Origin of the sequence: Caenimonas sp. SL110 (assembly GCF_001044395.1) — a bacterium.
Classification (GTDB): Bacteria; Pseudomonadota; Gammaproteobacteria; order Burkholderiales; family Burkholderiaceae_C; genus Ramlibacter.
The window spans coordinates 1-57671 of record NZ_JANU01000001.1 but is presented as its reverse complement, the minus strand read 5'-3'; the positions used below and the strand labels follow the sequence as shown (position 1 = coordinate 57671).

The 57671-nt window shown below is 63.8% G+C and carries 48 protein-coding genes, 1 other RNA gene and 1 pseudogene (1 of these 50 running past the window's edge); 29 read left to right on the top strand and 21 right to left on the bottom strand.

Annotated features, from left to right (window positions below):
* From AQ12_RS00240 to AQ12_RS00195, 10 genes are all read right to left on the bottom strand, one after another.
* Positions 1 to 1390: the 5' portion of an FAD-binding protein gene (locus AQ12_RS00240; protein ID WP_053076465.1), read on the bottom strand. 323 nt of this gene lie to the left of the window's left edge; 1390 of the gene's 1713 nt are visible here — the first part of the coding sequence; the start codon lies at positions 1388 to 1390; its stop codon lies off the left edge, out of view.
* A gap of 1 nt (position 1391) precedes the next feature.
* Positions 1392 to 2573 (bottom strand): acyl-CoA dehydrogenase family protein, encoded by a 1182-nt coding sequence (locus tag AQ12_RS00235; protein WP_048437837.1) that lies wholly within the window; start codon positions 2571 to 2573, stop codon positions 1392 to 1394.
* 33 nt (positions 2574 to 2606) lie between these two features.
* The gene (locus AQ12_RS00230; protein WP_048437836.1) at positions 2607 to 3641 is read right to left on the bottom strand and encodes a glycoside hydrolase family 88 protein; all 1035 of its coding nucleotides are present in this window, start codon (positions 3639 to 3641) and stop codon (positions 2607 to 2609) included.
* 15 nt (positions 3642 to 3656) lie between these two features.
* Positions 3657 to 5270: a CoA-transferase gene (locus tag AQ12_RS00225; RefSeq protein WP_048437835.1), complete on the bottom strand. Its 1614-nt coding sequence runs from the start codon at positions 5268 to 5270 to the stop codon at positions 3657 to 3659.
* Positions 5270 to 6253: a tripartite tricarboxylate transporter substrate binding protein gene (locus AQ12_RS00220; protein WP_048437834.1), complete on the bottom strand. Its 984-nt coding sequence runs from the start codon at positions 6251 to 6253 to the stop codon at positions 5270 to 5272. Before AQ12_RS00220 ends, AQ12_RS00225 begins: the two co-directional genes overlap by 1 nt.
* Before the next feature lie 17 nt (positions 6254 to 6270).
* A complete protein-coding gene (locus AQ12_RS00215; RefSeq protein ID WP_053076464.1) occupies positions 6271 to 7257 on the bottom strand; it encodes a tripartite tricarboxylate transporter substrate binding protein in 987 nt (328 codons plus the stop codon).
* 116 nt (positions 7258 to 7373) lie between these two features.
* Positions 7374 to 8150, bottom strand: a complete 777-nt coding sequence (locus AQ12_RS00210; RefSeq protein WP_048437833.1) for an enoyl-CoA hydratase-related protein — start codon at positions 8148 to 8150, stop codon at positions 7374 to 7376.
* Positions 8147 to 9391: a CaiB/BaiF CoA-transferase family protein gene (locus AQ12_RS00205; protein WP_048437832.1), complete on the bottom strand. Its 1245-nt coding sequence runs from the start codon at positions 9389 to 9391 to the stop codon at positions 8147 to 8149. The genes AQ12_RS00210 and AQ12_RS00205 overlap by 4 nt, the downstream gene beginning before the upstream one ends.
* Before the next feature lie 24 nt (positions 9392 to 9415).
* Entirely contained in the window at positions 9416 to 10363 is a 948-nt protein-coding gene (locus tag AQ12_RS00200; protein ID WP_048437831.1) for a tripartite tricarboxylate transporter substrate binding protein, read from the bottom strand.
* 303 nt (positions 10364 to 10666) lie between these two features.
* Positions 10667 to 11548, bottom strand: a complete 882-nt coding sequence (locus tag AQ12_RS00195) for a LysR family transcriptional regulator (protein WP_048437830.1) — start codon at positions 11546 to 11548, stop codon at positions 10667 to 10669.
* A 77-nt stretch (positions 11549 to 11625) separates the two neighbouring features.
* Between AQ12_RS00195 and AQ12_RS00190 the strand changes: the two genes are divergently transcribed.
* The 14 genes and pseudogenes from AQ12_RS00190 to AQ12_RS00130 all read left to right on the top strand — a co-directional run bounded on the left by AQ12_RS00190 (position 11626) and on the right by AQ12_RS00130 (position 27369).
* Complete coding sequence (locus AQ12_RS00190; protein WP_048437829.1) at positions 11626 to 12549, top strand: LysR family transcriptional regulator; 924 nt, start codon at positions 11626 to 11628, stop codon at positions 12547 to 12549.
* 118 nt (positions 12550 to 12667) lie between these two features.
* On the top strand, positions 12668 to 13339 hold the full coding sequence (locus AQ12_RS00185) for an RraA family protein (RefSeq protein WP_048437828.1): 672 nt from the start codon (positions 12668 to 12670) through the stop codon (positions 13337 to 13339).
* 162 nt (positions 13340 to 13501) lie between these two features.
* A pseudogene (locus AQ12_RS23445) lies at positions 13502 to 13963 on the top strand (NAD(P)-dependent oxidoreductase); the annotation flags it as partial.
* 36 nt (positions 13964 to 13999) lie between these two features.
* A complete protein-coding gene (locus tag AQ12_RS23440; protein ID WP_304413808.1) occupies positions 14000 to 14395 on the top strand; it encodes an NAD-binding protein in 396 nt (131 codons plus the stop codon).
* A 49-nt stretch (positions 14396 to 14444) separates the two neighbouring features.
* Positions 14445 to 15026, top strand: coding sequence for an amino acid synthesis family protein (locus AQ12_RS00175; protein ID WP_048437826.1), 582 nt, complete (start codon positions 14445 to 14447; stop codon positions 15024 to 15026).
* Between the two features lie 28 nt (positions 15027 to 15054).
* A complete protein-coding gene (locus AQ12_RS00170) occupies positions 15055 to 16023 on the top strand; it encodes a tripartite tricarboxylate transporter substrate binding protein (protein ID WP_048437825.1) in 969 nt (322 codons plus the stop codon).
* 40 nt (positions 16024 to 16063) lie between these two features.
* Positions 16064 to 17017: a 2-hydroxyacid dehydrogenase gene (locus AQ12_RS00165; protein ID WP_048437824.1), complete on the top strand. Its 954-nt coding sequence runs from the start codon at positions 16064 to 16066 to the stop codon at positions 17015 to 17017.
* Between the two features lie 5 nt (positions 17018 to 17022).
* A complete protein-coding gene (locus AQ12_RS00160; RefSeq protein WP_048437823.1) occupies positions 17023 to 18468 on the top strand; it encodes an aldehyde dehydrogenase family protein in 1446 nt (481 codons plus the stop codon).
* Between the two features lie 14 nt (positions 18469 to 18482).
* A complete protein-coding gene (locus tag AQ12_RS00155) occupies positions 18483 to 21551 on the top strand; it encodes an FAD-binding and (Fe-S)-binding domain-containing protein (protein WP_048437822.1) in 3069 nt (1022 codons plus the stop codon).
* Complete coding sequence (locus AQ12_RS00150) at positions 21551 to 22555, top strand: Ldh family oxidoreductase (protein WP_048437821.1); 1005 nt, start codon at positions 21551 to 21553, stop codon at positions 22553 to 22555. Before AQ12_RS00155 ends, AQ12_RS00150 begins: the two co-directional genes overlap by 1 nt.
* A gap of 13 nt (positions 22556 to 22568) precedes the next feature.
* On the top strand, positions 22569 to 23747 hold the full coding sequence (locus tag AQ12_RS00145; RefSeq protein WP_048437820.1) for an FAD-binding oxidoreductase: 1179 nt from the start codon (positions 22569 to 22571) through the stop codon (positions 23745 to 23747).
* On the top strand, positions 23747 to 25114 hold the full coding sequence (locus AQ12_RS00140) for an FAD-binding oxidoreductase (protein ID WP_048437819.1): 1368 nt from the start codon (positions 23747 to 23749) through the stop codon (positions 25112 to 25114). Before AQ12_RS00145 ends, AQ12_RS00140 begins: the two co-directional genes overlap by 1 nt.
* A gap of 6 nt (positions 25115 to 25120) precedes the next feature.
* Positions 25121 to 26950 (top strand): hypothetical protein, encoded by a 1830-nt coding sequence (locus tag AQ12_RS00135; RefSeq protein WP_048437818.1) that lies wholly within the window; start codon positions 25121 to 25123, stop codon positions 26948 to 26950.
* Between the two features lie 77 nt (positions 26951 to 27027).
* On the top strand, positions 27028 to 27369 hold the full coding sequence (locus AQ12_RS00130) for a cytochrome C (protein WP_161798962.1): 342 nt from the start codon (positions 27028 to 27030) through the stop codon (positions 27367 to 27369).
* A 58-nt stretch (positions 27370 to 27427) separates the two neighbouring features.
* Here AQ12_RS00130 and ssrA read toward each other — a convergent pair.
* The 4 genes from ssrA to ompA form a co-directional block, all read right to left on the bottom strand.
* Positions 27428 to 27844, bottom strand: a transfer-messenger RNA (tmRNA) gene (gene ssrA, locus AQ12_RS22330).
* A gap of 27 nt (positions 27845 to 27871) precedes the next feature.
* Complete coding sequence (locus tag AQ12_RS00125; protein ID WP_048437817.1) at positions 27872 to 28531, bottom strand: HAD family hydrolase; 660 nt, start codon at positions 28529 to 28531, stop codon at positions 27872 to 27874.
* Positions 28531 to 29241: a bifunctional 2-polyprenyl-6-hydroxyphenol methylase/3-demethylubiquinol 3-O-methyltransferase UbiG gene (gene ubiG, locus AQ12_RS00120; RefSeq protein ID WP_048437816.1), complete on the bottom strand. Its 711-nt coding sequence runs from the start codon at positions 29239 to 29241 to the stop codon at positions 28531 to 28533. Before ubiG ends, AQ12_RS00125 begins: the two co-directional genes overlap by 1 nt.
* Before the next feature lie 128 nt (positions 29242 to 29369).
* Positions 29370 to 30047, bottom strand: a complete 678-nt coding sequence (ompA, locus tag AQ12_RS00115; protein ID WP_048437815.1) for an outer membrane protein OmpA — start codon at positions 30045 to 30047, stop codon at positions 29370 to 29372.
* Between the two features lie 244 nt (positions 30048 to 30291).
* On the opposite strand from ompA, the gene gyrA reads away from it, so the two are divergent.
* The 11 genes from gyrA (at position 30292) to AQ12_RS00060 (ending at position 43133) form a co-directional block, all read left to right on the top strand.
* On the top strand, positions 30292 to 32940 hold the full coding sequence (gene gyrA, locus AQ12_RS00110) for a DNA gyrase subunit A (protein ID WP_048437814.1): 2649 nt from the start codon (positions 30292 to 30294) through the stop codon (positions 32938 to 32940).
* A complete protein-coding gene (gene pheA / locus AQ12_RS00105) occupies positions 32937 to 34022 on the top strand; it encodes a prephenate dehydratase (protein ID WP_048437813.1) in 1086 nt (361 codons plus the stop codon). Before gyrA ends, pheA begins: the two co-directional genes overlap by 4 nt.
* Positions 34023 to 34035: 13 nt before the next feature.
* Positions 34036 to 34911, top strand: coding sequence for a prephenate dehydrogenase/arogenate dehydrogenase family protein (locus AQ12_RS00100; protein WP_048437812.1), 876 nt, complete (start codon positions 34036 to 34038; stop codon positions 34909 to 34911).
* Positions 34911 to 36923, top strand: a complete 2013-nt coding sequence (locus tag AQ12_RS00095) for a bifunctional 3-phosphoshikimate 1-carboxyvinyltransferase/cytidylate kinase (protein WP_048437811.1) — start codon at positions 34911 to 34913, stop codon at positions 36921 to 36923. The genes AQ12_RS00100 and AQ12_RS00095 overlap by 1 nt, the downstream gene beginning before the upstream one ends.
* A 113-nt stretch (positions 36924 to 37036) precedes the next feature.
* Complete coding sequence (gene rpsA / locus AQ12_RS00090) at positions 37037 to 38728, top strand: 30S ribosomal protein S1 (protein WP_048437810.1); 1692 nt, start codon at positions 37037 to 37039, stop codon at positions 38726 to 38728.
* Between the two features lie 91 nt (positions 38729 to 38819).
* Positions 38820 to 39122 carry an integration host factor subunit beta gene (locus AQ12_RS00085; protein WP_048437809.1) on the top strand — a complete coding sequence of 101 codons (303 nt, stop codon included), beginning with the start codon at positions 38820 to 38822 and terminating at the stop codon, positions 39120 to 39122.
* Positions 39123 to 39223: 101 nt separating this feature from the next.
* The gene (locus AQ12_RS00080; protein ID WP_048437808.1) at positions 39224 to 39511 is read left to right on the top strand and encodes a lipopolysaccharide assembly LapA domain-containing protein; all 288 of its coding nucleotides are present in this window, start codon (positions 39224 to 39226) and stop codon (positions 39509 to 39511) included.
* Positions 39501 to 40634 carry a lipopolysaccharide assembly protein LapB gene (gene lapB / locus AQ12_RS00075; protein WP_048437807.1) on the top strand — a complete coding sequence of 378 codons (1134 nt, stop codon included), beginning with the start codon at positions 39501 to 39503 and terminating at the stop codon, positions 40632 to 40634. Before AQ12_RS00080 ends, lapB begins: the two co-directional genes overlap by 11 nt.
* Positions 40631 to 41560 carry a D-glycero-beta-D-manno-heptose-7-phosphate kinase gene (gene rfaE1 / locus AQ12_RS00070; protein ID WP_053076461.1) on the top strand — a complete coding sequence of 310 codons (930 nt, stop codon included), beginning with the start codon at positions 40631 to 40633 and terminating at the stop codon, positions 41558 to 41560. Before lapB ends, rfaE1 begins: the two co-directional genes overlap by 4 nt.
* A gap of 76 nt (positions 41561 to 41636) precedes the next feature.
* Positions 41637 to 42638, top strand: a complete 1002-nt coding sequence (gene rfaD / locus AQ12_RS00065; protein ID WP_048437806.1) for an ADP-glyceromanno-heptose 6-epimerase — start codon at positions 41637 to 41639, stop codon at positions 42636 to 42638.
* 123 nt (positions 42639 to 42761) lie between these two features.
* Positions 42762 to 43133 (top strand): helix-hairpin-helix domain-containing protein, encoded by a 372-nt coding sequence (locus tag AQ12_RS00060; protein WP_048437805.1) that lies wholly within the window; start codon positions 42762 to 42764, stop codon positions 43131 to 43133.
* Between the two features lie 87 nt (positions 43134 to 43220).
* Here the strand turns inward: AQ12_RS00060 and AQ12_RS00055 are convergent, their stop codons facing one another.
* Together AQ12_RS00055 and AQ12_RS00050 are read right to left on the bottom strand one after the other, a co-directional pair.
* Positions 43221 to 46877: a hydantoinase B/oxoprolinase family protein gene (locus AQ12_RS00055; protein WP_048437909.1), complete on the bottom strand. Its 3657-nt coding sequence runs from the start codon at positions 46875 to 46877 to the stop codon at positions 43221 to 43223.
* Between the two features lie 20 nt (positions 46878 to 46897).
* Complete coding sequence (locus AQ12_RS00050) at positions 46898 to 47593, bottom strand: hypothetical protein (protein WP_048437804.1); 696 nt, start codon at positions 47591 to 47593, stop codon at positions 46898 to 46900.
* 105 nt (positions 47594 to 47698) lie between these two features.
* On the opposite strand from AQ12_RS00050, the gene AQ12_RS00045 reads away from it, so the two are divergent.
* Genes AQ12_RS00045 through AQ12_RS00035 form a run of 3 tightly spaced genes read left to right on the top strand, consistent with a single transcriptional unit; the run spans position 47699 to position 50521 of the window.
* Positions 47699 to 48664, top strand: a complete 966-nt coding sequence (locus AQ12_RS00045; RefSeq protein WP_048437803.1) for a TRAP transporter substrate-binding protein — start codon at positions 47699 to 47701, stop codon at positions 48662 to 48664.
* A 59-nt stretch (positions 48665 to 48723) separates the two neighbouring features.
* A complete protein-coding gene (locus AQ12_RS00040; protein WP_048437802.1) occupies positions 48724 to 49233 on the top strand; it encodes a TRAP transporter small permease in 510 nt (169 codons plus the stop codon).
* Entirely contained in the window at positions 49226 to 50521 is a 1296-nt protein-coding gene (locus AQ12_RS00035; protein ID WP_048437801.1) for a TRAP transporter large permease, read from the top strand. Before AQ12_RS00040 ends, AQ12_RS00035 begins: the two co-directional genes overlap by 8 nt.
* A gap of 9 nt (positions 50522 to 50530) precedes the next feature.
* Here AQ12_RS00035 and AQ12_RS00030 read toward each other — a convergent pair whose 3' ends face one another.
* From AQ12_RS00030 to AQ12_RS00010, 5 genes are read right to left on the bottom strand one after another with little or no spacing between them, the layout of a single operon-like run.
* Complete coding sequence (locus tag AQ12_RS00030) at positions 50531 to 51715, bottom strand: VWA domain-containing protein (RefSeq protein ID WP_048437800.1); 1185 nt, start codon at positions 51713 to 51715, stop codon at positions 50531 to 50533.
* Between the two features lie 11 nt (positions 51716 to 51726).
* Complete coding sequence (locus tag AQ12_RS00025; RefSeq protein ID WP_048437799.1) at positions 51727 to 52656, bottom strand: MoxR family ATPase; 930 nt, start codon at positions 52654 to 52656, stop codon at positions 51727 to 51729.
* 10 nt (positions 52657 to 52666) lie between these two features.
* The gene (locus tag AQ12_RS00020; RefSeq protein ID WP_048437798.1) at positions 52667 to 53458 is read right to left on the bottom strand and encodes a xanthine dehydrogenase family protein subunit M; all 792 of its coding nucleotides are present in this window, start codon (positions 53456 to 53458) and stop codon (positions 52667 to 52669) included.
* Positions 53459 to 53471: 13 nt separating this feature from the next.
* A complete protein-coding gene (locus AQ12_RS00015) occupies positions 53472 to 55844 on the bottom strand; it encodes a xanthine dehydrogenase family protein molybdopterin-binding subunit (RefSeq protein ID WP_048437797.1) in 2373 nt (790 codons plus the stop codon).
* Positions 55845 to 55856: 12 nt separating this feature from the next.
* A complete protein-coding gene (locus tag AQ12_RS00010; protein WP_048437796.1) occupies positions 55857 to 56321 on the bottom strand; it encodes a (2Fe-2S)-binding protein in 465 nt (154 codons plus the stop codon).
* Between the two features lie 185 nt (positions 56322 to 56506).
* Between AQ12_RS00010 and AQ12_RS00005 the strand changes: the two genes are divergently transcribed.
* Entirely contained in the window at positions 56507 to 57616 is a 1110-nt protein-coding gene (locus tag AQ12_RS00005) for a helix-turn-helix domain-containing protein (RefSeq protein ID WP_048437795.1), read from the top strand.
* The last annotated feature ends 55 nt before the right edge of the window (positions 57617 to 57671 follow it).

The following is a 57671-nucleotide window of genomic DNA, read 5'->3' as shown; positions in this document are numbered from 1 at the left end:
GGCGCGCAGGCTCGGCCGTGTCGGTGGGCACGCCGCCGCGCAGCAATCGCTCAACGCCATCGACCGATTCAGCCAGCGTCGCGCCCTCACCCCGACCAGCCAGACCCCCACGCATTCCAAGTGCACGCAAGGCCGCGGCCTTGCCGCTGCGATGGCCAAACACCTGCCCTTCCGCAAGCGAGTTGCCACCCGGCCGGTCCGGGCCGCGAACACCACCCGCCAGTTCGCCGATGACGAAGAGGCCCGGCACGCTGCTTTGCGCATTGGCATCCGTCATGCGAACACCGCCATTCATGCACTGGAATGCGACGCCCACTTCCAGCGTCTCCTTTTGCAGATCGACGCCACGCTCGTTCATCCAGCGCGCGGTGTTGGGCAGCACGCGGCGCATCTCCTGCGGCGGCACATGCGCGAACGAGAAATACACGCCGCCGTGCGGCGAGCCGCGTCCCTCGGCCACCTCATGCGCCATCGCGATGTCGAGGTAGCGTGAGACATTGGTTGCAGTGAACGGAAAGCCCTTTTCGTCATAGACGGTTTGCGCGGTGACACCCTCGGGCAGGTAGTCCTGCAGGAACTCGCGCCCGTCTGAATTGAGCATCTTCGGATACAGCCGGAAGGCAGACCCGCTGAACAGTTGCACATAGGGATGCACCAGCGCGGGACCGACCTGGTGGAACTCCAGGTTGACCAGTTCCGCGCCATGCCGAAAGCAGATCGCCTGACCGTCGCCCGTCATCTCCGCCGTGGACACCTGCAGGTCAAAGCAGCTGTGCAGGCCGCCGGTACCCAGCACCACCGAGGGCGCGCGGTAATGCACCAGCACGCCGCGCTTCGTGTCGAAGCCCAGCACACCGCAGGCTTCGCCCCGGGCATCGCGAACCAGATCGACCAGCGAGACGCTGTCCTCCACCTGCACGCCAGTGCGCACCAGTTCATCGGACAGCGCCTCCACAAAAGCCTTGCCGGTCTTGCCCTTGACGCCGAGCGCACGCGCATGGCTGCCGAAATCGCTCTGGATCAGCTTGAAATGCTCGCCCTCGCGGTCGAACGGCACACCGATGGACATCAGGTCGCGGATGCGCTCGGGCGCTTCCTCGGCGAGCACCCGAACCAGCGCCCGGTCAATGAAGCCCTGCCCGGCACGCATGGTGTCGTCGTAGTGTTTCTGGCGGCTGTCGGCTGCTTCACCGAAGCCCGCCGCACCCATGCTCATGATCTCGCTGGCGCCGTGCACCGTGCTGCCGCCGGTCTTGAACGGTGCCTTGGTCAACATGCGCACGTTGGCACCTTCGCTGCGCGCAGAAAGGGCAGCGCGGCTGGCGGCTCCCCCGCCGCCGACGATCACGACGTCGGCATCACGCGTCTCAAGCTGGATGCGCGCAGTCATCTCAGCGCCCCGAAGTCAGTTCGCGCGCAACCACATTGCGCAGGATCTCGCCGGTTCCGCCCAGGATCTGGAACACCTTGGCTTCGCGAAAGTGCCGCTGCATCGCGTACTCCATCGAGTAGCCGTTGGCACCCATGACCTGCAGTCCTTCCAGCGCGACCTTCATGTAGGTGTCGCCGGCAAAGTACTTGGCTTGCGCCGATTCCACATTGCACTCCTGCCCCGACGCCAGCAGCGCTGCACCGCGATAGGTGAGCAGGCGTGCGCAATCGACCTGCGTCTGCAACTCGACCAGGCGATGGTTGATCGCCTGGAATGACGAGATCGACCGGCCGAACTGCTTGCGCTCGTTGGTGTATTCGATGGCCAGGTCCAGCGCCGCCTGCGCTGCGCCGACCACGATGGCGCCCAGCGCAATGCGCTCCTTGGCCAGCACCCCCATCAGCTGTCGCCAGCCGTGATGCAGGTCGCCTACCAGCTGGCTCGCATGCACCTTCGCATCGACCAGGTTCAGCTCGCACGATCGAACCATGTGCCCGCCCAGCAGGTCGATGGGCCGCACTTCCAGACCCGGCGTCGGATTGGGCACCAGCAGCAGGCTGATGCCTTCGTGCTTGCCCTCGCCTTTCTCGGTGCGGATCGCCATCAGGATGTTGTTGGCCTGCATGGAGCCGGTGATCCACATCTTGGTGCCGTTGACACGGAAGTAGTCGCCTTCGCGAACCGCATTCGTCTTCAGGCTGGCGGCGTCCGAGCCCGAGCCGTTTTCGCTCAAGGCAAAGGCGAAGAAGGTCTTGCCTTCTGCCAGGCGCGGCAGCAGTTCGCGCTTCATCTCGGGCGTGGCGAGATGCACGAGCGCGCCGCCCACCATGTTGACATTGATGTTCCAGTAACGCGCCAGTGTGCTGCTGTGATAGCCGATCACTTCCAGCATGCCGATCATGTCCATCGCACCACCGACGCCGCCATACTCTTCAGGCAGGTTCACTGCGAACCAGCCCTGACGCGCCATCAGGTCCACCAGCTCGGTGGGAAAGCGCTTTTCTTCATCGGCACGCCGAAGGTAGTCGGGCGTGGCGTGTTCGGCGAGCGCGCGGTGCACGCTCTCGCGGAACTCGAACTGTTCGGCGTTGAGATAAGGAGCCAGCTCGCGGCGGCCCAGCAATTTCTCGAGTTTCTGCATGTCGTGTCCTTCCCTTTTGTCTGTTCGGCGGACTCAGCTCGCGCGGGCCAGTGCACGCACTTTCATGTCACGCACATTCACATCGGCAGCGACCAATGAGTACAGGCTCGCGATGAAACCCTGGCCGTAGGGATTGGCCTCAGCCAGATAGCGCGGATTGGGGCTTGCGACATTCACGATCAGCGGACCCTTTTGCTGATGGCGCAAGGTGCCGGTGCGCAGGTCAAAGTGATGCCGCAGCACGTACTCCAGCCCCTTGACCCCCGACTCCTCGAACTCCTGGCCCAGCAGCCCGAGCTGGTAGCCCTTGACGAAGCCGTAGCTGATCATCACGGTGGCGCTGGAGTCGATCAGCGAATAGCTGTCATCGACCGTTGCGCGCCAGAACCCGTCTTCCTGCAAGGCAAGCAGCGACGCGCAGGTCTGGCGGAACATGGCGAGCAATTGCTCTGACGGCTTGTCGATCACTTCCAGTGCGTCCACCACCCCGGCCAGCCACCAGCCATTGGCGCGACCCCAGGCGGTGCCGTCGATCCACAGGTCCACCTTGCAATAGCTGTCTTCCACCGGGACTGCTGCGTTGAGCACATGGCGGATGAGCCCGGTCTCGGTTGCCAGCAGTTCGTGGTGACGCACCAGGTCGGACACGGCGCGATCACTCTCGCCCATGATGGCCAATGAGGGCGCAACCATGTAGGCGGTGTCGGCAAAGATCCAGCCTGGCGTGCTCGGCGCGGTCGAGAATACAGGCGCACCCGCGACTTCGACCCGCTCGCGCAGGTAGATGCCCAGCGCTTCGCGCGCCTGGCCTTCGTAGCCGGCCAGCACCAGCGGACGGATGCGCGACATCGAATCGCTGATGTTCGGATGCGCAACGATGCGGCCCAGCGGGTTCTTGCTGCGCGGAATGTTGCCGGTGCCTGCGAGCGTGTGCTCAAGCTGCTCCTTGAGCATCTGCGTGTGTCCCGACAGATGCATGCCGTTGAGCATGGCGGCGTGCTTGCCGCCTGTGTCGATCGGCTCCTGGAGGCCGCGCTCCAGCATCTTGCGGACTATCGTTTCTGCCATGGGTAAGACTCCTGTTCAGTTCAGTGTTTCTGGTCGGGCCGGCAGTTGCAGGCCCATGGGTTCGGAAGAAAAAAGCCGCGCGTCCATCGCCTTGCAATCGGGCGAGACACGCAAGGCAAACTCAAGGTGCGGACGGATCTGGGTATCGATGTCGATGCCCGGTGCCACTTCGATCAGGACCAGGCCGTGGTCGTCCAGCGCAAAGACGCAGCGCTCGGTGATGACCCGCACATGCGTGCCGCGCTCGAACGCGCTCGGTCCGTGCAGGTTGACCTGCTCCAGGTTGGCAAGCAGCTTGCGGTGGCGCCCTTCGCGTTCAATGTGCAGGATGGGTGTGCCGGTCGACGAACGGTCCACGCGCACCTGGAGGCCGCCGCTGTTGAGCGTGCCGCAAAGCAGCACCTTGCGGGTGCGATAGGTGATATCGACGAAGCCGCCCGGGCCGCGAATGTTGCCGTCGAAGCGGCCGACGTTCACGCTGCCCTGTCCATCGATTTGCGCAAAGCCCAGCAGCGTCGCGTCGAGACCGCCGCCGTGATAGAAATCCATCAGGTCGGCGGCATCGACGATGGCGTCGGGGTTGAAGTGGGCGCCGAACGCACCGGTCTGCCCCGGCACGCCCATCGCCGGAATCCCGCCCAGCGCGCCGTGCTCGACGCTGAAGGTGATGTCACCCAGCGCGCCTTCTTCGGCCAGCACGCTCGGCAACTGCGAGCCCATGCCCACGCCGAGGTTCACGATGTCGCGCGCCTGCAGTTCCATCGCGGCGCGGCGCACGATGATCTTTTGCTGGTCCAGCGCCATCGGCTGCGGCATCGGCGCTTCGCGCTTTGCGCCGGTGAAGGCGGGCTCATCGCCCAGCTGTGTCTGTATGGCATCCGCGTCCACCACCACCGCATCGACCCAGATGCCCGGAATCTCCACGTTGCGCGGATGCAGACTGCCTGCGGCCACGATGCGCTTGACCACGGCGATCACGCGGCCGCCGCTGGTGCGTGCCGCCATTGCAAGATGACGCACGCTGCCGGAGATCGGCTCGTCTTCCAGGCTGATGTTGCCGTGCTCATCGGCCACCGAGCCACGCACGATCGCCACATCGATGCGCTTGCTGCGCAGCAGCATGCAGGGCTCGCCGTCGATCTCCATCCGCTGCAGCAGGTCCAGCGGCGGCACCGACGGATGCACGCGCACGTCGCCGCCGTCGGGGTCGAAATACGTGTTCAGCCCAACATGCGTGAGCAATCCGGGTGAGCGTGCCGCACATTCACGCAGCCACCGGTACATCACGCCCATCGGCAGCACATAGGTTGCGATGCGCCCGTCCATCACGGACGCCATCAGCGTGGGCGTATCGCGCACGTTGTACGAAGACGCAATCAGCGTCTTGACCATGCCTGGCGCGGCCAGGTGCTCCAGCCCTGTCGTTTCGCCTACGACAGACCAGCCGGTGCGGCATGGGCAGATGACGGTCAGGCCTGCAGGTTCGCCGGTATCCGCAAATCGCTCTTGCAGCGCGCGCAGCACGGCTTCGGTGGACAGCAGCGACACGACCCCCGAGATCGCGACCGTGTCGCCCGATCGAACCAGCGCAGCAGCCTGCGCAGCTTCCATGACGCGCGCACCGCTCATCAATCGACCTTCAGGTTGGAGCGGCGGATCACCTCACCCCAGCGCGTGATTTCCGAGCGGATGAACTGGTCGAACCCTTTGGGCGTATTGGGGCTGAAATCAGCGCCCAGCCCTGCCAGCTTTTCCTTGACCTCGGGCTCGTTCATGATTTTTGTGACCGCAGCGTTGAGCGCCGCCAGTGTCTGCGGCGGCGTGCCCTTGGGCGCGAGCAAGCCTGCCCATGCGACCGCGCTGTAACCCGGCACGCCGGCCTCCGCAACCGTGGGCAAGTCGGGTGCTGCAGGCGAGCGGCGCTCCGAACTCACGGCCAGTGCGCGAAGCCGCCCGGACTTGACCTGCGGCAGCGCGGACACCATCGACGCCAGCATCATGTTGACCTGGCCGCCCAGCAGGTCGGCTTCTGCCGGGGCGCTGCCCTTGTACGGCACATGCACGAGTTCAATGCCGGCCATGTCGGCAAACATGGCCGCGGCCAGATGTTGCGACGAACCGTTGCCACCCGAGGCGTAAGACACCATGCCGGGCTGCGCCTTCGCGCGCCTGATCAGCTCTGCGGTGCTGGTCACCGGGACCGACGGATGCACGACCAGCACACTGGGCTGCGTGAGCAGCAGCAAGATGGGCTCGAAGTCGGTCAGCGTGTCGTACGGCAGCTTCTTGTACAGCGTGACATTGCTCGCGTGGCCCGGTGCGACGATGACCAGCGTATGGCCGTCGGCGGGGGCGCGCGCCACCACTTCCGAGCCCATGATGCCGTTGGCGCCGGGCTTGTTGTCGATCACGACCGTTGTGCCCAGCGCGGGGCCCAGGCGCTGGCCGATCATGCGGGCCACGATGTCGGTGGTGCCGCCCGGTGCGAACGGCACGACGATGCGGATGGGTTTGGATGCCCAGTTCGGCGCAGGCGCCTGGGCCTGCGCAGCGAACGGGGCGCACGCTGCGAGCAGCGCGGCGGAAACAATACGGCGGTTCAACGATTTCATGGTGTGGTGCTTTCGGTTCAGTCTGCAGTCGCGCCGGACAACTCGACCAGGCGCTTCCAGACCGGGACTTCCTTGGCGATGAAGTCGCGAAACTGCGCGGGCGTGCCGGGTGCGGGCTCGGAACCCTGTTCGGCCAGCAGCCGCCTGGTATCGGGCTGCGCCAGGATCTTGTTGATGGCGGTGTTCAGGCGTGCGACGATTTCCGGCGGCGTCTTGGCGGGAACGAGGATGCCGTTCCACAACGTCACCTCATAGCCGGCCAGTCCCTCATTGATGGCGGGTGTGCCGGGCAACTGGTCCGAGCGGCCCTTGGTCGTGACGCCGATCGCCTTGAGCTTGCCGCTGCGAATGTGGGGCAACACATCGACCAGCGGAGAGAAGATGGCTTCGATCTGGCCGCCCAGCACGTCCACGATCGCAGGGCCGCTGCCCTTGTAGGGCACATGCACCATGTTCGCCTTGGCCATGCTGTTGAACAGCGCGCCTGCGATGTGCAGCGAAGAGCCATTGCCTGCCGACCCGTAGCGCATCTCGTTGCGCGGGTCGCGGATGTAGGTCATGAACTCGGCCAGGTTGTTCACCGGCACCTTGGCATTGATTGCCAGCGCATTGGGGATGAAGGCCACCTGCGAGACCGGCGCGAAGTCTTTCTGGAAGTCGTAGGAGAGCTTCTTGTAGAGACTGATGTTGGTCACATGGGTGCTGGTTGCGAGAAACAGCGTGTGGCCGTCCGGCGCAGCACGTGCGGCCGCGTCGGCGCCCAGGTTGCCGCCTGCGCCGCCGCGATTTTCGACAACGACGGTCTGCCCGAGTTCGTCCTTGAGCTTCGCGGCGAGCATGCGGCCCGTCACGTCGGTGCTGCCACCGGGCGCAAACGGAACGATCAGCGTGATCGGCTTGCTGGGCCATGCGGCTTGCGCAAGTACGCTGGCGGGCGCCAGGACGCACAGCAAGCTGGCGAGCGCGATGGCCCGGTGAACTGCGCGGCGATTCGGATGAAACATCTGCTTGTCTCCTTGTGGTGGGGTGATCGTAGGAAGCGACCCGCTCGTTGGCGAGTGCGTATTTGGGCGGGTGTTATGTCTTGCGGTTAACGCGTGATGCGCAGGGCAATTGCGCATCAGCGCCCCTCGAATTTCGGTGGCCGCTTTTCGATGAACGCAGCCATGCCTTCCTTCTGGTCTTCGGTGGAAAACAGCAGGTGCAGCGCCTTGGTCTCCAGCGCGAGCCCCGCGTCCAGCGGAAGGTCCATGCCACGCAGCGCGACGTCTTTCAACTGCTGCACCGCAAGCGGCGACAGGGCTGCGATCTCGCAGGCCAGTTCGACAGCGCGCGCATCGACCTGGTCGTCGGGCACGGCTTCGCTGGCCAGGCCCATCTCGAACGCTTCACGCCCGGAGAACATCGCGCCCGTGAGCAGGTACTTCATCGCGCGGTGCTTGCCGATGGCAGCAACCAGCCGCTGGGTGCCGCCGCCGCCGGGAATGATGCCGATGCGGATCTCGGGCTGGCCGAAACGCGCAGTCTCGCTGGCGATGACCATGTCGCACAAGAGCGCCAGTTCGCAGCCACCACCCAGCGCATAACCGCGAACGGCGGCGATGACAGGCTTGGTGCAGGACGCGGTTGCGCGCCACAGGCCGAGCACGCCGCGCGCCATCATGTCCACGGTGCTCGCGTTGGCCATCTCCTTGATGTCCGCGCCGGCCGCAAATGCACGCTCGTTGCCTGCGATCACGACCACGCGCACAGCCGCGTCATCGCTGGCCTGCGCGATGCATCGCACGAGCTCGCGCCGCAGGGCCATGCTGAGCGCGTTGCGCGCTTCGGGCCGATTGAGCCTGAGCAACCGAACACCAGGTGCCGGCTCTTCGACGAGCAGCACCGGCGCTGTCATGGGGTATTGAGCCCCGCCACGGCCTGGCTTGCCAGCAGCGCATCGACCTCTTCGCCGGTGAAGCCGAACTCGCGCAGCACCTCCACGCTGTGCTCGCCCAGGCGCGGTGGCGGCCTGCGGTATTCGGCCGGCGTCGCGTGGAAGTTCACCGGCAGCGCGAGCGTTTCCACCGTGCCCGCCGTGGGATGCTCCACTTCCACGATGGTGTTGTTGTGGCGCACCTGCGGGTCGCTGCGCAGAGCGTGGTTCAGGTCCTGCACGCGCGCTGACGGCACGTTGAATCGCGCCAGGCGCTCCAGCCATTCATCGGTCGTGCGGGTGGCGAAGATGGCTTCAAGCTGCGCATCGACGAATTCGCGGTTGTTGCAACGCGCGACGTTATTGACCGTGCGCGCGTCGGTCATCAGGTCGGGCCGCTCTACCGCGTCGCACACCGAACCCCAGAACTTCTCGTTGAAGCACGCCAGGAAAAACGGCGCACCATCGCTGCCCTTGTAATTGCGATACGGCACGAACGCCGGATGGCCGCTGCCCAGGCGCGGAGGTGCCTTGCCCGAGCGCAGCGTTTCACCGTCGCGGGGAATGGCACTGAAGATCGTTCCATTGAGCAGCGACAGGTCCAGCGACTGGCCCTGCCCCGTGCGCTCGCGATGCAACAGCGCCGCGCACACACCGAACGCGAGCAACGCGGCCGCGCCGAAGTCCGGGTAAGGATGCCCCACGCGAACCGGGTCGCCATCGGCATCGCCGGTCATGTGCATGAGGCCGCTGAGCGCCTGCACGATCGGGTCGTTGGCAGGCAGATGCGCGTACGGTCCGGTCTGGCCGAACGCGGAAATGCTGGCGAAGATGATGCGCGGATTGACCTTGCGCAGCGCCTCGTACCCGATGCCCAACCGGTCGAGCGTGCCGGGGCGGAAGTTCTCGGTCACCACGTCGGCCTGCGCGGCCATGCGCAGGAATGCCTCGCGTCCTTCGGCTTTCTTCAAGTCCAGCCGTACGCTGCGCTTGTTGCGGTTTTGCGAAAGAAAGTTGGCGCTTTCCACGCCCACATACATGGTGCCCATGCTGCGCGACAACTCGCCGCCTTGCAGTTCCTCGATCTTGATGACATCGGCGCCCAGGTCGCCCAGCATCATGGTGCCCACCGGGCCTGCCGTCATCACCGTCAGGTCGAGAATGCGCATCCCCGACAGCGGCAGCGCCGTGGCGCTCGCCGTTGCCTGTGTCTCATTGGTCATCGTCTTGCGTCTCGTCTTGCTGTCTTACTTCTTCAAGGCGGCGGCGATGCCGTTGGACATGCTGGCCATGGTGCGACCGAACATCGGGCCGTCCATGTACTGCACTTCAAAGTTGCTCTTGTTGACGATGTTGCGGAAACCCTCGGTCTCCATCGCCTTGCGCAGCTTCTCGTTGAGGTAGGTGTAGATCTCGTCGGGCAAGCCCGCCGGCGCGACAACGCCCTTCATGTTTTCCAGGTAGATGTCGTAGCCCAGTTCCTTGAGCGTGGGCACATTCGGCAGGCCGGGAAACCGGTCGTTGGAGCTGAGCGTCAGCGGTATCAGCTTGCCGGTGTCGATCCAGCTCTTGAACTGATCGGGCGACCCCAGGCCGATCTGCACCTGGTCGCCCAGGATGCCGGTCACCACTTCCGCATCGCCCTTGTAGGGCACGTGGAAGGTATCGATACCCGCTGCCTTGTTGACCATGAGCATCATCGAATGCGTCAGGCTGCCCACGCCCGATGTGCCATAGGCCATCTTGCCGGGGTTGGCCTTGGCGTACTTCACCAGGTCGGCAAAGTTCTTGATCTTGCCGTCGTTCTTGACCACCACCATCATGCGAAGCCGGATGACGTGGCCGATGGGGCGAAAGCTCGATTGCTTGTACGACACCTGCTGGTGATTGGGCAACGAGGTGCTCTCGCTGCCACCGGCGACCAGCAGCGTGTAGCCGTCGGGCGCGGCCCTGGACACGGCGTCGGCGGCGATCACGCCGGATGCACCCGGCTTGTTGATGACGACCATCGGCTGGGGCATCACCTCCTGCGAGCCCGCCGCGATGGCGCGGGCGATCACGTCGGTGCCACCGCCGGGGCTGAAGCCCACGATCAGCTGGATCGGCTTGGTGGGCTCCCAGGTCTGCGCGACAGCGGTGCCTGCGAGCATGGCGCTTCCCAGAAGGAAGCAAACGGTTCTGCGGCTGAACTTCATGTCCTGTGTCTCCTGATCGACTTTCCGTGCACGGTAGGTCCGCGCTACGTTCGATCCATCTTATGGAGGCATGCCGTTAACCGCGATTGCTCAATTGCACGCAGCCTATGACCTTGTGTTAACAGGTGGTGGGTTTACGGCCCGGATGAATGCTTAGCATGTACGGGTAAGTGCGGAGGGCCCGTTTGTCATGCCGGGCGAACAGGTTGTCATGCCGGACTTGATCCGGCATCCACCGCGAAGCGGCACGTGCCGTCGAAGACATGGATTGCGGATCGAGTCCGCAATGACAGCCGTATTGGCTCAATCCAGCGCCGTCAATATCTCGATGAACTTCTGCGCGTGGGTGCCGTGCCGGTCGAACACGGTGCGGGCGATGCTGGGCGCGAGCGGGATCTCGTGGGCCAGCGGCCTGATCACGATGCCAGACCACGGCCCACCCGCAGCCGTGTATTCATCGACGATCGCCAGCCCCGCGCCCGCACGCACCAGCGAACAAGCGATCTCGGTCTGCAGCACATGGATGCGAGGTGCCGGTGTGAACCCGGCTTGTGCAAATGCGGATTCGATCAGCTTGCCGAACTGGATGCTGGGGTTGTGCGTGATCAGCGGCACCGATGACAGATCGCTGAAGGTGATGGTCTCTGCCGCCGCAAGTTCGTGACCCTCGGGCATCACGCAGACCATGCGCCCGCGCCGGAAGGTCTCCACTTTCAGGTGGGGATGCTCCAGCGGCAACACCGAGACCACCAGGTCCACCTTGTTGCTCAGCACCTCGGCCGCCATCATGTGCATCAGGGTCGTGTGGTAGTTGACCCGGATGCGCGGGTAGCGATCGACGAAGCGCGCAATCGCACGCGGCACGATGCGGTAGCTCAGGCAGGGACTCGACGAGATGTTCAGCGTGCCGGCAGGGCCGTGCGCGAGGTCGGCCGCAAAGTCGCTGACCCGCATCGCGTGCTGGTAGAAATCGTCGACCTCGGTGAACAGGGCCTCGCCCTCGGGCGTGGGCACGAGTTTGCCCTTGGTGCGGTTGAACAGCTGGTAGCCCAGCCCCTGCTCCATGTGGGAGATGATGCGGCTCACCGCAGGCTGCGAAATGAACAGCATCCGGGAGGCGCCATTGATCGAGCCGGTCAGCATCACTGCCCGGAAGACTTCCATTTGTCGCAGCCGCAATGTCATGTGCGCGAGTTTAGACGGCAAGTTCACAGGGCGATTAACAGCAACGCATACCCGGCGATAGCGGATACTTTGCGGCAATGAAATTCAGACTCAGGCAAATGGAGGTGTTCCGGGCAGTGATGCTGACCGGCTCGATCAAGGCTGCCGCTCAATTGCTATTCGCTTCGCAGCCGGCGGTCAGCCGCATCATTTCGCACACCGAGCAGACGCTGGGCCTGACCCTGTTCAACCGGGTCAAGGGCAAGCTGGTGCCCACGCCCGAGGGCGAGGCCCTGTTCACCGAGGTGGACGAGTTCTACCAGCAAGCCGTCAAGGTTGATGAGTTCGCGCGCGCATTGGCGCAGGGACCGTCGGGCACGCTGCGCATCGCAGCAAGCCCCAGCCTGTCGCGCGGGATCATGTCGCGCGCGATTGCGGCCTTCGTGCAGCGCTACCCGAAGATCCGGGTGAACTTTCGCACCACGCTGCTCAACAACATGCCGCAAGAGATTTTGAGCAACAAGGTGGACCTGGGCGTCTCGGTGCACCCGATCGACCACCCCAACCTGCGGGTCGAGCCGTTCACCCGCGGGCGCATGGTGTGCGTGGTGCCGCGCGGGCATCAGCTGGCGCAGATGACGGCGGTTCCGCTGGAGGAGATCGCGCGCTACCCCGTCATCTCGCACGACCCGGGCATTCCTTTCGGCCAGCTCATCGCATCGGCCTTCCAGAAGGCGGGCGTCGAGCTCACCACGCGCATCAACATCCACCAGAGCGACATGGCGTGTTCGCTCGCGCGATCTGGCGCAGGCGTGGCCATCGTGGATGAGTTCACCGCCGAGGGCATGGGCTGGACCGACCTGCAAACGCTGCCGCTGTCGGTGGACATCTGGCTGGAGCCGAGCATCGTGCGATCGGTTTTCGACAACGGCCGCACGCACGCCGAAAAGTTCATCGAACTGTTGCGCCAGCAGGCGGCGCACGACCGGCGCGATGACCGGGGCAATGACCGGGGCGATTAACCTGACTGCATCCCGCACCCCACAAACAACACACGTCCACGGGTGATTGCGCGGATAGATTCAACAAATGGCCCGCCACACCGGTGGGCCTGCCTCCTTTTGTTGATGGAATCCACGCATGAGCCAGCCCTGCATTTTCGAGCGGCACGTACAAGCCGACCCCGCACTCGTCGAGCGCCTTCGCCGCATCCCCGTTGCCAACATCAGCGACATGATGATGCGCCTGACCGCAGGAGGTCCGCGCCTGCGGCCCATGCACGACGGCAGCCCGATGGCGGGCACTGCACTCACCGTCAAGACCCGCCCCGGTGACAACCTCTTCGTGCACAAGGCGCTCGACCTGGCAAAGCCCGGCGACATCGTCGTGGTGGACGCAGGCGGCGACCTGACCAACGCGATCATTGGCGAGCTGATGACCAGCTACGCCGCTTCGCGCGGCATCGCGGGTCTCGTCATCAACGGGTCGGTGCGTGACGCCGACTTCCTGCGCAAGGCATCGCTTCCGGTGTTTGCGGCCGGTGTCTCGCACCGCGGCCCCTACAAGGACGGCCCCGGCCAGATCAATGTTGCCGTGAGCCTGGACGGCATGGTCGTGAACCCCGGCGACATCATGCTGGGCGATGGCGATGGCGTGCTGTGTATCCCGCTGGAACAGGCCGCTGCCATCTGCGCTGCCGCAGAAGAAAAGCACTCGCAGGAGGAGCAAACGCTCAAGGCGATTGCAGCGGGAACCCTCGACACATCCTGGATCGACGCCATGCTCAGGCAAAAGGGTTACCTGGCGCCCTGAGCGCCAGCCATTGCATGAGCGATTAACACAACTGCATATGCAGGGCCACAAACAGCACTGGCCCTGCAACGCGTGCAAGCCTATCTTTCGTCCCACGCCGCAAGTCGCACGCTGCCTGTATCGCGCGGCTTGTGACTCCACACCCAGGAACCCAGGAAGAGCCTCATGAAAATCGGATTGATCGGTCTCGGCAACATCGGCGTGCACTTCGGCACGCGCCTGCTCGCCGCCGGCCACGAACTGCACGTCAATGACCGCAGCGCCGCCGCGCAGGATCGCCTCGTGGCCAAGGGCGCGATAGCCGCAGCGAACGCAAAGGAACTCGCCAGCACCGTGGAAATCGTGCTGCTGTGCCTGCCGCTGCCGCGCGTCGTCGCCGAGGTTGCAGCGGAGGTTGCGCAGGGCAGCAAGGTGCGCATCGTCGTCGACCTGTCCACCACCGGCCCTTCGGTGACCAAGGAAGTTGAAGCCCTGCTCAAAGCCAGGAATATTTCCCTGGTTGGCGCACCCGTCAGCGGCGGCACTGCCAATGCCGAGAAAGGCGCGCTCGCCGTGATGCCCGCCGGCCCGTCGCAGGCCTACGAAGAAATCGAGCCGCTGCTGCGCGTGATCGGCAACAAGATCTTCTATCTGGGCGCCGACCCCAGCCTGGGCCAGACGATGAAGATCATCAACAACACGCTGTACGCCACCAGCATGGTCGCCAGCCTGGAGACGCTGGTCTACGGCGTCAAGGCAGGCCTGGACGCCAAGACCATGCTCGACGTGATCAATGTGTCGAGCGGCCGCTCATTCGCCACGCTGGAACGCATTCCGCAGTGCGTGCTGGACCGCAGCTTCCCGGTGCGGTTCACCACCGAGCTGCTGCACAAGGACATCAAGATGTGCATCGACGAGGCCGAGAAACTCGGCGCGCCGCTGTTCGTGAGCCCCGCCGCCCGCCAGTTTCTCGCATTCGCCATGACGCAAGGCGACGGCGACAAGGACAACGTGTTCCCTATCCGCCATTTCGAGCAATGGGCTGGCGTGCAGTTCGGCGAAAAGCCGGCCGCCTGACCCAGCCCCCTGCCTCCACCTCATTCACATTCATCCCGGAGTTACCCACATGTCCCTCGTCCAGATCCGCAAAAAGCTGCTCAACGTCGAATCCATCTATCACGAAGGCGGCCCCGCACGTGACGTTCCCATCAAGATGGGTTCCATCGCCGTCATCCTGAAGAACCCCTATGCAGGGCGCTATGTGGAAGACCTCCAGCCGTTCGTCAAGGACGCAACCGAGATGGCCAACAAGCTGGTTCCCGAACTGATCGAAGCACTGGGCGGCGCCGACAAGATCGAGGCCTACGGCAAGGGCGCCATCGTGGGCCTTGACGGCGAACTCGAGCACGGCGCGATCTGGCATATCGCAGGCGGCTATCCGATGCGCTCGTGCCTGCCACGGGCCAAGTCGATTGTTCCGGCGGCCAAGGTCGTCGCAGTTGCCGGCACGCGCCTGCAGATTCCGCTTCACCATATCGAGGCGTGCTACGTGCGCAGCCACTTCACCACGATGGAAGTCGGCACCATCGACGGCCCGCGCGCCGACGAGCTGCTCTATGCGCTTGTCATGTCCACCGGCACCCGCGTGCATGAACGCCTGGGCGGCCTGCGTGCCTCCGAGATCAAGGTCGGCGACGGCCAGCGCTAAATTTTTTTCAAGAAGTAGTCCACTCCTCATGCAACGCTCCACATTCATCAAGACCGCCGCAGCCCTCGCATTCGCGGCATGCGGCTTCGCATCCCACGCGGCCGGCTGGCCCGAAAAGCCGATCACGCTCGTCGTTCCGCTGTCACCCGGCGGCAGCACCGACACCACGGCGCGCATGCTGGCCGAAAAGCTCAGCGGCGTGCTGGGCCAGCGCGTGGTCATCGACAACAAGGCCGGCGCCGGCGGCAACATCGGCTCGGCTTTCGTGGCTCGCGCACCGGCAGACGGCTACACACTGCTGATGCACACCAGCACCATCGCGACCAATGTGACGCTCTACGCCGACATGGGGTTCGACCTCAACAAGGACCTGATCCCCGTCTCTCAAGTTGCGCTGATCCCCAACGTGCTGATGGTGAACAACGACGTGCCCGCCAAGACGCTCAAGGAGTTCGTCGACTACGTCAAGGCCAGGAAGGCACCGGTCAACTTCGGCTCCGCAGGCAACGGCACATCGCAGCACCTGTCGGGCGCGCTGTTCAACAACCTCGCTGGCGGCGAGATGGTGCACGTGCCTTACAAGGGCGGCGCTCCGGCCAATGCCGACCTGCTGGCCGGCCAGATCCAGGCGGTGTTCTCGCCGCTGGTCGAAGTGCTGCCGTACATCGACACCGGCAAGCTGCGTCCGCTGGGCATCACGACGGCCAGGCGCTCGCCGCGCGTGCCCAACGTGCCCGCGATTGGCGAAGTGCTGCCGGGCTATGAAGTGGTCTTGTGGAACGGCGTCTTCGCACCCACCGGCACGCCTGCTGACGTCGTCACGAAGCTGAACGCAGCGATTCGCAAGGTGCTGCAGGACCCGGCCGTCAGGAAGACGCTGGCCGACCAGGGCTCGACCCCGGTGGGCAACAGCCCCGCCGAGTTCAAGAAGGTGCTCGCCTCCGAAATCGAGAAGTGGGGCAAGCTGGTCAAGCTGTCCGGCGCCAAGGTCGACTGACCTCCACACTGCCACCTATCCCGATACCTCGCAGCCAAGCATGAAACCCACGCTACTCGTACTCGTCTATCTTTCCGATGAACATCGCGCGCTCGTGTCGGAGCAATTCGACATGATCTATGCGCCGAACGAAGGCCTGGGCGCCGATCGCTCCAATGGCGCTGCGCAGATTGCAGCGCGCGGCAACGAGATCCGCGTCGTGCTGACCAACGGCACGAACGGCCTCTTGCCGCAAGAGATCGCAGCCCTGCCCAAGGTGGAGCTGATCTGCACCGTGGGCGTGGGCTTCGAGAACGTGGCCATCGACGCGGCGAGTGCGCGCGGCATCCCGGTGTGCAATGCGGCTGGCACCAACGACGACGCGGTGGCAGACCACGCGATGGCGATCCTGCTTGCGGCCGTGCGCCGCATTCCGTTTCTCAACAGTGGCGTACGCACGGGGTTGTGGCGTGATGACATTCCGCGCCCGCCCCATGTCTCTGGCCGCAAGATGGGCATCTTCGGGCTGGGCGCCATCGGCCGCAAGGTCGCAAAGCGGGCGCAGGGCTTTGACATGGAGATCGGCTATCACAGCCGCAACCGCAAGGACGAATCGGGCTTTCGCTGGTTCGACGACATCGTGAGCCTGGCGCAGTGGTGCGACTTTCTGGTCATCGCCGCGCCGGGCGGCAAGGCGACCTACCACATCGTCAACGCGCAGGTGCTCGATGCGCTGGGGCCGCAAGGCGTCGTGGTCAATGTGGCGCGCGGCACGCTGGTCGACACGAATGCGGTCGCCGACGCGCTGCGCGACAAGCGCATCTGGGCCGCCGCGCTGGACGTCTATGAAGGCGAGCCGACGCCGCCCGCGCCACTGCTTGAATTCGAGAATGCGGTGCTCACGCCGCACATAGGCGGCATCTCGCCGCAGGCCATCCATGCGTCCGTCGTGCGCTTCCTGCAGAACGCCGATGCCCATTTTTCGGGAAAGCCCCTGCTGACCCGCGTCAACTGAACATCATGTCCTACGCAAATCTCATCGCCGGCCAATGGGTGCCCAACGAGCGCTTCAGCGTCAACGCCAATCCATCCGATCCATCGGACATCGTCGGCGAGTACGCGCAGGCCGATGTGGCCCAGCTCGACGCGGCCGTCGCTGCCGCGCAGGCTGCATTCCCGGCCTGGAGCACCGGCGGCATACAGGCACGCGCCGATGCGCTCGACCGGATCGGCATGGAGATCCACGCGCGACGCGATGAACTCGGCGCCCTGCTGGCGCGCGAAGAGGGCAAGACTCGCCCCGAGGCGATCGGCGAGGTGACTCGCGCCGGCTATCTCTTTCGCTTCTTCGCCGGCGAGTGCGTGCGCCTGTCCGGCGAGACATTACCTTCGGTGCGGCCCGGTGTGGGCGTGGAGATCACGCGCGAACCCATCGGTGTGGTGGGCCTGGTCACGCCGTGGAATTTTCCGATCGCGATTCCCGCGTGGAAGATCGCACCGGCACTCGCATTCGGCAACTGCGTCGTGTTCAAGCCAGCGGATCTCGTGCCCGGCTCGGCCTGGGCACTGGCAGAGATCATTCACCGCAGCGGCATCCCGGCGGGCGTCTTCAACCTGGTGATGGGTCGCGGCAGCGTGATCGGCGACCGGCTTGTCACGCACCCCGGCATTGCAGCCGTGAGTTTTACCGGGTCGGTGGAAGTCGGCCGCCGCATCGCGGTGCAGTGCGCCGAACACGGCAAGAAGGTGCAACTGGAGATGGGTGGCAAGAACCCGCAAGTGGTGCTGGACGACGCGGACTTGCAGCAGGCAGTCGAGCTGTGCGTGCAGAGTGCATTCTTTTCCACGGGCCAGCGCTGCACGGCTTCGAGCAGGCTGATCGTCACCGAGGGCATCCATGACCGTTTCATCGCAGCCATGGCTGCGCGCATGGCCAGCCTGAAGGTCGGCGATGCGCTGACTGCCGGAACCGACATCGGCCCGGCATCCAGCCGGTCGCAGATGGAACAGGACCTGAAGTACATTGACATCGCCCGCAGCGAAGGCGGCCGGCTTGTGGCCGGCGGCCAGCGCATCGCCTGCCACACGGGTAGCGGCAAGGAAGGCTACTTCGTCGAACCGACCCTGTTTGCCGACACCCTCCCGGCCATGCGCATCAACCGCGAAGAAGTGTTCGGCCCCGTGGCCAGCATCATTCGCGTGCGCGACTACGACGAGGCCCTGGCCGTCGCCAACGACACCGAGTTCGGCCTTTCGTCGGGCATCGCCACCACCAGCCTGAAGTACGCGACTCATTTCAAGCGTCATTCGCAGGCCGGCATGGTCATGGTGAACCTGCCCACTGCCGGCGTGGACTATCACGTGCCATTCGGCGGCCGCAAGGGCAGCAGCTACGGCCCACGCGAGCAGGGCCGTTATGCGCAGGAGTTCTTCACCATCGTGAAGACGGCCTACACCCAGGCATGACGGCGCCCTGAAGGATGATCGCCAGCATCGCATCGCCCCAGCCGATCGCGTCGACCTACCTGGGCTTTCTGCGCGCGCTGGAGAAAGCAGGATTTGCGGGCGAGATCAGCAGCACGCACGCCGATCGCGTCGTGCTCGCAACCGACAACTCGATCTACCAGCGCCTGCCGCAGGCCGTCGTGTTTCCGCGTGATGCCGATGATGTACAGCGGCTCGCACGACTGGCCGCAGAACCCGCCTGGCAACGCATCGTGCTCACGCCCCGCGGCGGCGGCACCGGCACCAACGGCCAGTCGCTCACCGACGGCATCGTGGTCGATCTCTCTCGGCACATGAACGGCATCCTTTCCATCGATGCCCGGGCACGCCGCGTGCGGGTGCAGACCGGTGTCGTCAAGGACCAGTTGAACAAGGCGCTGCAACCGCACGGCCTGTTCTTCGCGCCGGAGCTTTCGACCAGCAATCGCGCAACGCTGGGCGGCATGATCAATACCGACGCCAGCGGACAAGGCAGCTGCACCTACGGCAAGACACGCGACCATGTGGTGTCACTCGACTGCGTGCTGCTGGGCGGCGAGCGCTTCGAAAGCTTTGCGCTTGAAGAAGATGAACTGCGCGAGGCCCTGCAGCGCCCCGGACGCATCGGTGATGCCTACCGCTGCGCCGCCGACATCGCCCAGACCCAGGGCGCGCTCATCGAGGCGCACTTTCCAAAACTCAACCGATGCCTCACCGGCTACGACCTGGCGCACCTGCGCGAGCCCGATGGCCGCTTCAACCTCAACAGCGTGCTGTGCGGCGCGGAAGGCTCGCTCGGTTTCATCGTCGAAGCCGAACTCGCGGTCCTTGCTATCCCCACCTACTCGGTGCTCGTCAACGTGCGCTATGCGAGCTTCATGGATGCCCTGAGCGATGCCCGCGCGCTGATGGCGCATCGCCCCCTGTCAATCGAGACGGTGGACTCGCGCGTGTTGCAGCTCGCCATGCAGGACATGGTGTGGACACGGGTGAAGGAATACTTTCCGCAGGCGCAGGGCGAAGCTGCCGCGCTGGGCATCAACCTGGTGGAGTTCAGTGGCGATGACATCGCGCAAGTGGATGCACGCGTGGAGGCGTTTGCCTTGCACCTGCAAACCGACCTGAGTGTGGAGCGCCTGGGTCACACCATCGCCGCAGGACACGACGCCGTCGAGCGTGTCTACCAGATGCGCAAGCGTGCTGTCGGGCTGCTTGGCAATGTGCAGGGCGAAGTGCGGCCGCAACCCTTCGTCGAAGACACGGCCGTGCCGCCGGAGCGCCTGCCCGAGTACATCGCGGAATTCCGTGCGCTGCTGGACGGACTGGGCCTGGCCTACGGCATGTTCGGACACGTCGATGCAGGCGTGCTGCATGTGCGGCCCGCGCTCGACCTGAAGGACCCCGCGCAAGCCGCGCTGGTTCGTACGGTGTCCGATGCGGTTGCCGACCTGACGCAAAAATACGGTGGCCTGCTGTGGGGCGAGCATGGCAAGGGCGTGCGTTCCGAATATGTACCCAAGTTTTTTGGTCCGCTCTACCCTGCGTTGCAGCAATTGAAAGCTGCGTTCGATCCGCACAACCAGCTCAACCCCGGCAAGATCGCCACGCCCGCATCGAGGCCGGGCGACCAGTTGCTGCGCATCGATGGTGTGCCGATGCGAGGCGACTCGGACCGGCAGATCGACGAGCGTGTGTGGCAAAGCTTCGGCACTGCCATGCATTGCAACGGCAACGGTGCCTGCTACAACTTCGACCCCGATGACGCGATGTGCCCCTCATGGAAAGGCACGCGCGAGCGGCGTCACTCACCCAAGGGCCGCGCGTCGCTGATGCGCGAGTGGCTGCGGCTGCAGGGCGCAGCCGGTGCGGATGTGATGACAGCGCCGCGCGGAGTCGCCGCCTTCGTGACAGGCTTGCCGGGGCGGTGGCGCAATACGCGGTCGCAGCACCGCGATGCCAGCCCGGATTTCTCGCACGAGGTGTATGAGGCCATGGCAGGATGCCTGGCGTGCAAGTCCTGCGCGGGCCAGTGCCCCGTGAAGGTCAGCGTGCCCGAGTTCCGCTCGCGCTTTTTGCAGCTGTACCACGCGCGCTACCTGAGGCCGCTCAAGGACTACCTGATCGGCTCGCTCGAATTCACGATTCCGTACCTCGCAAGAATGCCGCGCTTGTACAACGCGATCATGTCCGCGCCTGTTGTGACCAGGGCGCTCGACCGCATCGCGGGGATGGTCGACAGTCCGCTGCTGTCTCGCTTCGATATCGAACGCACACTCCAGCGCCTGCAGGTGCGCACCGCGACACCCGAGCTGCTGGCATCGCTCACGCCGGCGCAACGTGCCAAGAGCGTGATCCTGGTCCAGGACGCATTCACCCGCTGGTTCGAAACGCCTGTTTGGGCCGCGTTCGTGGAGCTTGCCGCGCGCACGGGTCACACGGCGTACATCGCGCCGTTTCGACCCAATGGCAAGCCGCTGCATGTACAGGGATTTTTGCATTCGTTCGAACGTGCGGCCGAGCGGCAGACGGCCCTGCTTCGCGCGCTCGCTGCAAGCGGCATTCCGCTGGTGGGCCTCGACCCTGCGATGACGCTGGTGTACCGGCAGGAATATCTCAAGATCGCGAGCGCGCAGGATTGCCCGCAGGTGCTGCTGCCGCAGGAGTGGCTGCTTCAGGCAATGCCCGAACAAAATGCCGCGCGCGCGCAGCAGTACAGGCTGCTCGCGCACTGCACTGAAAAAACCAACGTGCCCGCGAGCGTGAGTCAATGGACTGCGGTGTTTGCAAGAGCTGGCCTCACGCTCACGCCGATGGAGAGCGGTTGCTGCGGCATGTCGGGCACCTACGGCCACGAATCGCGCAACGTGGCGACTTCAAAAATCATCTTCGGGCAGTCCTGGGGTCCGCTGCTTTCCGCGACTTCTGGCGCAGCCCCAGCTGAAATTCTTGCAACGGGCTACTCGTGCCGCAGCCAGGCGGCACGGCTTCAGGACCGGACATTGCGACACCCGGTGCAAGTGCTGCTGGAGCACCTCGCACCCAGGCCAATATCAGGAGAATCGTGATGCCGGTGAATCTGTCCGAAGAAGCACTCCAGCAACTGGTGCGCCGACTGCTGGTCGCCAATGGCGTGGACGGCATCACCGCCGATGCGGTCGCAGGCTCCATCGTGGCCGCCGAGCGTGACGGCACTCTCAGTCATGGCCTCGCACGACTGCCCGGCTTTGTCTCATCGCTGGAATCGGGTTGGGTCACGGGCTCTCCCGAGATGATCGTGACAGACCAGGCGCCCGCGGTGGTGCGCATCGACGCGGCCAACGGCTTCGCGCAAGGCGCGCTGGCGCGCGGCAGGGACATGGGCATTGCGAAGGCGCGTGCCAATGGCATCTGCGCCATCAGCATCCATGACTCGCATCACTTCGGCAGCCTGTGGCCCGATGTGGAGCCGTTTGCCGTGCAGGGCCTGGTGTGCCTGGCATTTGTTCAATCGCGCAGCCGCATCGTTGCGCCGAGCGCATCGCGCGCGGTGCTGGGCACCAACCCGATGGCCTTTGCACTGCCTCGTGCCGGTCGCGATCCGGTGGTCTGGGACCAGGCGTCGAGCGTGCTCGCGCACGGCGATGTGATTCTTGCCGCAAAGAACGGACACACACTTCCTCCAGATGCCGGCGTGGACAGGTCGGGGCATGTCAGCCGGGACCCGGCTGCCGTGCTGGACGGCGGTGCCCTGCTGCCTTTCGGCGCCCACAAGGGTTTTCTCATCGCGTTGCTGGTGGAGGTGCTGGCCGCGGCCCTCACAGGCAGCCGCTTCGGTTTTGAAGACGAATCCGCCCGCATCCCCGGCGCGGTGACCTCGAATGCGGGGCAGATGCTGATCCTCATCGACCCGTCGCGTGCGGGCGCAAGCGACTTTGCCGATCGCATCGAGCAGTTGATGCACGCGCTGGCAGACGCCGGCACCACGCGCATGCCGGGTGATCGCCGCTACATCAATCGCGCGAAGGCAAAAGCAGGCGGCATCGCGGTTGGGGACGCGGCGATGAAGCTCCTGCAGTCAAGCCCTCACTGAACCGGATCACCCCATGCAAAGCCCGACAAAGAGATTCGATATCGCGATCATCGGCGGCGGCCTGATGGGATGCAGCGCCGCGCACTTCATCCGCAACCTGGCACCGGACGCGAGCGTCGCCGTGATCGAGCCTGATCCGACTTACGAGTTCGCGTCCACGCCTCGCGCTTCGGGCGGCTGCCGCGTGCAGTTCACATGCCCCGAGAACATCGAGCTGTCGAAAGCGAGCATCGAGTTCATCAAGACCTTTGCGCAGCACATGGCGATCGCTGACGCGCAGCCAGACGTGGGCTGGATAGAGGGTGGCTACCTGTTCGTCGTGCCGCCCGAACACGTCGAAGCACTGGCGGGCAACGTGAAGCTGCAGAACGCGCTGGGCTGCGAAGTGAACCTGCTCACGCCGCAGGAATTGAAGGCGAAGTTTCCGTCGATGAACGTGCAAGACCTCGGCGCGGGCGCGCATTCACCGCGCGACGGCTGGTGCGATCCGCACAGCCTGCTGTGGGGTTTCAGGCGCAAGGCCGCCTCGCAAGGCGTGGACTTCGTGAAGGGCCGCGTGGTCGCCATCGACGTCGATGCTGCGAAGGTCAGGGCCTTGCGCCTGGACGACGGCTCCACCATTGCCGCAGACACCTTCATCAATGCGGCAGGTGCATGGTCGGGACAAGTGGCAGCGATGGCCGGCATGAACCTGCCCATCGCGCCGATGAAACGATACGAACATTACTTCACGCCGGCATCGCCGATGGAGCGGCTGCCGTATGTGAAAGATATCGCGCGGCTCGCCTTCCGGTCGGAGGGCAACGGGTTCTCCGGCGGGCTCGTGGATGGATCGACCGAGCGGGGCTTTGACTTCGAGGTGGACCACGACTACTTCGAACGCGTGGTGTGGCCCGCGGTCGCGCATCGTTTCCCACCGCTGGAGGCCGCGAAGTGCCATCGCACCTGGGCGGGCCTGTATGAAGAATGCGAGCTCGACGGCAACGCGGTGATCGGGCGCTGGAACAACGGCCTGGCGAACCTTCTGGTCGTCGCCGGATTTTCGGGTCACGGAATGATGCATGCGCCGGCCGCAGGCCGCGCCATCGCAGAGCTGGTCGTGCACGGCTCCTACCAGACCCTGGACCTCACGCGGCTCGGATATGAGCGCGTGGAGCAGAACCAGCCCTATCGCGAAACAGGAATCATCTGATGAACACCATCGACAGGAACGCCAGCATCGCCGTGATCGGCGCGGGTAGTGTCGGCATCGCCGTTGCGTATTACCTGGTCACGCAGCACAAGGCCACGAACGTGGTGCTCGTCGATCCGCGCGACCCCATGAGCCTGACCTCGGCGCAGTCAGGCGAGAACTATCGCAACTGGTGGCCGCATCCGGTGATGACTGCATTTACCGATCACTCGATAGACCTGATGGAAGCGATTGATCGCGAATCGGGCGGAATGCTGAACATGACGCGCGGTGGCTACGCGCTGGTGACGCGGCGTGACAAGCCGCAGGATCTCATCGACGATCTCTATCGCGGCTACGGCGCGGGCAGCGCGCAGATCCGCATCCGCGAGAGTGCCTCCTGCGACTACGAGCCGCCGCTTCGCGCTCCGTGGCAGTCGGCCCCTGCCGGCGTTGATGTGCTGCTCAATCGCGATCTGATCCGCGCGACCTTTCCGTACTATGCGAGCGACGTCGGCGCGGTGATTCACGTTCGCCGCGCGGGCTCCATCAGCGCGCAGCAGCTGGGGCAGTACATGCTCACGCGAATCCGCGCCGAGGGCGCGCGCGTGGTTCGCGCCGAAGTCAAAGGCATCAGCGGCAGTTCACCCTTCAGGCTGGAGGTGGCTACCGCCGAAGGCACTTCGAGCCTGCACGCGGACGTGGTCGTGAATGCCGCCGGGCCCTACCTGCAGGACATCGGCGCCATGCTGGGCGAAGAAATTCCGGTCAAGCACATCTACCAGCAGAAGATCTCATTCCAGGATCGCGAGCACGCCATCGATCGCAAGATGCCCTTCACCATCGACCTCGACGAGCAGCGCCTGACGTGGAGCGTGGAAGACGCGGCCCTGCTGGCGAGCGATCCGCAAACTCGCCGCCTGGTCGGCCCGATGCAGGGCAGCATCCATTGCAGGCCCGATGGACCCGTCGATGGCAACTGGATCAAGCTGGGCTGGGCCTACAACAAGGATGCGTCGGACCCGCACGGCGAAGACCCGCTCGATCCGCATTTCCCGGACACCGTGCTGCGCGGCGCGAGCAACCTGCACCCCAAGCTCGCTGCCTACATCGGCAGGCTGCCACGCGGCGCGCGCCACTACGGCGGCTACTACACGATGACCGACGAGAACTGGCCGCTGATCGGCAAGATGAAAACGCCTGGCGCTTTCATCGCCGGCGCATTGTCGGGCTATGGATCAATGGCCGCCTGTTCGACAGGTGCGCTGTGCGCGGCATGGGTTTTTGGGCAGGAAGTGCCGCAGTACGCCATGCAGCTGACCATGGACCGATACCAGGATGATGTGTTGAAGGCGGAACTCGCGAAGCTGGGCGGCGGGTGTCTATAGTGCCGCATGAAGATCAGTTTGCGCGTGTTTCACGGACCCAGCGTCCATGCGCCGTTTGCTGCGGTGATTGCGCAATTCACCAATCCCTTTCAGCATCAACTGGCGCCTTCGGTTGTCCAGGCACAGTGGCGCATGGTCAGCGACAGGCCTTTGTGGGAAGGCTCCGCGCAGCCGCCCGATAGCGTCGCATTCGAGGGCCTGGCGTGCCTGCTCGCCGTCCATCTCCAGCACCCGGATGAGCCGCAGGACGCGGCTGTTCGCATCGAGGCGGGGACCGCGAGCCGGCCCAGTTCAATGGCTCTGGGTTTTGCGGATCCCGGGGCCACCTCGCTGGTTTTGCAGACCGCCATCGATCTCGCCGAGAAGATATTTCTGGGTGCCGCTGAGGATACGGACAGTCTGAAACGACTTGCGCCCCGCCTGCGGCAGGTGCAAGCGGGGCTGCAGCTGGCACTTCCACACGCACCGGTGGCTCGCACGCTGGCCCGCATAGCCCGCCGCCGTGCGATTCCCGTGTATCCGGTGGCCGAGAATTCGCGCATCTGGCTCTTTGGACAAGGTTCGGCCGGCGCGCACTTCTTCTCGGCAGCAGGCCAGGCAGACTCCATGACCGGCACGCTCCTGGCGCGCGACAAACTCCTTTCGAACCGGCTCGTGCGGCGGCTTGGATTTCCCGGTGTAACGCACTTGGTTGCGTCGAACGAGGAGCAGGCCATTGCAGCGGCGCGGCGGCTGGGCTATCCGGTGGTCCTCAAGCCGATCTCCAGCGGCAAAGGCAAAGGGGTTTCTGCCTATGTGATGGACGACTCGGAAACCGGCGTCGCATTCGCCAACGCAGCAGCCTCGTCGCGTCAGGGCGTCATCGTCGAGCGACATGTTGCTGGCGACGACCATCGGCTGGCGGTATTTGGCGGCAAGCTGGCCTGGGTGGCGGCGCGCTATCCGGCCAGCGTGACCGGTGACGGCCTGCGTACAGTCGCCGAACTGATAGAGGCGGAGAACCACCGACGCAGGCGAGACCCCGCCGCGACCGATGATGGGCTGCGGCAACTGGAGGTCGACCCGGACGTGATCGTGCATCTGCGCAAACACGGTCTCTCGCCCGATAGCCTGCCTCCCGCAGGCACGGTGGTCAGCCTGCGCAGCGTCGCCAACATCGCCAAGGGCGGCTCGATTGCCGATGTCACTCACCTGGCGCATCCGGACAACATCCACATGGCCGAGGCCATCGCCCGGAGTTTCCGCATGGATGCGATGGGTGTCGATTTCATGACGCCGGACATCAGCCGCTCGTGGCGTGAGGTGCCGTGCGCAGTGATCGAAGTCAACGGTACGCCGGGCATCTTCTACGATTCCCGTGCGGAAAAAATCCTGCTCGCCAGGTTTCCTGCCGGCTCCGATGGACGCATCCCGAGCGTGTTGCTGATCGATGCACCCGCCGGAGTAGTGCAGCGCATTTGCGCGTTGCTCGCCGCAAAGGGCCTGGCCGTGGGGCAGACGAGCGGCGAGGACACGATGCTCGCCGGTCACAAGCGCTGTCAGCGAGGCGATGACTTGCCGGCGCGGGTCATGGCACTCATCTGTGACCCTGGCTGCGACGCGCTGGTAATAGAGGTCACCGCAGGAACGCTCGACAGGGTAGGTCTGCCGCTGGACCGACTCGATCTGGTGTTGGGGTTCCAGGCGTTGTCACCGCAACTGCGCTCGGTCGTGCAGTCGTGCAGCACGAAATTCATCGACGCCATCGCACCCGGGAACGACATCGCACCGCTGCTCGACGCGGTCCTGCAGCGATATGGTCTGGCGTTCCAGCGGCCGGGCCTGCCGATCAATTGATGAATGTCAACATCCAGACCGGGCGCGCAGCTAGGCTGACATAAGCAATTCTCATGTTTACCGCGCAAGGAGCCTGGATGCTGGTTGCCTCACCTCGAATGCGTTCGCTCGCGCGTCATCTGCTTGCCGCCGTGTTCGCGGCGTTCGTCATGGCGGCGCAGGCACAGCAGCTCCCATCAGAGACCCGAGGCGAGTTGCTCTACAACAACCATTGCATCGAGTGCCACACGTCGCAAATTCACTGGCGCGACGGCAGGCAGGTGCGAGACTGGCCCAGCCTGCGCGCGCAAGTGAATCGCTGGCAAGCGACGGCCGGACTGCGATGGAGCGAAGAGGACGTGACAGAGGTTGCACGCCACCTGAACAAGACTGTCTACCGATTGGCGCCGGACAGGGCCAAGTCGGTCGCCTTTCATTGAAACAGGGAAAGAAAAAAGCCGCCAACGACATGTCGTTAGCGGCTTTTGACGGCGGTAGTGGTGGAGCTGGCGGGAATTGAACCCGCGTCCGCAAGCCTTCTTCGTACAGTTCTACATGCTTAGCGATCTGATTTGGATCTCGCCTTCTGCGTCGCGCAGTCGCACGCTACGCAGTCAGCCAGCGTCCTATTGTCTCGTCTTGATCCAAGGCGCCCGGATCAGGACCAGCCGATGTAGATGACTCCGCAGTCTTTGACTTGCGTCTCGGACCCCAACCCATCGGCGGATTGGCGCGGAGCGGTTGCTTAAGTTTTAGTTAAGCGTAAGCAGGAACACGGAACTGGTCCATGTTCGCAGGCTCACCGAAGCGACTGTTTGTGGCAGTTACTTTAGTTTTTCAGAAGATTAACGAGGAACTGAAACCTCGGCATGCCCTGCCACGCGTCCGAACCCACGTCGAAACCGGTGCAGCCCCAAGCCTTCCATTTTACGCCGCTTGCGCCTATTTCAAGAGGGCGAGCAGTTCCAGCGGCGTCTTTATATGTGCGCTTGCGCCCCAGGCCTGTGTGTCGCCGGCACTTCCGAGGTATCCGTAGGTCGCCGCAACAGTTCCCATGCTCGCCGCCCTGCCCGCCGCAACGTCTCGCTCGTCATCGCCGACGTAGATGCACTTGATGGGCTCAATGCGCAGCAGCCGGGCAGCTTCGAACAAGGGAGCCGGATGCGGTTTTGCATACGGGGTGGTGTCCCCGCCCACGACAGCCTTGGCCGTCGCAAACAAATTCATGCCTTTGGTCAGGGGCCCGGCAAATCGCATCGACTTGTTGGTGACAACACCCCATGCCAATCCTCGACCCAGCAATTGTTCGATCAGCTCCGGCACGCCGTTGAAGACCGACGTGCGTTGCGTCATGCAACTCTCATAGTTCTTGAAGAACTCCTCGCGCATCACCGGGTAGTCGGGATGATCGGTACCCATACCGAATGCGATCCCGAGCATGCCCCGCGCGCCCGCGCCAGCCATGGGACGATAGTGCTCGAACGGGAGCGAGGCCAAGCCGCGATCCACGCGCATCTTGTCTGCAGCGGCTCCCAGATCGGGGGCACTGTCGATGAGTGTGCCGTCCAGATCGAACAGTACGGCCCTTACATCATTGAACATCACGGCTTCCGGGTGGCGATCAGGTAATTGACGCCCGTATTGTCCGAGAGCCAATACCGACGGGTCAGCGGGTTGTACTCCATGCCGCGGGTATGCACGAGTTCAAGGCCGCTCGCGCGGCAATGCGAAGCGAGCTCACTGGGGCGTATGAACTTGAGGTATTCATGCGTGCCGCGGGGCAACAGGTTGAGCATGTACTCGGCGCCGACGATCGCGAACATGAAGGACTTCGCGTTGCGATTGATCGTTGAAAAGAACACCCAGCCTCCTGGTTTGACCAACGAACTGCAGGCGCGAACCACTGACGAGGGGTCGGGGACATGCTCGAGCATCTCCATGCAGGTGACGACATCGAAAGACCCGGGCTGCTCCTGCGCCAATGATTCGACGCTGATTTCCCGGTACTGCACATCAGGAGTCGCAGCTTCAAGCGCATGCAACTGCGCGACCTTCAGAGCTTTGGCAGCAAGGTCGATACCCAACACCTGCGCGCCTTTGCGCGCCATCGCATCCGCAAGAATTCCCCCGCCACAACCCACATCGAGCACTCGTTTGCCCTTAAGCGGGGCATGGGACTGGATCCAGTCCAGCCGCACAGGGTTTATCTGGTGAAGCGGTCGGAACTCGCTTTCGGTATCCCACCAGCGATGGGCCAGGTCGGAAAACTTGGCCAGTTCGGCAGGGTCGGCGTTTACAACAGTCTCGGTCATGGGGGCGATTGTCCCAAAGAAAAAGCCCCGCAAGCGGGGCGATTGGTGACAGAAAGAGAAAAGCCCCGCAAGCGGCTGAAAAAGAAAAGCCCCGCGGAGCGGGGCTTTTCTCAAGGAGGCTTGGCCTCTTAGCGATTGGCGCGGGTGCCGACCACTTCGATTTCCACGCGACGATTCTTCGCACGGCCTTCGCTGGTCTTGTTGTCCGCGACAGGCTGCTTCTCGCCCTTGCCTTCGGTGTACACGCGGTTCTTTTCGATGCCCTTGGTCACGAGGTAAGCCTTGACGGACTCAGCGCGACGAACCGACAGCGACTGGTTGTAAGCATCGGAGCCCACGGAGTCGGTGTGACCCACGGCGATGATGACTTCCAGGTTGATGCCTTGAATCTTGCCGACCAGGTCGTCAAGCTTGGCCTTGCCTTCAGGCTTGAGCACAGACTTGTCGAAGTCGAAGAAGGCATCAGCAGCGTACGTCACCTTGGTGGCGGCTACGGCTGGCGCTGCAGGAGGACGAGCCGGAGCAGGCGGTGGGGGACGAACGACCGGGGCAGCGACCGGAGCGGGTGCCGGAGCAGCCACGACCAGAGCGCCATCGCAGCCGCGTGCGGCCGTGGCCGGGGTCCAGAAAGCATCGCGCCAGCAGTATTCGCCGGTGCCATTTCTCCAGACCAGCTCGCCGGAACCGTTTTGCCAGTTGTCGATACGGTTGCCGCCATTGGCCGCAGTCACGCGAGTTTGCGCGCCAGCAGCGCCAGCCAGCGCAGCAACGGCAAACATCAGCGCCACTTTATTCAGTTTCTTCATGGTTCTCCTCTTGGGGAAAAAGCCGCAGCCGCGCTGCGTGAACACTACGATTAAGGTGACCATCACCAAAAGCGTCAAACTTATTGTGCCACACGTCCTTACACAATCAACGCTGGCCGTGGTTGGGTTGGGTAGGACGAAACCTGATTACCCCTTGAATGTTGCGAGTTAGCTACATGCCGGGGTTCACCGTAAAATCAGCCGCTTCGCGCCCACGCGTCCTCTTCGCAAAAGTCCCCCTCGCATGACCCAATTCGCCAAAGAAACCCTGCCCGTCAGCCTTGAAGAGGAAATGCGGCGCAGTTACCTCGACTACGCGATGAGCGTGATCGTGGGCCGGGCCCTCCCGGATGCACGCGATGGTCTCAAGCCCGTGCACCGTCGGGTTCTGTTCGCGATGCACGAACTCAATAACGACTGGAACCGGCCTTACAAGAAGTCCGCGCGTATCGTTGGCGACGTCATCGGCAAGTACCACCCGCACGGCGACCAGTCGGTGTACGACACCATCGTTCGACTGGCGCAGGACTTCTCGATGCGCCACATGCTGGTGGATGGCCAGGGCAATTTCGGATCGGTCGACGGCGACAACGCGGCGGCGATGCGTTACACCGAAATCCGCCTGTCCAAGATTGCGCACGAGATGCTTGCCGACATCGACAAGGAAACCGTCGATTTCGGACCCAACTATGACGGCAGCGAAAAAGAGCCGCTCGTTCTTCCGAGCAAGCTTCCCAATTTGCTGGTCAATGGCTCGGGCGGCATCGCCGTTGGCATGGCCACCAATATTCCCCCGCACAACCTCAACGAGGTAGTCGATGCATGCCTGCACATGCTGCGCAACCCCGAAGCGACCATCGAGGAGCTGATGGAGATCGTGCCCGGCCCCGACTTCCCCACCGCCGGCATCATCTACGGCATCAATGGCGTGAAGGACGGCTATCGCACAGGTCGCGGCAAGGTGGTCATGCGGGCCAAGTGCCACTTCGAAGACATCGACCGTGGACAGCGACAGGCCATCATCGTTGACGAGCTCCCCTACCAGGTGAACAAGAAGACCTTGCAGGAACGCATGGCCGAGCTGGTCAACGAGAAAAAGATCGAAGGCATCAGCCATATCCAGGACGAGAGCGACAAGTCGGGCATGCGCCTGGTCATCGAACTCAAGCGGGGTGAAGTACCCGAGGTGGTGCTCAACAACCTGTACAAGCAGACCCAGCTGCAGGACACCTTCGGCATCAACATGGTTGCGCTCATCGACGGCCAGCCGCGCCTGTGCAACCTCAAGGACCTGATCAAGGTGTTCCTGGAGCATCGCCGTGAAGTGGTGACGCGCCGCACGGTTTTCACGCTGCGCAAGTCGCGCGAACGCGGCCACGTGCTCGAAGGCCTTGCCGTGGCGCTCGCCAACATCGACGAATTCATCGCGATCATTCGCAACGCACCAACGCCGCCGGTGGCCAAGGCAGAGCTGATGGCCCGCTCATGGGACAGCCAGCTGGTGCGCGAGATGCTGACCCGCACGCGCGAGGACGGCGGCGTGATCAACGCTGATGACTACCGTCCCGATGGGCTTGACCGTGAGTTCGGCATGCAGGACGGCGGCCTGTATCGCCTGTCGGATACGCAGGCCCAGGAAATCCTGCAGATGCGCCTGCAGCGCCTCACGGGCCTGGAACAGGACAAGATCGTCGCCGAGTACAAGGAAGTGATGGCCGAGATCGAGGACCTGCTCGACATCCTTGCACGGCCCGCGCGCGTATCCACCATCATCAGCGACGAACTCACTGCAATTCGCAATGAGTTCGGCCAGACCAAGCTGGGCGCTCGACGCAGCGTGATCGAGCACAACGCCCAGGACCTGGCGACCGAAGACCTGATCACACCTACTGACATGGTGGTGACGCTTTCGCATTCCGGATATATCAAGAGCCAGCCCCTGTCGGAATACCGCGCGCAAAAGCGCGGCGGCCGCGGCAAGCAGGCGACATCCACCAAGGAAGACGACTGGGTGGACCAGCTCTTCATTGCCAACACGCACGACTGGATCCTGTGCTTTTCCAACCGAGGGCGCATGTATTGGCTCAAGGTCTGGGAAGTGCCCGCGGGCTCACGCGGTTCGCGTGGACGTCCCATTGTCAACATGTTCCCGCTGCAAGAAGGTGAAAAGGTCAACGTCGTGCTGCCGCTGACGGGCGAGAACCGCACGTTCCCGGCGGACCACTTCGTGTTCATGGCAACGAGCATGGGCACGGTCAAGAAGACCGCGCTCGACGAATTCAACAACCCGCGCAAGGGCGGCATCATTGCCGTCAACCTGGACGACGGCGACTACCTGATCGGCGCAGCGCTCACCGACGGAAAACACGACGTGATGCTGTTTTCAGACGGCGGAAAAGCTGTGCGCTTCGACGAGGACGATGTTCGGCCGCTGGGCCGTGCGGCGCGCGGCGTCCGCGGCATGGCGCTCGACCCGGGACAAAGCGTGATTGCGATGCTGGTGGCCGAGGACGAGCAGCAAAGCGTTCTCACAGCCACCGTCAACGGCTACGGCAAGCGCACGCCGATCGCCGAGTACACACGTCACGGTCGCGGCACCAAGGGAATGATTGCGATCCAGCAAAGCGAGCGCAACGGCAAGGTCGTGGCAGCAACGCTGGTCCACACCGACGACGAAATCATGCTGATCACCGACAAGGGCGTTCTTGTCCGCACCCGCGTGAGCGAGATTCGTGAGCTGGGCCGTGCGACGCAGGGCGTCACTCTGATTGGGCTCGATGAGGGCTCCAAGCTGAGCGGCCTGCAACGCATTGTTGAAAACGATGCGCAAGCGGCGGAAGGCGAAGAGCTTCCGCCGGCCGGCGAAGACACAGCTGGCGGCACCGAAGAATGAGCCAGAGAGATCTCGGGCAGCTGCGAACCGCGATCGACGCGGTCGACCGGGAACTGCTGGCCGCATTGAACCGCCGCGCCGAACTCGCCAACGAGGTCGGCGAGCTCAAGCGCAGGGAAGGCTCGCAGGTCTTTCGCCCCGACCGCGAGGCCCAGGTCATCAATGGGCTGCAGGCCGCCAACCCCGGGCCGCTGAAAGACGCCAACGTCGCGACGATCTGGCGCGAGATCATGTCGGCTTGCCGTGCGCTTGAAGCCCCGCAACGCGTGGCCTACCTCGGCCCTGCCGGCACCTTCAGCGAAGAAGCCGCGATCAAGTTTTTTGGCTCCAGCATCCATCACGTTCCGTGCGTGAACTTCGATGAAGTGTTCCAGGCGGCAACTTCAGGCACAGCCGACTTTGGCGTCGTCCCGGTGGAAAACAATAGCGAAGGCGTTGTCACGCGGTCGCTCGACCTGCTGCTGCACTCCCCTTTGCACATCGTCGGCGAGATCAGTCTGCTCGTGCGGCACCACCTGCTGCGCCTGAGCCCGTCGACCGATGGGATCGAAGTGGTTCTCGCGCATCCACAAGCACTCGCGCAGTGCCAGGGCTGGCTCAACAAGCATCTGCCAAATGCGGAGCGGCGCGCGGTTTCAAGCAATGCCGAAGGCGCCCGGCTCGCCGCGACCAATCCTGCATGGGCCGGCATTGCCAGCGAGCGAGCAGCAAGCGCGTTCGGGCTGCACGTTGCAGCGCACGCCATACAGGACGATGCCTTCAATCGCACGCGCTTTGCGGTCGTGTGCCTGCCACAAACCCTGGAGGCACCGCAGGCGTCCGGCTCCGACTGCGTGAGCCTGGTTGTCTCCGTTCCCAACAAGCCGGGAGCCGTGCATGACATCCTGGTGCCGCTCAAGAAGCATGGCGTTTCGATGACGCGGTTCGAGTCACGCCCCGCTCGCTCGGGTCAGTGGGAGTACTACTTCTACATCGATGTGCAGGGCCACCCTTCGCAGCCACATGTGGCGGCCGCGCTGGCCGACCTGCGTTCGCTCTGCGCGTTCTACAAAGTACTGGGTACCTACCCGGTCGGCGACTGAGAAATTATTAAAGATGTTTGAACAACTCGGCCTGATCGGTTGCGGACTCATGGGAGGCTCATTCGCCCTGGCGCTCAAGCGCGCGGGGCTGGTGAAGCGCGTCGTGGGTTACAGCAAGTCGCCCTCCACCACCGAGCGTGCGCGCGCGATGGGGGTGATCGACGTCGAGGCGCCATCCGCGTTGCTGGCCGTTTCGGGCGCCGATATCGTGCTGCTCGCGGTGCCGGTTTCCGCCACGGAAGCGACGCTCAAGGCCATCAAGCACCTCGTGACGAACGACATGCTGATCATGGACGTCGGCTCGACCAAGCGCGATGTCATCGATTCGGCGCGCCGCGTGCTGCGCGACCACATCGGCTCGTTCGTGCCCTGCCACCCTATCGCAGGCAGCGAGACCTCGGGTGTCGAGAACGCAGATGCCGATCTCTACACCGGCAAGCAGGTGATCCTGACCCCGATCGACAAGACCAATCCACAGCATTTGCAAAAGGCTGTCCGCGTGTGGGAGGGCCTGGGCTGTACGGTGCTGCGCATGCAGCCCGAAGAGCACGACTCCGCCTATGCGGCCGTGAGCCACCTCCCTCACCTCATCGCGTTCGCGCTGATGAACGCCATCGTCGGACAGCCCCACGGCAAGGATTACCTCTCGCTGGCAGGCCCCGGATTTCGCGATTTCACGCGGATTGCCGCGAGCGACCCCAAGATGTGGCGCGACATTCTGCTGGCGAACCGCCACGAATTGCTCGCGCAGACGCAGCTGTTCAGGCAGGCGCTCCAGACCATGGAGCAGATGATCGAGACCGGCAATAGCGAGGCCATCGAAACGCTGATCGCCCATGCCAGCGACACGCGCGCGCAATGGCGCATGGGCTCCAAAAAGCCCTCCTGATGTTCGATATCCCATTCCTGGACCTTCCGCCCCTGGACAGCGCATCGGGCGAGGTGCTGCTGCCGGGATCCAAGAGCATCTCCAACCGCGTGCTGCTTCTGGCCGCCCTGAGCAGCGGCTCCACGCTCGTGCAGGACGTGCTCGACTCCGACGACACCCGCGTGATGCTCGACGCGCTGCGCGCGCTGGGGTGCTGCGTGCGTCATGCCGGCAGCGATGTCGAAATCACGGGCTTCGGCGGACGCGATCCTGCAGCGCACGCGCGGCTGTTCCTGGGCAATGCAGGCACGGCCATGCGCCCCCTCACCGCCGCATTGGCACTGGTCGGTGGGGATTTCGAATTGAGCGGCGTCGCGCGAATGCACGAGCGCCCGATTGGCGACCTGGTCGATGCGCTGCGTGGCATGGGTTGCCAGATCGATTACCTGGGGACCGAGGGCTATCCGCCGCTGCGCATCGGCAAGCCATCCGTGAAGCTCGACGGGCCGATCAGGGTGCGGGGCGATGTCTCCAGCCAGTTCCTCACCGCGCTTTTACTGGCGCTGCCGCTGGTCGCCGGCAAGGGCGAAGGTTCAGATGTGACGATCGAGGTCGTCGGCGAGCTGATCTCGCGCCCTTACGTCGAAATCACGCTGCGCCTGCTGGAGCAATTTGGTGTGCGCGTGCAGCGCGACGGCTGGCAGCGCTTCACCATTCCCGCCGCAAGCCGTTACCAGTCGCCAGGCACCATTCACGTCGAAGCCGATGCGTCGTCTGCAAGCTACTTCATCGCGCTCGGTGCCATCGCTGCCCGTCCCGAAGAAGGCCGCAGCGTGCGAATCCTGGGCGTCGGCGAAAACTCCATCCAGGGCGACATCCGCTTCATCGACGCAGCGCGGGCCATGGGCGCTGTTGTCAGTGGCTCTCCCAACTCGCTGGAAGTGTCACGCGGCGCATGGCCCTTGAAGGCCATCGACCTGGATTGCAATCACATCCCCGATGCAGCCATGACGCTCGCCGTGATGGCGCTCTATGCGAATGGCACGACCACCCTTCGCAACATCGCAAGCTGGCGCGTGAAGGAAACGGACCGGCTCGCGGCGATGGCAGCCGAGCTTGGCAAGCTGGGCGCGCAGGTCGTCGTTGGCGATGACTTCATCAGCGTCACGCCGCCAGCGAACTGGAAGCCCGCGAGCATCCATACCTACGACGACCATCGCATCGCGATGTGCTTTTCGCTCGCAGCGTTCAACCCAGCCGGGGTCCACGTCCGGATCGAAGATCCGAAATGCGTCGCGAAGACATTCCCGGATTACTTTGAAGCGATGTTTTCGATCGTGCAGACGACGCCGCAGCATGTTCCGGTGATCTGCGTTGACGGTCCGACGGCCTCAGGCAAAGGCACGCTCGCGTCAGAAGTCGCTCACCGACTCGGCTATCACTACCTCGACTCCGGGGCTCTCTATCGGGTCACCGCGTTCGCTGCCCGCCGTGCAGGGCTCGAACTGGACATCGCTCACGAACACACCATCGCCCACATGGCCGAAAGGCTGCCGGTGCAGTTCATCGGCGGCCGCGTCATGCTCGACCAGCTCGACGTGACCGACGCCATCCGCAGCGAAGAAGGCGGGATGAACGCGTCGAAAGTGTCCGCGCTCCCGGCAGTGCGCACGGCCCTGGTTGCCCTGCAGCAGAGCTTCAGGCGCCATCCTGGACTTGTGGCGGACGGGCGCGACATGGGCACCGTCATCTTCCCGGATGCGCCCCTGAAGGTGTACCTCACAGCCAGCGCTTCGCAGCGCGCCGAACGGCGGCATAAGCAATTGATTTCAAAGGGAATTCCCACTACAATCGACGTTCTTCGCGCTGACCTGGAAGCGCGCGACTCACGCGACATCAATCGCGTCACCGCGCCCCTCAAGCCCGCACAAGACGCCCTCCTCCTGGATAACTCAAGCCAAACCGTCGACGAGTCGGTTGGCCAGGTGCTCCAGTGGTGGGAGGAAAAACAGCCATTTGGCCTTGCCAGGTAGCTGAACAGGCCCTCATTGCTCCTCTCGCGCGTCAGCGCATCCTCCGAGATGCTCAGCGCACCGGCAGTGCGGTTCGAAAACTCAACCCGTGGCGCAAGCCGCAAACAAACTCAATGTCAGAATCTTTTGCCGCCCTCTTTGAAGAATCGCTGCAGCGCTCCGAAATGCGCACCGGTGAAGTCATCACCGCTGAAGTGGTTCGCATCGAACACAGCTTCGTTGTCGTCAACGCCGGTCTCAAGTCCGAAGCGTATGTGCCAATCGAAGAATTCAAGAACGACAAGGGCGAAGTCGAAGTCCAGGTAGGCGACTTCGTCTCGGTGGCCATCGACGCCATCGAAAACGGCTACGGCGACACCATCCTCTCGCGCGACAAGGCCAAGCGCCTCGCCTCGTGGATGAGCCTCGAAAAGGCCCTGGAATCCGGCGAATTCGTCACCGGCACCACCTCCGGCAAGGTCAAGGGCGGCCTCACCGTCCTGGTCAACGGCATCCGCGCATTCCTGCCCGGCTCGCTCATCGACACCCGCCCCATCAAGGACTTGTCTCCCTACGAGAACAAGACCATGGAATTCAAGGTCATCAAGCTCGACCGCAAGCGCAACAACGTGGTGCTGAGTCGCCGCGCCGTCGTCGAAGCGTCGATGGGCGAAGAGCGCGCCAAGCTGATGGAAACCCTGAAGGAAGGCTCCGTTGTTCGCGGCGTCGTCAAGAACATCACCGAATACGGTGCGTTCGTTGACCTCGGCGGCATCGACGGCCTGCTGCATATCACCGACATGGCCTGGCGCCGTGTCCGCCACCCGAGCGAAGTCGTTCAGGCCGGCCAGGAAATCACCGCCAAGATCCTCAAGTTCGACACCGAAAAGAACCGTGTCTCGCTGGGCCTCAAGCAAATGGGCGACGACCCGTGGATGGGCGTCAACCGCCGCTACCCGCAGGGCACGCGCATGTTCGGCAAGATCACCAACATCGCCGACTACGGCGCATTCGTGGAACTCGAGCCCGGCATCGAAGGCCTGGTGCACGTTTCCGAAATGGACTGGACCAACAAGAACGTCGCTCCGTCCAAGATCGTTTCGCTCGGCGACGAAGTCGAAGTCATGGTCCTGGAAATCGACGAAGACAAGCGCCGCATCAGCCTGGGCATGAAGCAGTGCAAGGCCAACCCATGGCAAGAGTTCGCGCAAAACACCAAGCGTGGCGACCGCGTCAAGGGCCCGATCAAGTCGATCACCGACTTCGGCGTGTTCGTGGGCCTGGCTGCCGGCATCGACGGCCTGGTACACCTGTCTGACCTCTCGTGGAACGAAACCGGCGAAGCCGCTGTTCGCAACTACAAGAAGGGCCAGGAAGTCGAAGCGCTCGTGCTGGCAGTGGACGTCGACCGCGAACGCATCAGCCTGGGCATCAAGCAGCTGGATGCAGACCCGTTCACCACGTTCGTGTCGATCCACGACAAGGGCTCGGCTGTTTCGGGCAAGGTCAAGACGGTGGACCCCAAGGGCGCCGAAATCGACCTGGGCCAGGACATCATCGGCTACCTGCGTGCTTCGGAAATCTCGCGCGACCGCGTCGAAGATGCCCGCAACGTGCTCAAGGAAGGCGACGAAGTCAATGCCGTGGTCGTCAACATCGACCGCAAGACCCGCAACATCCAGTTGTCGGTCAAGGCCAAGGACATGGCTGACGAGCAAGGCCAGATGGCCAACCTGAGCCAGCAATCGTCGCGTGAAAACGCCGGCACGACCAGCCTGGGCGCACTCCTGCGTGCCAAGCTGGACAACCCGCAAGACAAGCAGTAAGTCTGACGGGCAGCACATCGTGTGACCTTGCGGGGCAGACCACGCGGGCCGGCGCAGACCGGCCGTGTGCTCTGTCCCCAACTGGCTAAAAATGACCCGATCCGACCTCGTCGAAGAACTGGCCGCACGTTTCGGCCAGCTCACGCATCGTGATGCCGAATACGCCGTCAAGACCATTCTTGACGCGATGGGCGACGCACTGGTGCGCGGCCACCGGATCGAGATTCGTGGGTTCGGAAGTTTCTCCATCAACAGGCGTCCACCCCGCATGGGCCGCAATCCCCGTTCTGGCGAAAGCGTCCATATCCCTGAAAAGCGCGTCCCCCATTTCAAGCCGGGCAAGGCCCTGCGCGAAGCGGTGGATGAGCGCACGAAGGCGATGACGACGAAATGAGTTCTCAGCTTCGCGTGTCGATGACAAAATGACAGAATCTGGGCCGCAGGCCGGTCATTGACGGCAAAGCCTAAGTCATTGGCGTCATATCGAGGAGCTCGATGAAATACCTGACATGGCTGCTCAAGGCAGCCATTTTTTTTGCCCTCTTCGCATTCGCGCTGAATAACCAGCAGGAGGCGATGGTGCATTTCTTCTTTGGCACCTACTGGAAAGCGCCGCTGGTCCTGGTGGTACTGGCTGCGTTTGCAGCCGGCCTCGCCGTCGGCGCCCTGGGCATGGTGCCCCGCTGGTGGAAACACCGGGTCGCGGCACGCCGTGCCGTAGCAGCCCACCCCGCACCAGACGCACAACCCCAACTGGGCACGACGCCGCACCATGGACTTTGACCTGAGCTGGGTCCTGTGGGGCCTGCCAATTGCGTTCGTTCTGGGATGGCTGGCTTCGCGCCTGGACCTGCGCCAGTTGCGCATTGAAAACCGGCTCGCGCCCAAGGCGTATTTCAGGGGCCTGAATTTCCTGCTGAACGAACAGCAGGACCAGGCCATCGATGCCTTCATCGAGGCCGTCCAGAACGATCCGGACACGTCCGAGCTGCACTTCGCACTGGGCAACCTGTTTCGCCGCCGCGGCGAGTACGAGCGCGCGGTGCGGGTGCATGAGCATCTGTTGTCGCGCGGCGACCTGAGCCGCGCCGAGAGGCATCGCGCACAGCACGCGCTGGCGCTCGACTTCCTCAAGGCGGGCCTGCTCGACCGCGCCGAAGAGGCGCTGCGCAAACTCGAAGGCACCGCGTACGAGAGCCAGGCGCTGCTTGCCTTGCTGTCGATCTATGAGCGAACCCGGGACTGGAGCAACGCCTCGGTCACCGCCAGGAAGCTCGATGCGTCGGGCCACGGCAACTTCAACGGCCGGCTGGCGCATTACCTGTGCGAGCAAGCCTCCAGCGCCGCCCCCGAGGAAGCCGTGGAGCTCTTGCGCGAAGCGATGACGATTGCGCCTGACGTTGCACGCCCTCGCATGGATCTTGCCGCATTGCAGCGCCGCGCTGGTGAATCGGCACTCGCGTTTGAAACGCTGGCAGACCTGGCGCAGTCCGTGCCCGCCTCCATCCCACTGGTCGCACGGCCGTTGACGGATGCGGCCCTCGCATCAGCGCAGTCGGACAAGGCGACGCAGATCCTTCTGGCCAGCTATGAACTCTCGCCTTCCATCGACGTGCTGGAGGGCATCGTGGCACTCGAGCCCGATCCGGCGATCGCGCGCAACTGGTACGTCAAGCACCTGGAACGCGAACCTTCCCTTGTCGCCGCAACCAGGTGGCTTGCGGGCGAGAAGCTGGAAGACGAGACGACCCATGCATCCGTGCAAAACGCGCTGGAACACGCCGTCAAGCCCTTGCGGCGATATCGCTGCGCGGCCTGCGGCTTCGAGGCGAAACAGCATTTCTGGCAATGCCCCGGCTGTCAGGCCTGGGACAGCTACCCCGCAAGGCGGGTGGAAGAGTTATGAACCCGAGCAAACAGGAACTGGCGAAAGCCCGCGTGCTGGTGGTGGGCGATGCGATGCTCGACCGTTACTGGCACGGCGCCGTCGATCGAATCTCGCCTGAGGCGCCGGTGCCCGTCGTGCGGGTCACGCGCGAAGAAGAGCGTATCGGCGCTGCCGCCAACGTGGCCTACAACATCGTCACGCTGGGTGCCCAGGCGAGCTTCCTGGGCGTCGTCGGCGACGATGAACCCGGTAATCGCCTGGAGTCGCTGCTGCGCGGCGCAGGCATTGCGGGTCACCTCAAGCGCGACCCTGGGCTCAAGACAACAGTGAAGCTGCGCATCATCGGCCGGCAGCAACAGCTGCTCAGGCTGGACTTCGAAAACGAGCCCGATCACGAGACGCTCGCTTCGCAAAATGAAGCCTTCGCCGAACTCGCGCCAGCGCACGATACCGTGCTTTTCTCCGACTATGGCAAGGGCGGGCTTGCGCACATCGGCACGATGATCGCCAAGGCACGCGCCCAGAACAAGATGGTGCTGATCGACCCGAAAGGGTCCGACTATTCGCGCTACAGCGGCGCATCGGTGATCACACCCAACCGGGCCGAACTGCAGCAAGTCGTGGGCGCCTGGCACACCGAAGATCAATTGCGGACCAAGGCGCAGAACCTGCGCGAATCACTGCACATGGCAGCGCTGCTCGTCACCCGCAGCGAAGAGGGCATGACACTTTTCGATGCCCACGGCGAGCTGCATGTGACGGCGCAGGCGCGCGAGGTCTTCGACGTGACCGGCGCAGGCGACACCGTGATCGCGACGCTTGCTGCACTGGTCGCCTCCGGCATGAGCCTGCGCGATGCCATGCCGCTGGCAAACAAGGCGGGCGGCATCGTGGTGGGCAAGTTCGGGACCGCCACCGTCTCTTACGAGGAGCTTTTCGAATGAGCGCAGCGCAGAACCGCTTCAAGCAAGCGAAAGCCCCCTCGGGGGGCAGCCCGGTGCAACCGGGCGTGGGGGCGACATGACACGCATAGTCGTGACGGGTGCCGCCGGCTTCATCGGCAGCAACATCGTCAAGGGCCTGAACGCCCGCGGCATCGACGACATCATCTGCGTCGATGACCTGACCCAGGGCGACAAGTTTCGCAACCTCGCGGACCTGAAGATCGCCGACTACGTCGATGCCGACCTCTTCTACGACCTGTTCGCAGACGGCTACTTCGGCAAGGTCGAAGCGGTCTTCCACGAAGGCGCGTGCAGCGACACGATGGAGACCGACGGCAAGTACATGATGGACAACAACTACACCTTGTCCTGCGGTCTTTTCAACGCATGCCAGGAACGCGGCTCACGCCTGATCTACGCATCGTCAGCGGCGACGTACGGTGGCTCCGACACGTTCAGGGAATCGCCTGAGTGCGAGCTGCCGCTCAACGTCTACGGCTACTCAAAGCTGCTGTTCGACCAGCGCATGCGCCGCGAATGCGGCATGGATTTCAGCAAGGCCAGGTCGCAACTCGTGGGCTTTCGCTACTTCAACGTCTACGGCCCACGCGAGCAGCACAAGGGACGCATGGCGAGCGTCGCCTTCCACCAGTTCAACCAGTTTCGCGCCGAGGGCAAAGTCAAACTCTTTGGTGGCTATGACGGATACGGTGACGGACAACAGATGCGCGACTTTGTCTATATCGACGACGTCGTGGCAGTGAACCTCTGGTTCCTGGACCACCCCGAAAAATCGGGCCTCTTCAATCTGGGAACGGGCCGGGCGCAGCCCTTCAACGACGTCGCAACCGCTGTGGTCGGTGCCTTGCACGCTGGAACGAGCGCGCCGCACAACACAAGCCTTGCAGTCGCACAGGGCCTGATCGAATACCTTGCATTCCCCGAGGCCTTGAAAGGCAAGTACCAGAGCTACACGCAGGCCGACCTCACCGCCTTGCGCGCTGCCGGTTGTGACCATCAATTTGCAGACGTGCAAACCGGTGTGCGGCAGTACATGAATGCGCTGATTGCGTCATAGCGCTGCGGTGAAATAATTACTACCAAACACTTCATCTGGCAAATAAGATTGCCTCGTTAGTTCATATCCGAGTCGGTGCCAAGGGGGCGCTGTACCGGGTTCAATCCAACGAGGAGAAATCAAATGTTCAAGAAGTTTTTGGCTCTTGTGGTCACGCTGTGCGCCACCCTGGCATTCGCTGCTGTCGACGTCAACCGGGCCACCGAAGCCGAGCTTGACGGTATCAAAGGCGTCGGCCCATCCACCACCAAGATGATCATGAACGAGCGCAAGAAGGGCGAGTTCAAGAGCTGGGAAGACTTCATCGATCGCATGAAGGGCATCGGCGAAGCCCGCGCGATCAAGCTCTCGGCCGAAGGCATGACCGTGAGCGGCGCGAGCTTCAAGCCTACCGGCGCCACCACCGACGCCAAGGCCCCCAGCCGTTTCCCGAAAAAGGAAGACAAGAAAGAAGCAAAGTCTGAGGTCGCCAAGTCAGAAGTGGCCAAGAAGTAAGGCGAAGAAGTAACGAAGAGGACGAACACGAAGACGCGCAGACGTCAGCAAAAAACCCGCCGTGTGCCCAGCGCCCCGGCGGGTTTTTTACGCCTTGCCGTAACCGCCGCCGCCGGGGGTCTGAATCTCGAAGATGTCGCCTTCGTTCATCTCGGCCTGGCCGATGTGATCCAGCGACAGGGTCGTGCCGTCCACGCGGACAACGCGATTCAATCCCACCTGACCCGCCTGCCCGCCCGCCATGCCAAACGAGCCGTGCTTGCGGCCGTTGGACAAGATGCTCGCCGTCATCGGCTCCAGGAATCGAACGCGGCGCACACCACCATCGCCTCCATGCCAATGCCCTGCCCCGCCCGATCCCTTGCGAATCTCGTAGCTTTCGAGTCGAACCGGAAAGCGGAACTCCAGCACTTCCGGATCGGTCAGGCGCGAGTTGGTCATGTGCGCCTGCACCACGCTCGTCCCATTGAAGCCATCGACCACGCTGCCTGATGCATCGATCACCGCACCCGCGCCGCTGCCGCCGGAAATCGTCTCGTAGTACTGATACCGCGCATTGCCGAACGTGAAATTGTTCATGGTGCACTGCCCTGCGGCCATCACGCCGAGCGCGCCGTAGAGCGTGTTGGTGATGCAGGTCGATGTCTCGACATTGCCCGCCACGACAGACGCAGGCGGGTTGGGGTTGAGCATCGAGCCCGGTGGAATGATCACCTTCAAGGGCTTCAGGCAGCCGGCATTGAGCGGGATGTCGTCATCGACCAGCGTACGGAACACATAGAGCACGGCAGCCATGCACACCGCCGTCGGCGCATTGAAGTTGTTCACCTGCTGCGGCGATGTACCCGTGAAGTCGATTTCGGCGCTGCGGTTGCCCGCATCCACACGAATCGCAACCTTGATCTGCGCGCCGTTGTCCAGCGGCAAGGTGAATGCACCATCTTTCAGCCGGGTGATCACGCGCCGTACCGATTCCTCTGCGTTGTCCTGCACGTGCCGCATGTAGGCCTGCACGACATCCAGGCCGAACTGCGTGACCATCTTGCGCAGTTCCTGAACACCTTTCTCGTTGGCCGCGATCTGCGCTTTCAGATCGGCGAGGTTCTGCTGCGGATTTCGGCTCGGGTGTTGTCCGCTTCGCAGCAGCGCCAGTATCTCGGCCTCGCGCAGCACGCCGCGATCGACCAGCTTCACGTTGTTGATCTGCACGCCCTCCTCTTCGATCCGTGTCGAAAAAGGCGGCATCGAGCCCGGCGTGATCCCGCCGATATCCGCGTGATGCCCACGAGAGCCGACATAGAACAGCGGCTTGTCCTCGCCCGCAACACCCAGGTACACCGGCGTGATCACCGTCACGTCCGGCAGATGCGTTCCACCGTGATACGGATCATTGAGCACGAACACATCGCCCGGCGACATGCGGCCCGCGTTCTCCCGAATCACCGTCTTGATGCTTTCGCCCATGGAACCCAGGTGAACCGGCATGTGCGGCGCATTCGCGATCAGGTTGCCCTGTGCATCGAACAGCGCGCAAGAGAAATCCAGACGCTCCTTGATGTTCACCGAGTACGCGGTGTTCTGCAATTGCAGTCCCATTTGTTCGGCGATGTTCATGAAGAGGTTGTTGAAGACCTCCAGCAACACCGGGTCCACCGTGGTGCCCGCTGCGTACTTGACGTCACGAGCCACGCGACGATCGAGCACGATGTGGTCCAGCGCAGTGAGTTGTGCCTCCCAGCCGGGTTCGACAATCGTGGTCGCATTTTTCTCCGCGATGATCGCGGGCCCGGCAATGATGTCGCCGGCCTGCAAGTCTTCGCGCACGACCAGCGCGGCTTCGTGCCACAGGCCGCCCGAATACATCTTGACCTTTTCGCGATGCGGCACCGGACGCGGCGGGTTCATCTCGCGCCGCGGTTCAGCAGGCGCGTCGCCCGAGACCACCGCCTCAACAGACACGGCCTCCACCATCAAATTCTTGCCCTGCATGAGAAAGGCAAACCGCTGGCGATACGCCGACTCGAATCCGGCAACGATCGCCCCAAGATCGCCAAAGGGCACCACGAGCGCCGCATCGCTGCCTTCGTAGCGCACATGGACGCGCCGAAGAATGCGCACCTTGCCAGCGTTGACCTGCTCGCGCTCCAGTTCGGCTTGCGCAGCCGCACCCAGGGCGTCCAGACGTTCAGCGACCAACGCAAGCGATGCTTGCGCGAGCGGCAATTCAATGGCCTGCTCACGAATCGCGTTCTGGTCCGCAAGCCCCATGCCGTATGCCGATAGCACACCCGCCAGCGGATGGACGAAGACGCGCGTCATGCCCAGCGCATCGGCAACCAGGCACGCATGCTGTCCGCCCGCGCCGCCAAAGCATTGCAGGGTGTAGCGAGTCACGTCGTAGCCGCGCGCGACCGAAATCTTCTTGATCGCATTGGCCATCTGCTGCACGGCAATGTCGATGAAACCTTCGGCCACCATTTCGGCGCTGCGGCCGGTGCGCGCAGCGAGCTCGGTGAACTTCGCTTCGACCGCCTCGTAACTCAGCGCCTCATCGGCCCCGGGCCCGAACACCTTCGGAAAATAACGCGGCTGGATCTTGCCGACCATCACGTTGGCATCGGTCACGGCAAGCGGCCCGCCACGCCGGTAGCTCGCCGGTCCGGGATTGGCGCCCGCGCTTCGCGGCCCCACCCGAAAGCGCGATCCGTCGAACTCCAGGATCGATCCGCCGCCTGCCGCCACGGTGTGAATGCTCATCATCGGCGCGCGCATGCGAACACCCGCAACCTGCGTTTCGAACTCGCGCTCGAATTCGCCTGCAAAGTGCGACACGTCGGTGGAGGTGCCGCCCATGTCAAAACCAATCACCTTGTCGTGGCCGCCGAGTTGCGCTGTACGCGCCATGCCCACAATGCCGCCCGCCGGGCCGGAAAGAATCGCATCCTTGCCATGAAACGCGTGCGCGTCGGTGAGCCCGCCCGACGACTGCATGAAAAACAGCTTCACGCCCGGCATTTCACCTGCAACCTGGTCCACATAACGCCGCAGGATGGGCGACAGATAGGCATCGACCACCGTCGTGTCGCCTCGGCTGACGAACTTCATCATCGGGCTGGTTTCATGCGACGTGCTGATCTGGGTGAATCCCACCTCGGCCGCGATGCGCCTTGCGGCCTGCTCGTGCTCGGTGAAGCGATAGCCGTGCATGAAAACGACCGCAACGCTGCGCAGGCCGCGCCCGTATGCGGCGACCAGTTCGGCCTGCAGCTGCGGTTCGTCGAGCGCCACCAGCATCTCGCCGCGTGCGCCAACGCGCTCGTTGGCCTCGATCACCTCCGAATACAGCAGCTCGGGCAACACGATGTGGCGATCAAAAATGCGAGGCCGGTTTTGATACGCGATCCGCAAGGCATCGCGAAAGCCGCGCGTGGTCACCAGCAGCGTCGGCTCGCCCTTGCGTTCGAGCAGGGCATTGGTGGCCACCGTGGTGCCCATCTTCACGCACTCCACCTGCTGCGGTGTGACGGCCTCGCCAGCCTTCAAGCCCAGCAGGTGACGAATGCCGGCGACTGCCGCATCTCGGTACTGCTCGGGGTTTTCCGACAGCAGCTTGTGCGTCACCAGGCTGCCATCAGGACGCCGCCCCACCACGTCGGTGAAAGTGCCGCCCCGGTCAATCCAGAATTGCCAGCGCTGGGTGGACGTTGGGGTTGGGGTCGGGGTTGGAATTGCGGTGTCCGTCATGCCGTGGATCGTACCCACTCTCAGGCGATCGGGGCCCTGCATGCAGCAAGCTGATCGACCGCCAAAGCCGCCCGCAACAGCGGGGAATCCAGCAGGCTCAGCACGCGAAAGCCGGTGGCCTGCCTGATTCGCTGCGCATAGGGCGGCATGTTGGTGCACTCCAGCACCAGCGTCCGCACAGCGGGCGCTCGCGCCTTCAGGCGCAGGGCCGCAGCGACAACCTCGTCGCCGGCCCCCTCGATATCCAGATCCTTGCGATTGCCCAGGATAGAGCGGGAGAACCGCCCACCTGCCGGCATTCCTTCCACGACCAGTCGGCCCAGTTGCGCATGCGAGATGCCCAGCGCCAGAAAGTGATCCGCCCCCAGGCGCTGGGAGTTGATGGTCAACACGCCCACCGGCAGGCCTTCTGCCAGCAATGAGGGCAGCAGCGTCAGGCTCGATGTCACCGCGCGTATCGAAGCTGCACGTTGCAGATCACGCTGCAAGGGCGCGAGAAACCCGCAACTCGTCGTGATGGCCGCCACGCCGCGCCGCTTCAGTTCCACGACCGCTTCGCAGAACGCGCGCAATACGGGCCCCTGCCTGAGCTGCTGCGCCGATTGAACCGCATCGGCGGGGCCAATCCCCTGCACGACAAGCAGTTCGGTCGGCACCCCCCAGCTCGCCGGATTGCCCAGATCCCCCATCGGCCTGGGGAACCGCGTATCCAGCATCAGGATGCCCAGACGCCTTGCTCCGGGGGGAAACACCGGTAGTGCTGGCCCGCTACTTGCATTTATCCTTGCTTCCTCATCCATTCCAGCATTCTCGGAGAGTCCATGAAATTCAAGCAAGTACTGCTCGCGGCGGCCCTCACGCTCGGCGCAAGCGCCTACGCACAGACCAAGTGGGACCTGCCTGCCGCCTACCCGGCATCGAACTTCCACACCGAAAACCTGATGCAGTTCGCCGCTGATGTGGACAAGGCCACGGCCGGCAAGCTCAAGATCACGGTTCACGCCAACGCGTCGCTGTTCAAGGCGCCCGAGATCAAGCGCGCGGTGCAGCAGGGCCAGGCACAGGCCGGCGAAATCCTGCTGGTGAACTTTGAAAATGAAAATCCCCTGTTCGGCCTGGACGGCGTGCCCTTCCTGGCAACCGGATACGCCGATTCGATGAAGCTCTATCGCGCGCAAAAGCCCGCGCTCGAAAAGCTGCTGGCCACACAGAACATGCGCCTGCTCTACACGGTCGCGTGGCCGCCACAAGGCATCTACGCCAACAAGACGCTCAACTCCGCGGCCGACATGAAGGGCCTGAAGTGGCGCGCCTACAGCCCCGCCACCGCCAAGATCGCCGAACTGGTCGGTGCGCAACCTGTCACCGTGCAGGCCGCCGAACTCTCGCAGGCACTTGCCACCGGCGTGGTCGATTCGTACATGTCGTCCGGCTCCACCGGCTACGACTCCAAGACCTACGAGCACATCAAGAACTGGTACAACACGCAGGCCTGGTTGCCCAAGAACGCAATCATCGTCAATGCAGCTGCATTCGGGGCGCTGGACAAGCCCACGCAAGACGCGGTGCTCAAGGCGGCCGCCGATGCGGAAACGCGTGGCTGGAAACTCAGCGAAGAAAAGAACGGCTGGTATGTGGAGCAGCTCAAGGCCAAGGGCATGAACATCGTCCAGCCCACTGCGCAGCTCAACGCAGACCTGAAGAAAGTCGGCGCGACCATGCTCAACGACTGGCTCGCCAAGGCCGGTCCCGATGGCAAAGCCGCCGTCGACGCGTACCGCAAGTAATTCCCCCACATGAAAGGCAATCCCGCTGCGAACCCGAGTCGCAGCGGGATTTTTTTGCGATGAGACGATTCCTGGACCTGTTGTATGACGGCGCGGCATGGCTTGCTGCGCTCGCGATGATCGGCGTCTTGCTGATGGTGCTGCTGTCCATCATCAGCCGGCAGTTCGGTTTTCACGCGGCGGGCACCGACGCCTACGCGGGCTACAGCATGGCTGCCGCCGGATTTCTGGCGCTGGCCCACACGCTCAAGCACAACGAACACATTCGCGTGACCCTGCTGCTCGGGCGCCTGAAGGGCAAGGCATTGCACGCCCTGGAGATGTGGGCCCTGACGGCCGCGATCTTCCTGTCTGGCCTGTTCGCGTACTACTCGGTGCGCCTGGCCTGGCAGTCACGGGTCATCAACGACATCTCCACCGGCAACGACGCCACGCCCCTGTGGATTCCGCAGATCGCAATGGCCGTGGGCTCGGTCATCCTGCTGGTTGCATTCATGGACGAGTGGTGGCTGCAGCTGACCGGACAGCGCAAGCAAGCGACAAGCGAAGAGGCGCTCCACAATGAATGACGTCGTCATCACCACCTTGCTGATCGTCACGCTGTTTGCCCTGCTGGGCAGCAGTGTGTGGATCGGCCTGACCCTGTCCGGCGTTGCATGGATCGGCATGCAACTGTTCTCGTCGCGCCCTGCCGGCGATGCCATGGCCATCACGGTCTGGGGATCGGCGTCGAGCTGGACGCTCACGGCTTTGCCGCTGTTCGTCTGGATGGGCGAGATCCTGTTTCGAACGAAGTTGAGCGAAAGCATGTTCAAGGGGCTGGCGCCCTGGGTCGACAAGCTGCCCGGCCGCCTGCTGCACACCAACGTGATCGGCTGCACGATCTTCGCGGCTGTCTCCGGTTCCTCGGCAGCCACCTGCGCCACCATCGGCAAGATGACGCTTCCCGAACTGGGCAAGCGCGGCTACCCCGAGTCCATCACCATCGGATCGCTCGCCGGCGCGGGCACGCTGGGCCTCTTGATTCCGCCTTCCATCATCATGATCGTCTACGGCGTCACGGCCGACGTATCGATTGCGCGGCTCTTTGTGGCCGGCATCTTTCCGGGCATCCTGCTCGCGTCGCTGTTCTCGGCCTACCTCGCGGTCTGGGCCCTGATGAACAAGGACAAGATTCCCTTGCCCGATGGCAACATGACCTTTGTCCAGCGTGTTCATGAATCAAGGCACCTGATACCCGTGGTGCTGCTGATCGGCTGCGTGCTGGGCTCGATCTACACCGGCATCGCAACAGCGACGGAGGCAGCCGCACTGGGCGTCGTGGGTTCGCTGGTGCTGTCGCTGTTCCAGGGCTCGCTGTCATGGGCTGCGTTTCGCGACTCGCTGCTGGGCGCAACACGCCTGTATTGCATGATCGCGCTGATCCTGGCGGGGGCCGCTTTCCTCACGCTGGCGATGGGCTATATTGGCCTGCCAAGACACCTCGCTGAATTCGTCACCGGGCTGGGCCTGAGCCCCTTCATGCTGATCGTCGCGCTCGCGGTTTTCTACATCATCCTGGGCTGCTTTCTCGACGGCATCTCGATGGTGGTGCTGACCATGGGCGTGATTCTTCCGACGGTGCAGGCCGCCGGGCTCGACCTGATCTGGTTCGGCATCTTCATCGTGATCGTGGTCGAGATGGCGCAGATCACGCCGCCCGTGGGCTTCAACCTGTTTGTGCTGCAGGGCATGACCGGCAAGGAAATCACCTGGATTGCCAAGGTGACCATGCCGTTCTTTTTACTGATGTGCCTGATGGTTTTGTTGCTGTGGTTCTTCCCGCAGATCGCGACCTGGCTTCCAGGAAAGATGTGATGCAGGCGCTCAGGCCCTGAGCACCTTCGCCAGGCTACCCGCGAGGTCCCCCAGCTTCTCCAGGTTGTGCACTGCCAGCATGCCGTCGACATGCCGGTGCAACACCGCAGCGCCGCGCGCGAGCGGCTCATAGCCGTCGAAGCGCAGCAGAGGGTTGAGCCACAGCAAGCGCCGCGTATGGCGCTTGAGCCAACCCAGTTCGCGGGTCAGCACTTCGGGCTCACCCGTGTCCAGTCCATCGCTGATGAGCAACACGAGCGTACGGCGCCCCACCAGCCTGCGCGCATGGTGAATCCGCAGCGTTGAAAGCGATTCGCCCAGGCGCGTCCCCCCTGCGAAATCCGAAATCGCGGCGCTTGCAGCTGCCAGCATCGCATCCGAGTCCGAGATGCGAAACGCAGGCGTGAGGTCCGTCAGATGGGTTCCGAAGGCAAACACATCGCGCCGCCTGTGACCCCTCGTGGCCGTGTGCAAAAACGCCAGCAGCAAGCGCGCATACCGCTCCATCGACCCCGACACATCCACCAGCACGAGCAGCGGCAACGGCTCACGCCGTCGCTGCAGATGCCTCAGCTCGATCAGCTCGCCGCCCGTGCGTGGCGCGTGCCGCATGATCCCCGGCCAGTGCATCCGATTGCCTCGCGCAGCCGGCTGTGTGCGGCGCGACAACACCGTCGGCACGGCCAGCCGGATGTCTCGCGCGAGCTTTTCGACCAGCCGGTATTCCGCAGCCCCCAGTCCGTTGAAATCCGCATGCTGCAGACGCCGAAAATCGCTGGCCGTCATCGCGGCATCGAGGTCGATTTCCTTGTCGGTCTGCGCCTGGTTCTTGCCAAACGATTTCTGCGGCGCGAGCGCATCGCGCACACGCGGCCTGCGCTTGACGGGCTCTGCCTTGCCTTCGGCGCTCGGCAGCATCTGCGACAGCAGCTTGCCCGCGATATCGGGGTCGCGAAAGTAGATCTCGAACAGTTCGCGAAACACCAGCCGGTCCTGCTCGCGGCTGACCATCACCGCTTCGAGCGCAGCGCCCAGGTCGAACTTGCGATGCACGCCCACTTCCAGCGCCGCGTCAGTGGCCAGCGCGATGCGCGCGCTATCGACATTGACGCCGGCACGCCGAAGCGCCCGGCCAAACCCGGTGATGTTGCCGGCCAGCTTGCCGGTGCGCGAATCGCCAAGCTGCGAGGCCATGCGTGATGAGCCTAGCCCAGCTCAGGCTCAGGCTTGAGCACCTCGGCAGCGAGTTCGCGCGTGAGCGCAGCCACGTCGTCGCGCTGCTTGAACAGGATGCCGGCTGTATCCGTCACGACCTCGGGGTCCAGCTCCAGTGTGTCCAGCGCGACCAGCGCCCTGGCCCACTCCACGCCCTCGGCAATACCGGGCGAGCGCTGGAATGCATCTGCAAACGGCTGGCTGCGCAGCCTGCCCACAAAGTTGGCCACCTGCTGCGACAAGGCCGCGCTGGCCTGCGGAACCTGAGACCGCACGATCGCCAGCTCACGCTCGCGATCGGGGTAGTCGAGCCAGTGATAAAGGCACCGCCGCTTCACCGCATCGTTGAGCTCGCGCGTTCGATTGCTCGTGAGAATCGTGACCGGCGTCGCCTGCGCGCGGATCGTGCCGATCTCGGGAATGCTCACCTGGTACTCGCCCAGATACTCCAGCAGAAACGCCTCGAACGGCTCGTCGGCGCGGTCCACTTCGTCGATGAGCAGCACGGCCCCCGGCGACGGCGCCTGCAGGGCCTGCAACAACGGACGGCGGATCAGGTAGCGGTCCTGGTAGACCTCTCGCTCGATCTGGTCCACGCCCTCCTTGCCCTCCGCCGCACGCATGTGCAGAAGCTGCGCCGCGTAGTTCCATTCGTAGAGCGCCTCGCGCTGCTCCAGGCCGTCATAGCACTGCAAGCGCAGCAGCTCGCGCTGCAAGGCGCGTGACAAGGCCTTGGCGAGTTCGGTCTTGCCAACCCCCGGCTCGCCTTCGAGCAGCAAGGGGCGCTGCAACCGCAGCGCAAGAAATACAGCGGTGGCGAGCCGCCGGTCGGCAAAGTAGCCGACCTGCTCAAGCCCGCGAACAACCGCGTCGATATCGGCGAATGGCTGCTGGGCAGATGGCTCTGGGCTGGTTGTCATCCCCGCGAGCTTAGCCCAGCGCCTGCGTCACCGCGCGCTGGGTCAGCACGCTGATGAGGTTGGCGCGATAGGCAGCCGAGCCGTGCAGATCACTCGACAGATCGCTGGCGTCGATCTTCACGCCCGCAGCCGATGCAGCCGAGAAACTCTGGTTGAGCGCAGCCTCCAGGCCTGCGTGCCGGAACACGCCCTTGCCTCCGCCCGTCACGGCCACGCGAACACCGGCATCGGTCTGCGCCACAAAGACACCCGTCAACGCAAAGCGCGAAGCCGGTTGCTTGAACTTGACGTAGGCCGCACGTTTCGGAATCGGGAACGAGACCGATGTGATCAACTCGTTCTCATTGAGTGCCGTGGTGAACAGCCCCTGGAAATACTGGTCCGCCGGGATCTTGCGCTGCGTCGTCTGCACCGTCGCACCCAGGCCGAGAACGCCCGCCGGATAGTCGGCCGCAGGATCGTTGTTGGCAATCGAGCCGCCCAGCGTGCCCATCGCCCGCACCTGCCTGTCGCCGATGCTGGAGGCCAGATGCGCGAGCGCAGGAATCGCAGCGAGCAACTCGGCATTCGACGCCACATCGGCGTGACGCGCCATCGCCCCGACGACGATCGCATTCCCGTCCTTGCGGATGAGGCCGAGATCGGGAATGCGCGACAGATCCACTAGCGCATCCGGGCTGGCCAGGCGCATCTTGAGCGACGCGATCAGGGTCTGCCCACCGGCCAGAGGCCTGACGCTGGCGCCGAGGTTCGCCGTCGCATCGGCAAGGGATGCGGGGCGCTGCAATGCAAATTGGTACATGGTGATGATCCTTTCAGGGCCGGGCCGACTGGATGGCATCCCACACGCGTGCGGACGATGCGGGCATGTCGAGGTCTGTCACGCCCAGCGGGCGCAATGCATCGAGCACAGCATTGATGACTGCCGGTGGTGAGCCGATCGCGCCGGCTTCGCCGCAGCCTTTGGTGCCCAGCGGGTTGTGCGTACACGGCGTGCAGATCGTGTCGAGCTTGAACATCGGAAAGTCGTCGGCGCGCGGCATGGCGTAGTCCATGAAACTGCCGGTGAGCAACTGGCCCGATTCCTTGTCGTACACGCAGTTTTCCATCAGCGCCTGGCCAATGCCCTGCACGATGCCGCCATGCACCTGGCCCTCGACGATCATCGGGTTGATGATGGTGCCGAAGTCATCGACAGCGGTGAAGCGGTCGACACGCACGGAGCCGGTCGCCGTATCGATCTCCACTTCGCAGATGTAGGTGCCCGCCGGGAAGGTGAAGTTGGTCGGGTCATAAAACGCCGTCTCGTTCAGGCCGGGCTCCAGCTTGTCCAGCGGATAGTTGTGCGGGACGTAGGCCGTGAGCGCCACCTGGCCGAACGGAATCTTCTTGTCCGTTCCCTTGACCTTGAACTCGCCGCCTTCGAACTCGATGTCGGCGTCGCTCGCCTCCATCAGGTGGGCCGCGATCTTCTTGGCCTTGGTCTCGATCTTGTCGAGCGCCTTCATGATCGCAGCGCCGCCCACCGAGATGGACCGTGAGCCATAAGTGCCCATGCCGAAAGGCACACGCCCGGTGTCGCCGTGAACCACATCGACGTTCTCCACCGGGATGCCCAGGCGCGCAGCTACCACTTGTGCAAACGTGGTCTCGTGCCCCTGGCCGTGGCTGTGCGATCCGGTGAACACCGTCACGCTGCCGGTCGGGTGCACGCGGATTTCGCCGCACTCGAACAGGCCCGCGCGCGCACCGAGCGCGCCTGCGATGTTCGATGGTGCGATGCCGCACGCCTCGATGTAGCTGCTGTAGCCGATGCCGCGCTTGAAGCCCCTGGCCTCGCTCGCCTTGCGCCGCGCATCGAAGCCGGCCACCTCGGCCAGCGCATTGGCCTTGTCCATCGCAGCGCCGTAGTCGCCTACGTCGTATTGCAATGCGACCGGCGTCTGGTAGGGGAATGTGGTGATGAAATTGCGCCTGCGGATTTCGTCTTGCGCCAGGTTCATCTCCCACGCGCAACGTGTGACCAGTCGCTCCAGCAGATAGGTCGCCTCGGGCCGTCCCGCCCCGCGATACGCATCGACCGGCGCAGTGTTGGTAAACCACGCATCGACCTCGACGTGAATCATTGGCGTTGCGTACTGGCCCGCGAGCAGTGTTGCGTACAGGATGGTCGGCACTGCTGTGGAGAAGGTCGAAAGATACGCGCCCAGATTGGCATCGGTGTGCACCCGCATGGCGAGGAACTTGCCGTTGGCATCCATCGCCATTTCGGCGTGGCTCACATGGTCGCGGCCATGCGCGTCCGACACGAAGGATTCGCTGCGATCGGCGGTCCACTTGATCGCGCAGTTGAGCTGCTTGGCGGCCCAGGTCAGCGCCACATCTTCGGCGTAGAGAAAGATCTTGGAGCCGAAGCCACCGCCGACATCCGGTGCGATCACGCGCACCTTGTGCTCGGGCAGGCCCAGCACAAATGCCGTCATCAACAGGCGTTCGACGTGCGGGTTCTGGTTGGACACGTACAGCGTGTACTCGTCGTTCGCCCGGCTGAACGAGCCGATGGCAGCGCGCGGCTCCATCGCGTTGGGAATCAGCCGGTTGTTGGTCAGGTCCAGCTTGGTGACGTGTGCGGCTGTAGCAAACACAGCGTCCACCGCCGCCTTGTCGCCCAGCGCCCACTTGTAGCAATGGTTGTCCGGCGCGGCCTCGTGAAGCGCCGTGGCCTTGGCGGCGTCCGAGACGCTCACCACGGCAGGCAACACGTCGTAATCGACTTCCACCGCCTCGGCCGCATTGCGTGCCTGGTCGAGCGTGTCGGCCACGACCATCGCCACATGGTCGCCGACGTAGCGCACCTTGCCGAGCGCGAGCACCGGATGCGGCGGCTCCTTCATCGGCGTGCCGTCGGTGGAGGTGATGAGCCAGCCGCATGGCAAGCCGCCCATCTTTCCTTCGAGGTCCTTGCCGGTGAAGATTCGCGTCACGCCGGGCATGGCCGACGCTGCCGCGGTGTCGATCGAATTGATCGTGGCATGCGCATGCGGCGAGCGCACGAAGACCGCATAGCGCTGGTTGGCCAGGTTGATGTCGTCGGTGTACTGGCCTGCGCCGGTCAGAAAGCGGTAGTCCTCCTTGCGGCGGACGGACTCACCGATGTGAGGCAGTTTGGAGAAGTCTGATGCACCCATGTCTGTCTCCTGTTAGCTCATGGCCTGCTGGCCCTGTTGCACGGCTTTGACAATGTTCTGATAGCCGGTGCAGCGGCAGATGTTGCCGTCCAGCATCTCGCGGATCTCGGTCTCGGACGCATTGGGCTTTTGCTTGCACAGGTCGATGGCGCTCATCACCATGCCGGTGGTGCAGAAGCCGCATTGCAGGCCGTGGCACTCCTTGAACGCAGCCTGCATCGGGTGCATGGTGCCGTCCTCCTGCGCGAGGCCTTCGATGGTGGTGATCTCGCTGCCGTCCTGCTGCGCGGCCAGGGTGTTGCACGACTTGATCGCGCGGCCGTTGACGATCACGGTGCACGCGCCGCACTGGGCGGTGTCGCAGCCGACGTGCGTGCCGGTGAGCTTGAGGTGCTCCCGCAGCGCGGTGACGAGCAGAGTGTTGGGGGCGACGTCGATGGACGCGGCCTTGCCGTTGACCTTCAGTTGAACCTGCATGGCGTGTGCCTTCCTCTTGGGTTGTCTCCAGGAAATTTCATTGTTCGACCACGCCCGAACCCGGCACCTAGGCGAAACCCTAGGCGCAAAGAAAGGCTGACACGAAATTCTCAAAATGGAACAATCGGCGGTTGCGGCCTGTTCGACACAGACACAGACAATCCCCGGGGTTCACACACGACACCATGGCGACCACGCAAACGAGCTCTGACGAACGCCTGCTGCGCATCGAGCAGGCGCGCGCCGCCATCATGTTCGAGGGCCGCAGCGCCACCGATTCCATGGTCGACGCCTGGTTCAACCACAGCTGGATCGAGCGGTCCTGGCGTCGCTGCATGGCGCGCGGTCGCCGGCCCGATGAACACCTGGCGTTTGATGTATTGCCAGCGCAGGCCACGCGCCGCGCGTCAGATGCGGGGCATGAGCTGGTGCAGGTCGCGCGACCCGTGCTCGACCAGTTGAGCCGCGCGATTGCCAGTACGCGCTACTTTGCGATCCTGACGGATGCGAACGGCATCGTTGTCGATGTGGGCGGCTCGATTGATCGCAGCGATGCGCGGGCGCATCTGATAACGCGTATCGGCGTTGACCTGTCCGAAGCCGCTGTTGGCACGACTGCGATTGGCGCAGCGCTTGCCGAGCACCAGCCGGTGTGGCTGCATCGAGGCGAACACTTCTTTCGCGACACCAGCGTGTACAGCTGCGCGGGCGCGCCCTTCTTCGGCCCGGACGGCAGTTGCGCGGGCATGCTCGATTTGACGGGCGTCGAAACGATAGAGCGACCGGAGCTCAAGCACCTTGCCGCGCAGGCGGCGCGCAGCATCGAAAACGCGCTGGCGATCGCGCGTCCCCATGCCTTGCTGCTGCGGCTCAACTGGCCCGGTCACGCGATCGGCGACGACACCGATGGCCTGATTGCGCTGGATGGCGATGGCTGTGTGGTGGGTGCGAATCCGTCGGCGCGGCAGATGGTGTCGCTGCTGGCAGAGCCGCGTCCCGGACGGCTGCATTGCAGCGAGCTGTTTGCGATGCCGATGGAGATGCTGTTCGACTCCGCCGGGCTGGAGCATCCGCTGGAAGTGCCGCTGTGGTCGGGCTTGCGGCTGCAGGTGCTGTCTTGTGCGCCGGGGCAACCTGCCCAGGGTCGGCAGGCATCTCGCGCGTTGCCACTGCGAGATGTGGAAGCAGCATTGATTCGCAAGGCCGTCGACGAAGCGCGCGGCAATGTGATGCAAGCCGCGCGCGCCCTGGGCATCAGCCGCGCGACGGTCTATCGCAAGCTGGGCAAGAAGTAAGCCGCTGAAGTCATGGATTGCGGATCAAGCGAAGTAATCGGCCCCCTGCCGCAAA

Bases quoted from the DNA above. Each gene is read 5' to 3' on its own strand.
- AQ12_RS00235 (WP_048437837.1), bottom strand. From the start codon at position 2,573: ATGCAGAAACTCGAGAAATTGCTGGGCCGCCGCGAGCTGGCTCCTTAT.
- AQ12_RS00230 (WP_048437836.1), bottom strand. From the start codon at position 3,641: ATGGCAGAAACGATAGTCCGCAAGATGCTGGAGCGCGGCCTCCAGGAG.
- AQ12_RS00225 (WP_048437835.1), bottom strand. From the start codon at position 5,270: ATGAGCGGTGCGCGCGTCATGGAAGCTGCGCAGGCTGCTGCGCTGGTT.
- AQ12_RS00220 (WP_048437834.1), bottom strand. From the start codon at position 6,253: ATGAAATCGTTGAACCGCCGTATTGTTTCCGCCGCGCTGCTCGCAGCG.
- AQ12_RS00215 (WP_053076464.1), bottom strand. From the start codon at position 7,257: ATGTTTCATCCGAATCGCCGCGCAGTTCACCGGGCCATCGCGCTCGCC.
- AQ12_RS00210 (WP_048437833.1), bottom strand. From the start codon at position 8,150: ATGACAGCGCCGGTGCTGCTCGTCGAAGAGCCGGCACCTGGTGTTCGG.
- AQ12_RS00205 (WP_048437832.1), bottom strand. From the start codon at position 9,391: ATGACCAATGAGACACAGGCAACGGCGAGCGCCACGGCGCTGCCGCTG.
- AQ12_RS00200 (WP_048437831.1), bottom strand. From the start codon at position 10,363: ATGAAGTTCAGCCGCAGAACCGTTTGCTTCCTTCTGGGAAGCGCCATG.
- AQ12_RS00195 (WP_048437830.1), bottom strand. From the start codon at position 11,548: ATGACATTGCGGCTGCGACAAATGGAAGTCTTCCGGGCAGTGATGCTG.
- AQ12_RS00190 (WP_048437829.1), top strand. From the start codon at position 11,626: ATGAAATTCAGACTCAGGCAAATGGAGGTGTTCCGGGCAGTGATGCTG.
- AQ12_RS00185 (WP_048437828.1), top strand. From the start codon at position 12,668: ATGAGCCAGCCCTGCATTTTCGAGCGGCACGTACAAGCCGACCCCGCA.
- AQ12_RS23440 (WP_304413808.1), top strand. From the start codon at position 14,000: ATGAAGATCATCAACAACACGCTGTACGCCACCAGCATGGTCGCCAGC.
- AQ12_RS00175 (WP_048437826.1), top strand. From the start codon at position 14,445: ATGTCCCTCGTCCAGATCCGCAAAAAGCTGCTCAACGTCGAATCCATC.
- AQ12_RS00170 (WP_048437825.1), top strand. From the start codon at position 15,055: ATGCAACGCTCCACATTCATCAAGACCGCCGCAGCCCTCGCATTCGCG.
- AQ12_RS00165 (WP_048437824.1), top strand. From the start codon at position 16,064: ATGAAACCCACGCTACTCGTACTCGTCTATCTTTCCGATGAACATCGC.
- AQ12_RS00160 (WP_048437823.1), top strand. From the start codon at position 17,023: ATGTCCTACGCAAATCTCATCGCCGGCCAATGGGTGCCCAACGAGCGC.
- AQ12_RS00155 (WP_048437822.1), top strand. From the start codon at position 18,483: ATGATCGCCAGCATCGCATCGCCCCAGCCGATCGCGTCGACCTACCTG.
- AQ12_RS00150 (WP_048437821.1), top strand. From the start codon at position 21,551: ATGCCGGTGAATCTGTCCGAAGAAGCACTCCAGCAACTGGTGCGCCGA.
- AQ12_RS00145 (WP_048437820.1), top strand. From the start codon at position 22,569: ATGCAAAGCCCGACAAAGAGATTCGATATCGCGATCATCGGCGGCGGC.
- AQ12_RS00140 (WP_048437819.1), top strand. From the start codon at position 23,747: ATGAACACCATCGACAGGAACGCCAGCATCGCCGTGATCGGCGCGGGT.
- AQ12_RS00135 (WP_048437818.1), top strand. From the start codon at position 25,121: ATGAAGATCAGTTTGCGCGTGTTTCACGGACCCAGCGTCCATGCGCCG.
- AQ12_RS00130 (WP_161798962.1), top strand. From the start codon at position 27,028: ATGCTGGTTGCCTCACCTCGAATGCGTTCGCTCGCGCGTCATCTGCTT.
- AQ12_RS00125 (WP_048437817.1), bottom strand. From the start codon at position 28,531: ATGTTCAATGATGTAAGGGCCGTACTGTTCGATCTGGACGGCACACTC.
- ubiG (WP_048437816.1), bottom strand. From the start codon at position 29,241: ATGACCGAGACTGTTGTAAACGCCGACCCTGCCGAACTGGCCAAGTTT.
- ompA (WP_048437815.1), bottom strand. From the start codon at position 30,047: ATGAAGAAACTGAATAAAGTGGCGCTGATGTTTGCCGTTGCTGCGCTG.
- gyrA (WP_048437814.1), top strand. From the start codon at position 30,292: ATGACCCAATTCGCCAAAGAAACCCTGCCCGTCAGCCTTGAAGAGGAA.
- pheA (WP_048437813.1), top strand. From the start codon at position 32,937: ATGAGCCAGAGAGATCTCGGGCAGCTGCGAACCGCGATCGACGCGGTC.
- AQ12_RS00100 (WP_048437812.1), top strand. From the start codon at position 34,036: ATGTTTGAACAACTCGGCCTGATCGGTTGCGGACTCATGGGAGGCTCA.
- AQ12_RS00095 (WP_048437811.1), top strand. From the start codon at position 34,911: ATGTTCGATATCCCATTCCTGGACCTTCCGCCCCTGGACAGCGCATCG.
- rpsA (WP_048437810.1), top strand. From the start codon at position 37,037: ATGTCAGAATCTTTTGCCGCCCTCTTTGAAGAATCGCTGCAGCGCTCC.
- AQ12_RS00085 (WP_048437809.1), top strand. From the start codon at position 38,820: ATGACCCGATCCGACCTCGTCGAAGAACTGGCCGCACGTTTCGGCCAG.
- AQ12_RS00080 (WP_048437808.1), top strand. From the start codon at position 39,224: ATGAAATACCTGACATGGCTGCTCAAGGCAGCCATTTTTTTTGCCCTC.
- lapB (WP_048437807.1), top strand. From the start codon at position 39,501: ATGGACTTTGACCTGAGCTGGGTCCTGTGGGGCCTGCCAATTGCGTTC.
- rfaE1 (WP_053076461.1), top strand. From the start codon at position 40,631: ATGAACCCGAGCAAACAGGAACTGGCGAAAGCCCGCGTGCTGGTGGTG.
- rfaD (WP_048437806.1), top strand. From the start codon at position 41,637: ATGACACGCATAGTCGTGACGGGTGCCGCCGGCTTCATCGGCAGCAAC.
- AQ12_RS00060 (WP_048437805.1), top strand. From the start codon at position 42,762: ATGTTCAAGAAGTTTTTGGCTCTTGTGGTCACGCTGTGCGCCACCCTG.
- AQ12_RS00055 (WP_048437909.1), bottom strand. From the start codon at position 46,877: ATGACGGACACCGCAATTCCAACCCCGACCCCAACCCCAACGTCCACC.
- AQ12_RS00050 (WP_048437804.1), bottom strand. From the start codon at position 47,593: ATGCTGGATACGCGGTTCCCCAGGCCGATGGGGGATCTGGGCAATCCG.
- AQ12_RS00045 (WP_048437803.1), top strand. From the start codon at position 47,699: ATGAAATTCAAGCAAGTACTGCTCGCGGCGGCCCTCACGCTCGGCGCA.
- AQ12_RS00040 (WP_048437802.1), top strand. From the start codon at position 48,724: ATGAGACGATTCCTGGACCTGTTGTATGACGGCGCGGCATGGCTTGCT.
- AQ12_RS00035 (WP_048437801.1), top strand. From the start codon at position 49,226: ATGAATGACGTCGTCATCACCACCTTGCTGATCGTCACGCTGTTTGCC.
- AQ12_RS00030 (WP_048437800.1), bottom strand. From the start codon at position 51,715: ATGGCCTCGCAGCTTGGCGATTCGCGCACCGGCAAGCTGGCCGGCAAC.
- AQ12_RS00025 (WP_048437799.1), bottom strand. From the start codon at position 52,656: ATGACAACCAGCCCAGAGCCATCTGCCCAGCAGCCATTCGCCGATATC.
- AQ12_RS00020 (WP_048437798.1), bottom strand. From the start codon at position 53,458: ATGTACCAATTTGCATTGCAGCGCCCCGCATCCCTTGCCGATGCGACG.
- AQ12_RS00015 (WP_048437797.1), bottom strand. From the start codon at position 55,844: ATGGGTGCATCAGACTTCTCCAAACTGCCTCACATCGGTGAGTCCGTC.
- AQ12_RS00010 (WP_048437796.1), bottom strand. From the start codon at position 56,321: ATGCAGGTTCAACTGAAGGTCAACGGCAAGGCCGCGTCCATCGACGTC.
- AQ12_RS00005 (WP_048437795.1), top strand. From the start codon at position 56,507: ATGGCGACCACGCAAACGAGCTCTGACGAACGCCTGCTGCGCATCGAG.